The 57,671-nt window shown below is 42.9% G+C and carries 38 protein-coding genes (1 of these 38 running past the window's edge); 17 read left to right on the top strand and 21 right to left on the bottom strand.

Annotated elements, in window-relative coordinates; all coding sequences use genetic code 11:
• Positions 1 to 218: 218 nt before the first annotated feature.
• The 11 genes from AB4135_RS18505 to smc form a co-directional block, all read right to left on the bottom strand.
• A complete protein-coding gene (locus tag AB4135_RS18505) occupies positions 219 to 896 on the bottom strand; it encodes an exonuclease domain-containing protein (protein ID WP_371994930.1) in 678 nt (225 codons plus the stop codon).
• 5 nt (positions 897 to 901) lie between these two features.
• Positions 902 to 2,749 carry a DUF294 nucleotidyltransferase-like domain-containing protein gene (locus AB4135_RS18510; protein WP_371994931.1) on the bottom strand — a complete coding sequence of 616 codons (1,848 nt, stop codon included), beginning with the start codon at positions 2,747 to 2,749 and terminating at the stop codon, positions 902 to 904.
• 147 nt (positions 2,750 to 2,896) lie between these two features.
• Complete coding sequence (locus AB4135_RS18515; protein WP_371994932.1) at positions 2,897 to 4,615, bottom strand: sodium:solute symporter family protein; 1,719 nt, start codon at positions 4,613 to 4,615, stop codon at positions 2,897 to 2,899.
• Positions 4,616 to 4,646: 31 nt separating this feature from the next.
• Positions 4,647 to 4,913, bottom strand: a complete 267-nt coding sequence (locus AB4135_RS18520) for a DUF4212 domain-containing protein (protein ID WP_012277650.1) — start codon at positions 4,911 to 4,913, stop codon at positions 4,647 to 4,649.
• Positions 4,914 to 5,181: 268 nt separating this feature from the next.
• A complete protein-coding gene (locus AB4135_RS18525) occupies positions 5,182 to 5,808 on the bottom strand; it encodes a thiol:disulfide interchange protein DsbA/DsbL (RefSeq protein ID WP_371994933.1) in 627 nt (208 codons plus the stop codon).
• 15 nt (positions 5,809 to 5,823) lie between these two features.
• Positions 5,824 to 6,645: an SDR family oxidoreductase gene (locus AB4135_RS18530; protein WP_371994934.1), complete on the bottom strand. Its 822-nt coding sequence runs from the start codon at positions 6,643 to 6,645 to the stop codon at positions 5,824 to 5,826.
• 49 nt (positions 6,646 to 6,694) lie between these two features.
• The gene (locus AB4135_RS18535; protein WP_371994935.1) at positions 6,695 to 7,888 is read right to left on the bottom strand and encodes an HD-GYP domain-containing protein; all 1,194 of its coding nucleotides are present in this window, start codon (positions 7,886 to 7,888) and stop codon (positions 6,695 to 6,697) included.
• A gap of 734 nt (positions 7,889 to 8,622) precedes the next feature.
• A complete protein-coding gene (locus AB4135_RS18540) occupies positions 8,623 to 9,090 on the bottom strand; it encodes a DUF2919 domain-containing protein (protein ID WP_371994936.1) in 468 nt (155 codons plus the stop codon).
• Positions 9,091 to 9,286: 196 nt separating this feature from the next.
• Positions 9,287 to 11,293, bottom strand: coding sequence for an NAD-dependent DNA ligase LigA (ligA, locus tag AB4135_RS18545; RefSeq protein WP_371994937.1), 2,007 nt, complete (start codon positions 11,291 to 11,293; stop codon positions 9,287 to 9,289).
• 77 nt (positions 11,294 to 11,370) lie between these two features.
• Positions 11,371 to 12,318 carry a cell division protein ZipA gene (zipA, locus tag AB4135_RS18550; RefSeq protein ID WP_371994938.1) on the bottom strand — a complete coding sequence of 316 codons (948 nt, stop codon included), beginning with the start codon at positions 12,316 to 12,318 and terminating at the stop codon, positions 11,371 to 11,373.
• A 23-nt stretch (positions 12,319 to 12,341) separates the two neighbouring features.
• Positions 12,342 to 15,767: a chromosome segregation protein SMC gene (smc, locus tag AB4135_RS18555; protein WP_371994939.1), complete on the bottom strand. Its 3,426-nt coding sequence runs from the start codon at positions 15,765 to 15,767 to the stop codon at positions 12,342 to 12,344.
• 204 nt (positions 15,768 to 15,971) lie between these two features.
• Here smc and cysZ point away from each other — a divergent pair, with 204 nt between their 5' ends.
• Together cysZ and AB4135_RS18565 are read left to right on the top strand one after the other, a co-directional pair.
• Positions 15,972 to 16,745 carry a sulfate transporter CysZ gene (gene cysZ / locus AB4135_RS18560; RefSeq protein WP_371994940.1) on the top strand — a complete coding sequence of 258 codons (774 nt, stop codon included), beginning with the start codon at positions 15,972 to 15,974 and terminating at the stop codon, positions 16,743 to 16,745.
• A 162-nt stretch (positions 16,746 to 16,907) separates the two neighbouring features.
• Positions 16,908 to 19,247: a DUF5916 domain-containing protein gene (locus AB4135_RS18565; RefSeq protein ID WP_371994941.1), complete on the top strand. Its 2,340-nt coding sequence runs from the start codon at positions 16,908 to 16,910 to the stop codon at positions 19,245 to 19,247.
• A gap of 60 nt (positions 19,248 to 19,307) precedes the next feature.
• Here AB4135_RS18565 and AB4135_RS18570 read toward each other — a convergent pair whose 3' ends face one another.
• Entirely contained in the window at positions 19,308 to 20,549 is a 1,242-nt protein-coding gene (locus AB4135_RS18570; protein WP_371994942.1) for a diguanylate cyclase, read from the bottom strand.
• A 442-nt stretch (positions 20,550 to 20,991) separates the two neighbouring features.
• On the bottom strand, positions 20,992 to 22,155 hold the full coding sequence (locus AB4135_RS18575) for an RDD family protein (RefSeq protein ID WP_371994943.1): 1,164 nt from the start codon (positions 22,153 to 22,155) through the stop codon (positions 20,992 to 20,994).
• 221 nt (positions 22,156 to 22,376) lie between these two features.
• On the opposite strand from AB4135_RS18575, the gene cysK reads away from it, so the two are divergent.
• Complete coding sequence (gene cysK / locus AB4135_RS18580) at positions 22,377 to 23,345, top strand: cysteine synthase A (protein WP_220736123.1); 969 nt, start codon at positions 22,377 to 22,379, stop codon at positions 23,343 to 23,345.
• A 30-nt stretch (positions 23,346 to 23,375) separates the two neighbouring features.
• Here the strand turns inward: cysK and AB4135_RS18585 are convergent, their stop codons facing one another.
• Complete coding sequence (locus AB4135_RS18585) at positions 23,376 to 24,053, bottom strand: TetR/AcrR family transcriptional regulator (RefSeq protein WP_371994944.1); 678 nt, start codon at positions 24,051 to 24,053, stop codon at positions 23,376 to 23,378.
• Between the two features lie 154 nt (positions 24,054 to 24,207).
• Between AB4135_RS18585 and AB4135_RS18590 the strand changes: the two genes are divergently transcribed.
• From AB4135_RS18590 to AB4135_RS18600, 3 genes are all read left to right on the top strand, one after another.
• A complete protein-coding gene (locus tag AB4135_RS18590) occupies positions 24,208 to 25,281 on the top strand; it encodes a methyltransferase (RefSeq protein WP_371994945.1) in 1,074 nt (357 codons plus the stop codon).
• 118 nt (positions 25,282 to 25,399) lie between these two features.
• Complete coding sequence (locus AB4135_RS18595; RefSeq protein WP_371994946.1) at positions 25,400 to 26,383, top strand: TDT family transporter; 984 nt, start codon at positions 25,400 to 25,402, stop codon at positions 26,381 to 26,383.
• A 554-nt stretch (positions 26,384 to 26,937) separates the two neighbouring features.
• Positions 26,938 to 29,634, top strand: a complete 2,697-nt coding sequence (locus tag AB4135_RS18600; protein ID WP_371994947.1) for a TonB-dependent receptor plug domain-containing protein — start codon at positions 26,938 to 26,940, stop codon at positions 29,632 to 29,634.
• A 108-nt stretch (positions 29,635 to 29,742) separates the two neighbouring features.
• Here AB4135_RS18600 and yfcC read toward each other — a convergent pair whose 3' ends face one another.
• Positions 29,743 to 31,221 (bottom strand): putative basic amino acid antiporter YfcC, encoded by a 1,479-nt coding sequence (gene yfcC, locus AB4135_RS18605; RefSeq protein WP_371994978.1) that lies wholly within the window; start codon positions 31,219 to 31,221, stop codon positions 29,743 to 29,745.
• A 551-nt stretch (positions 31,222 to 31,772) separates the two neighbouring features.
• Here yfcC and AB4135_RS18610 point away from each other — a divergent pair.
• Positions 31,773 to 32,684 carry a LysR substrate-binding domain-containing protein gene (locus tag AB4135_RS18610; RefSeq protein WP_371994948.1) on the top strand — a complete coding sequence of 304 codons (912 nt, stop codon included), beginning with the start codon at positions 31,773 to 31,775 and terminating at the stop codon, positions 32,682 to 32,684.
• A gap of 61 nt (positions 32,685 to 32,745) precedes the next feature.
• Here the strand turns inward: AB4135_RS18610 and focA are convergent, their stop codons facing one another.
• Entirely contained in the window at positions 32,746 to 34,275 is a 1,530-nt protein-coding gene (focA, locus tag AB4135_RS18615; protein ID WP_371994979.1) for a formate transporter FocA, read from the bottom strand.
• A 990-nt stretch (positions 34,276 to 35,265) separates the two neighbouring features.
• Between focA and AB4135_RS18620 the strand changes: the two genes are divergently transcribed.
• The 3 genes from AB4135_RS18620 to pflA all read left to right on the top strand — a co-directional run bounded on the left by AB4135_RS18620 (position 35,266) and on the right by pflA (position 40,450).
• On the top strand, positions 35,266 to 36,798 hold the full coding sequence (locus AB4135_RS18620) for a DUF3360 family protein (protein ID WP_371994949.1): 1,533 nt from the start codon (positions 35,266 to 35,268) through the stop codon (positions 36,796 to 36,798).
• Between the two features lie 562 nt (positions 36,799 to 37,360).
• The gene (pflB, locus tag AB4135_RS18625; protein WP_371994950.1) at positions 37,361 to 39,643 is read left to right on the top strand and encodes a formate C-acetyltransferase; all 2,283 of its coding nucleotides are present in this window, start codon (positions 37,361 to 37,363) and stop codon (positions 39,641 to 39,643) included.
• A 66-nt stretch (positions 39,644 to 39,709) separates the two neighbouring features.
• On the top strand, positions 39,710 to 40,450 hold the full coding sequence (gene pflA, locus AB4135_RS18630) for a pyruvate formate lyase 1-activating protein (RefSeq protein ID WP_371994951.1): 741 nt from the start codon (positions 39,710 to 39,712) through the stop codon (positions 40,448 to 40,450).
• A 12-nt stretch (positions 40,451 to 40,462) separates the two neighbouring features.
• Here the strand turns inward: pflA and yfbV are convergent, their stop codons facing one another.
• Positions 40,463 to 40,906: a terminus macrodomain insulation protein YfbV gene (yfbV, locus tag AB4135_RS18635; RefSeq protein ID WP_248975192.1), complete on the bottom strand. Its 444-nt coding sequence runs from the start codon at positions 40,904 to 40,906 to the stop codon at positions 40,463 to 40,465.
• A gap of 515 nt (positions 40,907 to 41,421) precedes the next feature.
• On the opposite strand from yfbV, the gene ackA reads away from it, so the two are divergent.
• From ackA to AB4135_RS18650, 3 genes are all read left to right on the top strand, one after another.
• Entirely contained in the window at positions 41,422 to 42,618 is a 1,197-nt protein-coding gene (gene ackA, locus AB4135_RS18640; protein WP_371994952.1) for an acetate kinase, read from the top strand.
• A 103-nt stretch (positions 42,619 to 42,721) separates the two neighbouring features.
• The gene (gene pta, locus AB4135_RS18645) at positions 42,722 to 44,866 is read left to right on the top strand and encodes a phosphate acetyltransferase (protein WP_371994953.1); all 2,145 of its coding nucleotides are present in this window, start codon (positions 42,722 to 42,724) and stop codon (positions 44,864 to 44,866) included.
• Positions 44,867 to 45,279: 413 nt separating this feature from the next.
• Positions 45,280 to 45,717, top strand: coding sequence for a hypothetical protein (locus tag AB4135_RS18650; RefSeq protein ID WP_371994980.1), 438 nt, complete (start codon positions 45,280 to 45,282; stop codon positions 45,715 to 45,717).
• 712 nt (positions 45,718 to 46,429) lie between these two features.
• On the opposite strand, the gene AB4135_RS18655 is transcribed toward AB4135_RS18650, so the two are convergent.
• Both AB4135_RS18655 and AB4135_RS18660 read right to left on the bottom strand, forming a co-directional pair.
• Positions 46,430 to 47,344, bottom strand: a complete 915-nt coding sequence (locus AB4135_RS18655) for a class I SAM-dependent methyltransferase (RefSeq protein ID WP_371994954.1) — start codon at positions 47,342 to 47,344, stop codon at positions 46,430 to 46,432.
• A gap of 5 nt (positions 47,345 to 47,349) precedes the next feature.
• Entirely contained in the window at positions 47,350 to 48,432 is a 1,083-nt protein-coding gene (locus AB4135_RS18660) for an AI-2E family transporter (protein WP_371994955.1), read from the bottom strand.
• 371 nt (positions 48,433 to 48,803) lie between these two features.
• On the opposite strand from AB4135_RS18660, the gene AB4135_RS18665 reads away from it, so the two are divergent.
• Positions 48,804 to 49,709, top strand: coding sequence for a TIGR01777 family oxidoreductase (locus tag AB4135_RS18665; protein ID WP_371994956.1), 906 nt, complete (start codon positions 48,804 to 48,806; stop codon positions 49,707 to 49,709).
• Between the two features lie 55 nt (positions 49,710 to 49,764).
• Here the strand turns inward: AB4135_RS18665 and AB4135_RS18670 are convergent, their stop codons facing one another.
• Positions 49,765 to 52,218, bottom strand: coding sequence for an ABC transporter permease (locus AB4135_RS18670; RefSeq protein ID WP_371994957.1), 2,454 nt, complete (start codon positions 52,216 to 52,218; stop codon positions 49,765 to 49,767).
• A complete protein-coding gene (locus AB4135_RS18675; RefSeq protein ID WP_371994958.1) occupies positions 52,209 to 52,946 on the bottom strand; it encodes an ABC transporter ATP-binding protein in 738 nt (245 codons plus the stop codon). Before AB4135_RS18675 ends, AB4135_RS18670 begins: the two co-directional genes overlap by 10 nt.
• Here AB4135_RS18675 and AB4135_RS18680 point away from each other — a divergent pair.
• From AB4135_RS18680 to AB4135_RS18690, 3 genes are all read left to right on the top strand, one after another.
• The gene (locus tag AB4135_RS18680; RefSeq protein WP_371994959.1) at positions 52,927 to 53,571 is read left to right on the top strand and encodes an arylesterase; all 645 of its coding nucleotides are present in this window, start codon (positions 52,927 to 52,929) and stop codon (positions 53,569 to 53,571) included. The genes AB4135_RS18675 and AB4135_RS18680 overlap by 20 nt on opposite strands.
• A 117-nt stretch (positions 53,572 to 53,688) precedes the next feature.
• Positions 53,689 to 54,786 (top strand): YdiY family protein, encoded by a 1,098-nt coding sequence (locus AB4135_RS18685; protein WP_371994960.1) that lies wholly within the window; start codon positions 53,689 to 53,691, stop codon positions 54,784 to 54,786.
• A 473-nt stretch (positions 54,787 to 55,259) separates the two neighbouring features.
• Positions 55,260 to 57,671 carry the 5' portion of a parallel beta-helix domain-containing protein gene (locus AB4135_RS18690; protein WP_371994961.1) on the top strand. Its footprint extends 237 nt past the window's final position, so only the first 2,412 of its 2,649 coding nucleotides appear in the window; the start codon lies at positions 55,260 to 55,262; its stop codon lies beyond the right edge, outside the window.

Genomic DNA, 57,671 nt, shown 5'->3' on the forward strand with positions numbered 1-57,671 from the left:
CCACAAATAGTCTACAACACAGTAAAAATAGCCAAGAAACGCGGCCCTTTGGGTTCGTTTCAATTCTTTTATTACTGCGTTACGAGCTTTTCGCTTAGCCAGCTAAGCATCATCGCTCAAGCCTTGTACTAAAATAATTGAATTCGAACAAAAACTAAGCTCGAAAGATCAACAGCCCCTAATAGCTCGCCATAACTTATTGACTAACGTTTGGCGAATTAACGTAATAAGTCAGACAAATTAAGTGATTCTGCGCCCGCAATACTCGCCATCTGAGCCAACAACAGTTCTCCGCAAGATAATGCGTCAACAGCCGCATTATGGGCGGCATATATGGGTAAACCATAGCGACTTCGACACGCATCTAGCCTCAAGGAGCCCTCTTTAATCGCTTCATGCTGGCGTAGTATTCTACTTCTTTCTATAGCCATTGTGTCTATTGCTACAAAGGTCATTTTCTCGCCGAAACAACGGAAAAACTCAGCTTTTAGAAAGCACAGGTCAAGAGGAGCATGATGTGCGATTAGCACATGACCTTTAGTCTTTTCTAAAAACCAATGCATTGCCTCCTTAGCTGAAATAGCAGCTTCTAGCTGACCATCAACGATACCGTGTATGACTGCACTTTCACCCACACTGCCTTCTATGCTCACCAACCTATAATCGGCACGCTTTAATTGAAGCATGCCATTTTGGATAGGCACCATACCAATACTCAAAATTTGATCGAACTGAGCATCTAAACCTGTCATTTCTAAATCAATTGCCATCAAAGGAATATCCACTAAAGGCTTTGATATAGCGTGACTTAACGCTCGGTAGTAGTCAGCAATAACGTCATTAGCAGCTCTAAACACCTTTAATCTGAGCTGATTTTTTAAATAAAAACGCTTCAAAAGAGTTAGTAGCTCCGCATCATTTTTAACTTAAGGCCTACTTGCCCGTCATGAACAACTTTAAATGCATCTCTTAACTGGTGGCGTACCAATGAAGACACATCTTGTGGCATCAAGTAATTGGTGACAGGCTTACCGTTTGTATATTGATAGCCTTGATTTGAAAGGCGCATATGCGCAATAAATTCATGGGCATCTGCAAGATTAAGCGCATCTTTACGGTTAATAATATTTTGCTCCATTAACGCCCTAATTCTTTTAGCGGTGTTGACCTCTTTAATGCCCGCAGACAACGCATAAACACGGGCGATGTCATTTATTAATGCGCTGCCTTTATGTTTAAGATCGATCCCTTTAACCTCTGAACCATCACGCTCTAGCACAAACTTTCTGAAAAAGCCCAATGGCGGCGTACTCGTCAGTGAATTACCAGTGAGGCCAGCAAGGAAAATATCATTGCCTTTGGTATTGTTAAGCACCTCATCTTGCAAGCCATTGAATAGAGATTGTGGGCCATAAACAGCGCGCATATCGAAAAAAATACTACTATGCATTAGCGCTTTTGGATCTGGCGTATTCACCCATTTGTGGAAGACAGCACGCCAGTGTTTGAGGGACATTCGCCATTTAGGATTTTGCGCCATAATATCGCCCGGACAAAAGATATAGCCACACTCATCAAGCCCGGCACACACTGCTTTTGATAACGCTTCAAAATAACCTGCGGCGGCTTCATCAGGCTCATGTGCCAGCAGCAATCCATTATCCTGATCTGAACAAGCAGCTTGATCCTGACGTCCTTGAGAGCCAAATGCTAACCAGCAAAACGCCATTGGCGCCTCACCCAGTATCTGTTGATTTAAGACAATTAAACGCCGTGTCAGCGCATCGGTCACAGAGGTTAATACCCGACCGATCTCTTCAGCTCGCGCATCGGCACTGATTAGGTTTTGCAGCAAAAGCGGGATCTGTTTACTCACTTGAATCAAACTGAGCAGGTCTTTTTGTCGGTCAATCTCACCAATTAACAATAACGGCTGCGAACTCTGTCCACGCAGTATATCGGTGCTGGTAATAATTCCTTTTGCTAGTCCTCCGTCTACCACTGGTAGATGATGAATGTTGTGTTCACTCATCAAAAGCATAGCTTCAAATACTAATGAATTAGACTCAATGGATATCGGAGTCGTGGTCATTGCTTGATGGATCGCAAGGCTACCATCGAGCCCCTCTGCTAACACACGATTGCGAAGATCTTTGTCAGTTAAAATGCCGACCAGCTTCTCATTATCGATGACTAATACTGATGAAACCCGTGATTTTCGCATTAATTTTGCAGCATCTGAGATAGTAGCTTTCATATCGATCATCAGCGGAGATTTAGACATCAATGTGGTAATACGACTGGTCGTCGTGAGCTCTTTAGCCTTAAACCTGCCTTGATGGCGTAAACGCTTAGCAAAAGCTTTATTGAAGAACCGGTCAAACTCACGGCTTTTAGTACGCAGTAAATTGAACATCTCGGGCGGCAGGTGATAGACCAAGCCATCTTCTAAAATAGCGACGCGGTTACTCGCCTCTTCTCCTGATAATAATGAAGGAAATCCAAAATAATCGCCCTCACCTAATCTATCAAGTAATTCTCCGTTTATGTCGCGAACTTCAAATGCGCCGCTTCTCACAATATACAGCTGAGGGTGCAGCGGATCTAACGGAACAAAAGCGGAAGCTTTACTGTAGTAACCAATAGTGAGTGAGCGGCAACCACTTAGCAATGCTTCTTCATCCAGCGACAAAAATGGTACTCGCTGTTGTAAGAACTGCATAATGGGTTGTAATTCGCTAGCATCCATTTCTCATCTCCCTATCCACTGACTTGCCCTTCAACAACTATATCGCTTAGACCTGTATTAACACTATTCGACTAAAGGCCAGTCTATGGTATAGATATAAAAAAAGAGCGCTAAATGCGCTCTTTTTAATCTGTTTAACTTTAGATTCTAGTGATCTTGCGCTTCACCTGAACCTTTAGGGAAGCGAATAGACTCAACCATATCAACAACATCTTGTGGTACTGCCGTTGTCACCTTACTCACACCAAAGGCGACTGCAAAGTTAATCACCATGCCGAGCATACCTATACCTTCAGGAGACACACCGAATAACCAGTTCTCACTCATATTCGCACTTGGGTTTACAAACTTAAAGTAAACAATATAAGAAGCGGTGAATAGTAGACCGGTGATCATACCGGCAATAGCGCCCTCTTTGTTCACTGTCTTAGAGAAGATCCCCATGATGATAGCAGGGAATAGTGACGATGCAGCTAACCCGAATGCAATCGCAACAACCGCTGCCACAAAGCCTGGCGGATTAATACCGAAGTAACCTGCCATCACAATACCCATTGCAGCGGCTATTCGAGCGTACATCAATTCCTTCTTATCAGAGATATCAGGCATCAAATTTTTCTTCAATAAATCATGAGATACTGAAGTTGAAATAACCAATAATAGACCTGCTGAAGTTGATAGTGCTGCCGCTAAACCACCTGCCGCCACAAGCGCGATAACCCATGCTGGCAGATTGGCAATTTCTGGTGTCGCTAACACCATAATATCGCGGTCAATCTTCATCTCACTTTCAGCGCCTTTAGCATAGTAAATCTTGCCATCGTCGTTCTTATCATCCCAAGTAATTAGACCTGTTTTCTCCCAGTTCTTAATCCACTCAGGTGCCGTTTCATAAGCAACACCCGTCGACTCTGGACCATTAATCGTTTCAATCATATTTACACGAGAGAACGCAGCAAGAGCTGGAATAGTGGTGTACATAATCGCAATAAATACCAGTGCCCAACCCGCTGATACTCGCGCATCCTTAACTTTAGGTACAGTGAAGAAACGTACGATTACATGGGGAAGACCTGCAGTACCAAACATCAACGCGCCAGTAATAAAGAACACATCAATCATGCTCTTAGAGCCTTCAGTATACTGGGAGAAGCCTAACTCGGCAGACAATCCATCCAGCTTATCTAGCAGATACACCCCGGTACCATTGCCGGCTGCATCAATTAATTCAGCGCCAAAACCGATTTGCGGAATAACATGGCCTGTCATCATCACCGAGATAAAAATCGCAGGCACCATGAAAGCAAAAATAAGTACGCAGTACTGTGCGACCTGGGTGTAGGTGATGCCTTTCATGCCGCCAAGAACCGCATAGAAAAACACCACTGCCATACCAATATAAACGCCGGTTTCAACTTCAACTTCGAGGAACCTTGAGAATACAACCCCCACACCACGCATTTGACCTGCAATATAGGTGAAACAAATAAAGATGGCACACACTACTGCTACCGTTCGAGCCGCTTGTGAGTAGTAACGATCACCAATAAAGTCAGGTACCGTGAACTTACCGAATTTACGTAAGTAAGGAGCCATGCAAAGCGCTAGCAGAACATAACCACCGGTCCAACCCATTAGATACACTGAACCATCGTAGCCTGTAAAAGATACAATACCCGCTAGTGAGATAAATGATGCCGCTGACATCCAATCGGCCGCTGTAGCCATACCGTTCATTACTGGATGAACACCGCCACCCGCAACATAGAATTCTTTAGTCGACCCAGCACGAGACCAGATCGCAATACCGATATATAGGGCAAATGTAATCCCTACTATCAGATAGGTTAATGTTTGTACGTCCATTTCATGACTCCTTTAAATAAGTTCTTAGTTATTAGTCTTCGTGCACATCGTATTTTTTGTCTAACGCATTCGCTTTAGCGACATAGACAAAAATAAGTGCGACAAACACATACATGGCACCCTGTTGTGCAAACCAGAATCCCAACTTGAACCCCATGAAATGGATCTCATTGAGCACATCTACTAATAAAATACCGCAGCCAAATGACACTGCTGCCCATATGGCCAATAAGCCCAATACTAGACGTAGATTTTCACGCCAATAACCTTCTGCCTTCTCGTTGCTTTCAAAACTCATAGCGACTCCCCTGTGCTGATTTTTATATTAAGTCAGGGTTTAATCTAGCAAGCGTGAGCTGAACAACAATCGCGACCTTAGTCTAACGCGTACGGAACCCTTTATAGGTAAACAGTAATAACCACCTACATTCAGTAACTTACGAGTTGACGCCCACGTCAACCAAGTGTATTTATTAACCTAGAAGTTAGACCAAGGTATTATCTGTTTTTATTACTCAGACACAAAAAAGCCCACTAAAAGTGGGCTTTCACAGCGGTAATCACGATTAATCTTCAAGCTGGCTCAAGTAACGGATCATATTGGCTAGCGCTTCAGGAGACTGAGGTTGTTTCTTAATTAAGTATTTTCCATTCACCAGTAATGATGGTACGCCTTTAATCTCTGCCAGTTGAGCTTGAGTATCGTAATTCATCAATGCGAGCTTAGCGTCAGTTGAGTTCATCGCGTCGGAGACAGCTTTATCATCGACCCCTTGGCTGACAAAATAAGCTTGCAGATCTGCAGGGCGATTAAATGCGCCATTTTGTTCATGAATACGGGTAAAAATATTGCCATGAACTTGCTTAGTAACACTGAATTTCTGTGCTAAGTAATAGGCTTCCTGACTCAAAATCCAACTGGTACGCCCAGCTCCAACCGGAGTTCTTTCAAACTGAACATCGCTCTCTAGCAAATGAGCCGTTTTCTCAAACAGCGGATCTTGTCGGTAACAATGGCCACAGTTATAAGAGAAGAACTCTCTAATGACCGGTTTTTGAGCTTCTGGGATCCCTGCTATTTTAACGTAATCAACACCTTCTACATACTGCTCAGCATGGGCACTTTGTAGAGGCAAGATTAAGCTGACAATCGCCAATAAGCCACTGGCAAACAATACTTGTAACGATTTCATAAACATCCTTAATATTTAACAGGCATTCAGCATATCCATTGGGTCGCTGAACTGATACTCAAAATTTAACTCTTTAACGAGTCGATTGCTACTAATGAGCTTGCCGCCTGCACTGTTTTGCACGAATTGCGGTGCAACGAGCCCTAAATCTAAACTAGCCTGACGGTAAAAAGCCTCCCGAGTTGGGTGCTTTGGCGCACAAATATTATAGATCCCTGCTGAGCTGGGCTCAAAAATAAGTTTTGTTACTGCACCAATACAATCAGTTAGATGAACGATGTTTACTGGAGCCTGCGGATCCGCAAGTTCAGTTCTGCCAGCTAAAAAACGTCCAGGATGACGTTTGGGCCCCACTAAGCCTGAGAACCGCGCAATAGTGCAGTTATCTAGCGCCAAGAACATCGCCTCTGCCTGTAACAGTTTTTCGCTCACCTCTGAGTGCGCCACCGCATCTTGCTCTGTCATTAGCATTTCTAGTGATGGATAAACGCCTGTGGTACTGATAAAGACTATTTTCTGGTAACGAATATCGCCAATCAAGGCAATTAACTTTGTAAGTTTGGCATGATAAGCGTTAGGATCTCTTCTTAGCCCCGGTGGAATATTGACAACTAAACAATCGGTGTTAAGCACGGTTTCTAGCGAAACCTGTGACTGTTGTTCAGGCTCTGCTTGGGCCAAATCTAATGCAAAGCCGTTAATGCCGCCTTGAGATAGTGCACTTGCATCCTCAAGACTGCGTTTGCTGCCATTTACCGAAATGCCACGAGCAACCAACTCTTGGGCAAGTGGTAATCCAAACCAACCACAACCGACAATACAAACTGAATTTATCATTTTTACCCTTTTGTTGACTCTTGAATTACCAGGCTAAACCACATTGGTATTACATAGAGCTAAAATAGAAGCTTATATCAGCACTAGGATCCAGTGCTTTTAATGCGCCAGAGCCTAGCTCGTCGACTTTAATCACTTTGCTTATTAATATACCTTCTTCGACTAAATAGCGTAACACCGCGTTTTCACCATTTTCATCACAGGCGAGTACATGAGGTTGTTTTACCCATTCAGTCGTAATGAGGACTTTTGCAATTTGTCCATTTGATAATTGCACTAATGTGCCTGGTGGATAAATACCCAGCACTTTAACCAGAGCTGAAATAAGCGATGCCGCATGCTTACCCGCTCTATTTTTAAAAAGGTAGCCTAGCGCCACTTGCGGTGAACGCCCATTACCAAATTTGAGCAACTGTTCAAAATCATTTGCCAAGGCAACGATTTGGGTTGTTAGGGGGATCTGCGAGTCTTTAAGTCCGTCAGGATAACCACTGCCATCAATCCATTCATGGTGATGTAGAACAATATCAAGCACTGCTTTTGGAAACAGATCTTGTTTACTCATCATGTCAAAGCCAAATTTGGGGTGCATCTTAAGAAAATTAACTTCATGATCCGATAGGTTACTCTTTTTTCGGCGGATCACATCGGGCACTTTTCGCTTACCAATATCATGAAATACAGATCCCATTGCGATGTCCCGCAATTCTGAATCGGTGCAGCCCAATGAGCACCCGAGCATCATCGACAATACAGCAATTGAAACCCCGTGTTCTGTTCCGCTATCGTCCTCGCTACTATTGACCAAAGCAAGATGCGGTTTTGAGGTCTCTTTAATATGGTCCATCATGGACTCGACTAGTGTTGCGGCAGAGCGATAAGCCCCCTCAGGCTCGGCTGCTATTTTTGAAAAAGCACTGCGGCACTCTACCCCGTTTTTTTGAAAACGTTGTTGGCTCATACGAATAGATTTACGTAATGAAGCTAACCGCTCCTGCGCATAGTCCTCTGCAGACTTCTCTGCTATCACTTCTATCTGTTGTTTCTGTGTTGATGCAACTATCGCCTTTCCTGCGATTAAATACACATAAGCAATATTCAGACTCTTAATCAGTTCAATTTGCGATTGGCTTTCAATTTCAAACTGATTAAACAGAAAGGGGTGCTGCGTCCACGATAAAGGTATTTTGATGGTTAAACCGACGCATAATTTAGACAAGGGAATTCTGACGTCTTTTGACATTACTAAATGCTCCAGAGGTAGTCACCATTTAGGAAAAGTGTCTCGCTCTTGAATTAAGATTTCGTGCCAAACACATGCAGAAAATCGCTGGCACTAATTGTGGCTACATCATCATTAGCTATCAGTGGATGATAATAGTTTTCTACGGTGAAGAACAGTAAGAATGTCAATTTTATGACAGTTTTCACATAGTTAAACTAACAAGCAAGCAGTCAATAACATCGAGTGTTTGAGTTATTCCAGACAGAAAAACAGTAGTCCTACTATTTTAAAGCTGTTCGCAGATGAATCAACTGCAGCGACAAAATAAAACGGCTACGCCGTCAAATTATTAATGCTGTGCTGACTCAAAGGTTAATGCCGCTGAATAATAAACAAGGTCAGTCATCGCCTGTAAACCCCCTAGCCCTGAGTTATAACTTATTCCATTTTTATCGCAAATTGTACTAAATTACCATCAAGAGGATATTGTATGCAATCTACAATTGATATATTCTAGCTTCGTTCTTTAGAGTTAGTAGCCCCGAACTATTACTCTCAAAGACAAACTGTCAATTGTCCTTTTTTAAGGCTAGCAATAATTTGTTGCTTAACTAAAAAGGTTTTTTGTTAATATCCCTGGATCATAGTATCGAATGCTGTCGATACTGCAGATTCATTTTGGCGCTGTATTTATACAGCGCCATTTTTTTTATCTACTGCATCAACCTAAGCCAATGACTGCCTTAGCCCTTCTACTCTTCTGCTTTCCAATCTAGAAAGTAATATTTTAGTCTATTTGAATTAAACAGATATAAAGTACTCCAGAATAGAAACAATGCGTCCAATCCTACACTCCAGCTATACACATAGTGAGCATGCAAAATACGTTGGATAAGCAAACCACCGTCAATACATAACAACGCCAGTAATAGCCACTTTATGTATTTAAAGATAGGTTGGATCCACCAAGGGCTGCGTTTTCGCTCGGCTATAATTAAGCTATATACAACAAGTGCACCAGCACCAGCCATTAATGCCATCAAAAAATCAGACTTTTGCGGATAAACCAACGCAACAAGCCCTGCTCTATCACTTGCTTGAGTTAATGATGCGATAAATACGCACCAGCCTCTCGCTAAAAATATCAACATTAAATACAGCATCAAAGGAGGCTTAATATGCCCCTTATCATCTAGCCAAGTTATGTTACTAAAATCCAAAGCTGTCCCTTTTGTCCGAATCTAGACAGCGCCAACTGCAACTGTATTAGTGTTTAATCAGATATGGTGCCTTTTGCTGAAAATTCAACGTTTTTAATGCAGAAAGTTATTTATTGAAGTGCTACCAAGGTGGTAAAAATAATAAATGACAAATAAAAAAGCTCCCTTAGGGAGCTTTAAATCTGCAACGGTTTATCTATGACAAAATGGCAATCAATGCCTCTTCATCAATGACCTTGACACCAAGGTCTTGCGCTTTGGTTAACTTAGAGCCTGCTGCTGCACCAGCCACCAAACAGTCAGTATTCTTTGATACACTACCGGCTACTTTTGCACCTAATGCCTGCAACTGCGCTTTAGCATCATTTCGGTTCAACTGTGTTAACGTGCCAGTTAATACCCAAGTTTGCCCTTTAAGTGATAAATCCTCTTCTGCCACCTCTGCTATTGCCGGCCAGCAAACCCCTACCTCTATAAGCTTATCAATCACTTCAAGATTATGCGGCTGTGCCAAGAAGTGCGCTAAATGAGCCGCAACAATAGCTCCAACATCATCGACCTTAATAAACTCTTCAGCAGTCGCAGCTTTTAGTGAATCTAATGTTTTAAAATAAGCAGCAAGGTTAGCGGCGGTGGCTTCTCCCACCTCTCTTATGCCTAACGCATAAAGGAACCGAGCAAAGGTTGTTTCTTTGGCAACGTCGATAGCGGCGACTAATTTAGTGGCCGACTTCATGCCCATACGCTCAAGCATTGTCATCGCCGATGCGGTTAACTTAAATAGATCGGCAGGGCTTTCAACCAGCTCTTTATCAATGAGTTGCTCAACGACTTTATCGCCCATACCATCGATATCAAGCGCCTTTCTAGAAGCAAAGTGCTTTATCGCTTCTTTACGTTGTGCTTCACAAAATAAACCACCGCTACATCGTGCCACCGCTTCACCTTCAACTCGCTCTACTTCACTACCGCAAACCGGGCAGTGCTGCGGAAACACAATATCTTGAGCATCATCAGGACGTTTATCAGCAACGATCGCAACAATTTGCGGGATAACATCGCCAGCACGGCGAATTATGATGGTGTCGCCAACTTTTACACCAAGACGGGCAATTTCATCAGCATTATGCAAGGTAGCATTTGAAACCGTCACGCCGCCAACAAATACAGGCTTAAGACGCGCAACAGGCGTAACTGCTCCGGTACGACCGACTTGAAAATCAACCCCTTCAAGTAATGTCATCTCCTCTTGAGCAGGAAACTTAAAGGCTGTTGCCCAGCGTGGGGCTTTTGCAACGAAACCTAGACTCAGTTGGTGAGCAATCTGATTAACTTTGACCACCACGCCATCGATTTCGAAATCTAAGCTGCTGCGGCGCTGTTGAATATCATTGTAATAATCCATTACTTCTGCGACTGATTCACACACTTTGACTTCTTGGCTGACTGGCACGCCCCAAGAACGTAGTTGCTCTAGCTGGCCATAATGGCTATCGGCAAGCCCCCATGATTCAGGCTCAACGACACCGAGAGCATAAGCGTAAAACCCGAGTGCTCGGCTAGCAGTAATCTTACTGTCTAACTGACGTAAACTGCCTGCCGCTGCATTACGAGGATTAACAAACAGCTTTTCCCCTTTAGCACGAGCACGTTCATTGAGCGCGTCAAAGGCCTTATGCGGCATAATCACTTCGCCGCGGACCTCAACTAATGGCGGAAAATTATCACCGCGCAGTTTTAAAGGAATTGACTTAATCGTGCGGACATTTTCAGTGATATTCTCGCCAGTTTGACCATCGCCGCGTGTTGCCGCTCGTTCAAATACACCATCACGGTACACAATACTCACAGCTAAACCGTCAAGCTTAGGCTCACAGCAATAGCTTAGCGCCGTACCGACTTTATCGGTTATCCTCGAATGAAACCCATTAAACTCCGCTTCGTCAAATACATTATCAAGGCTTAACATTGGCTTGAGGTGAGTGATCTGTTCAAACTTAGCTAATGCCTCACCGCCAACTCTTTGCGTCGGCGAGTCAGCTTTAGCGAACTCTGGACTTTGAGTCTCAAGTTCCTTAAGCCTTTTCAGTAATCTGTCGTACTCTGCATCAGGAATCGTTGGATTGTCATCAACATAGTAGTGATAATTATGTTGGTTGAGTTGCTGAGTCAGTTCTAAGATCTCAAGTTCATTAGCGTGCATATGGTTCGTCCAAATAATAACAAAGGCCGCCTAAGCGACCTTTTTAAAACAAATGTAGTTGATTCACTTACTCGGAATTAAGCCTGTGCTTTAATTCGTTGTATATAATTCTGTTTGGTACTTTCAAGCCACTCATCGCGGCCACCATCCAGTACCAGACCATTTAGGTCGTCGGCGATCTGATGAGCTGAATTGAGCATGGTAGAGAAGTTTCTCAGCGCATCGCCATAACAAGGTAGTGTCATAAATAGCACCACGCCTTGGGTAGAGAACTGCTCCATACTATCAGGATCAAACACTCCTGGTTTAACCATATTCGCCATTGAGAATAATACTTTACCGGTACCGGCATTATCTTCATGACGGTGGAAGATATTCATGTCACCGAATTTAAAATTAAGTGTTAACAAGCAAGGTAACAGCTCAGCACCATTAAGCTCTTCCCCCTCTTTGGCTACAACGTGCAGTACCAATACATCTTGAGGATCACCTAAAGGCTCCTCGACAGCCACCTCTTCAACTTCCTGCTCGACCAAACTTTCTTGCGTTGTTTCGCTTTCAAGTACAGGTTCTTCAGCAAACAAAGACGACTGAATTGGGGCCGGTTCAGGTTGTATTGTGACATCGTCATCGATTAATGAAGGTTCAACGCGAGCCGTTTTAGCACCACGGACGGTTTTTTGGCTTGGGGTATCACTTAAGATAAATGATTCATCTTCAACCGCCGAAAAAGTTGCGTCGACATTTTCTGTAACTGCAGGTTCTGCAACTAATGGTGCTGGCTTAGGCTCATCTTCAATTTCAGTTTTGCTGCTTTCGTCTGCACTCGCCTTAACGACTCTCACCTCGCCTATGCCGTCATTATCGAAACCTTCTGCATCTCTGCGGTCTCGATTAATATCTGTCATTGGGCTCTGTTTGAACCCTGTTGGCTGTTGCTTTCGTATGGACCAAAAACCATGCACAAGTACGGCAATAATCGCTATCGCTCCTAAAACAAGCAATACCAGTTGCAAATTTTCCATTGGTTACCCTGTAATCTTTATGTTCATCCAGCGTCAGCTAACGCTACCGCTTCATCGATATCTACCGCCACAATGCGCGAAACGCCGGGCTCATGCATAGTCACACCGATAAGTTGATCGGCCAATTCCATGGTGATCTTGTTATGACTAATATATATAAATTGTACGCTTTGGGACATCTCTTTTACCAAACGACAGAATCGTTCGACATTGGCATCATCCAAAGGTGCATCAACTTCGTCCAACATACAAAAAGGTGCTGGATTCAATCTAAAAATAGCAAAAACTAATGATAATGCGGTTAGTGCTTTTTCTCCACCAGAAAGAAGGTGGATAGTGCTATTTTTCTTACCCGGTGGCCGAGCCATAATGGTGACGCCTGTTTCCAGAAGATCATCATCAGTCAGTGCCAAATAGGCACTGCCACCGCCAAAAACTTTCGGAAACAAAATACCTAAATCTTTATTTACTTTATCAAAGGTATCTTTAAATCGACTTTTTGTTTCAGTATCAATTTTACGAATCGCTTCTTCCAAACTTCCCAAGGCTGAATTTAAGTCTTCATCTTGGCTATCTAGATAGCTTTTGCGCTCATTTTGCTGCTCAAACTCTTCAATAGCAGCGAGGTTAATAGCCCCAAGGTGAGCGATACGAGCCCGTAAACGTTCCAGTTCTTTTTGACGCCATAAAGTGTTGCGACTACCATCAAGCTTAGATAATACTTGTTCAACATCAATACCCTGCTCAGTAATTAAACTAAACTGACTGTCAATTTGACCTTTTAAACCTTCACGACGTAACTTTAACGCGCTCATGGTTTGAGTCAAGTCTTCTATCTTCGCAAGCTGTTGTTTTTTATTCGTTCCTGCACTATCGCACAGTTCTTGTATCCCTGCTTGCTCCTGCCTGAGCAAGTTTAGCGCTTGCTGTTTAACTTGCTGTGCGTCTAAAGCTTGTGTCAACTGCACTTTTATCGACTGAGAGTTCTGAGCAGTCTCAACGTCTTGTTTATTTTCTAACTGCAAACGCACTTGCTCTTTACTTAGTTCAAGCTCTTCGAGTCGCTGCCTTTGATGACTCACTTTTTGTTCTATCAACGCCACTTGGGTTTGAATGGCTTGCTCACTTTTAACGCTAGTTTTAAGTCGTAGCTCAGAGCCATTAAGCAGATCTTTAAGCTCAGTTAACGATTTAAATGCCGCCAGTTTGTCTGACTCTGCAGCTTGTCGGCTTACTGAAGCAAGCTCAAAGGCTTGTTGCAGACTTGCTTCACAGTGCGAATACTGTGCATGTTGAGTGGTTAGCTGTTGCAATTGAGTTTCAGATTCCACTAACTCCTGCAGTAACTGCTTATAACGTGCATCTGTTTCATTTAGGGTGGTTTGCATTGCTTTAACTTGCGATGCCATACCTGCTAATGCCACTTTCTGTGCTTGGATCTGCTGGTACTGTTGCTGCTGTGAGAGCAATTGCGGCTTAAGCTCTTCTATGTACAATGACAAGGTTTGCGTTAATTCACTCAAGCGTTCTTCAGTGTCGTAAACCACTTCTGTCAGCGCAGCGTACTCATTTTTAAGCTGCACCAGTGAGCCAGAATCAGTATTTTTTTCAATAATAAAGTCTGCACCAATAAGAAAGCCATCTGCAGTTGCGAACATTTGCTCAACAGCAAGTTCTTTGCGTCGTTGAATAGCTTCATCTTTTGTCTCAAGCCACTTAACCTGACTTAACCAAGGATTAAGATTAACAGGGCTCTGAATAACATCATTCGCCATTCCATTTGCTATAGAGGCTGCTGAAAACCCAATGCTTGATTCAGTTGCTAGCTCCCCAGATACCGGAGCATTAAGCACATTTGAAAGTAGCAAGTCAACGGCGCTTTCCCACCCAGGGCTCACCTCGATAACTTGCCATAATTGAGTGTCAGAGTCATCATTCTCATCAGGCAGTAACTGAGTAACTACAGATAAACGCCCCTTTTCATCGGCCAGCTTTACTTTTACAGACTCAAGCTCAGTTTTTAATTCATCACAAGACTGTTGACGAGTTTCAATATTAAAGCTCAGCTCGTCATAAATCTCTTGCGCTTGCTCAGTCTCTAAAGACAAGGTGTCGCATTGGTTTGCTAGGGAATTGGTCTTAAGCTGTGCTAACTGTTCACTATGCTCTTGCGCTCTTTGTGTCAGTCTTGCTAGAGATTTTTGTTTATCCGCTAGCTCTTTTGAACAATAATTTAGCTGAGTACGGTTCATCTCGACCGCTAAATGCGCTTTTGCTTCATCAGCGCTATGCCGCTGAAATTGTTCGGTTGAAGTAATGTGACGTTGGCTTACTAGGGCCAATTCAGCAGACTGGTTGTTAGCCTGTTCCTGCCACGCATTTATCTCAGGCGCTAACTCTTGTTGCTGCTTTAGCAGCTTTTCTTGGCTTACATTAGCTGTTTTCAATGACGCTTGCTGCAAGGCTATTTGAGCACTAATTTCGCCCAGTCGTTGATTCAAACTGTCATCTTGTTGCTCACGGTGTTTCAGTGATTGTTCAAGCTTAGCAATATGGGTTTTGGTGAGATAAAAAGCTTCGACTTGCTGATGTTCTTGACTATCAAGCTCACTCAATTTCAAATTCAACTCGGTCAAACTAAGCTCAAGTGTCTGCTTCTCAGCAAGTAAACTGGCTTGCTGCACTTCTAGCTTACTGATCTGAACAGTTAATGTGTCGGTTTGCTGATTCAGCTCATGATAACGAGACACCACCAGCTCGGACTCACATTGACGTTCAGACTGTTTAAGTTCACGATACTGTTTAGCCGTTTGTGCCTGCTCGGCAAGCCTTTCGAGTTGCTTATGCAATTCTGAGCGAATATCTCCAAGACGGGATAAGTTTTCGCGAGTGTGCCTAATACGATTCTCTGTTTCTCGTCTGCGCTCTTTATAGCGAGAGATCCCGGCCGCTTCTTCAATGAATACTCTTAACTCTTGCGGCTTTGACTCAATCAGTCGAGAAATGGTGCCCTGCTCAATAATCGCGTAGCTTCGAGGCCCAAGCCCAGTGCCCATAAAGAGATCGGTAATATCTTTACGGCGACACTTTTGATTATTCAGAAAATAACTTGAATCGCCATCACGGCTTACTTGCCTCTTAACCGCTATCTCTTGGTAGCTGGCGTATTGACCCGCTAATCGATTGTCTTGGTTGTCAAATAGCAGTTCCACACCCGCTACCGAAACCGGTCTTCTGGCCGTAGAACCATTAAAAATAACGTCTGCCATGGAATCACCACGCAGGTGTTTAGCGGAGCTTTCGCCCAGCACCCAACGCACAGCATCAATGACATTTGATTTACCACAGCCGTTCGGGCCAATAATGGCGCTCAATGGGTTAGGTAAGGGAATTTTAGTTGGATCGACGAATGACTTGAATCCGGCAAGTTTTATCTGTTTAAGTCTCATGATGCCGTTTTGGTCACTTCCACGCTAAGTTATCTGCAGACAATTAGCGTCTATGTTTGATATGCATATAATTATGGTAACTTTACCAAAGCTAACAGCATTTTGTAACGCTTTTTATTGCTGATTAACGCCTTTTCACTTGCGGTTAAATGCCCACTGACTCACAATCGTGACAATGCGTATCTTTAACTATCAAAGATTTCTATGAATAAAACCAATCAAGTAACAAAAAAAAGTGGCGTAAATTACTTCTTAGAAGGGTTCAGTTTGATAAAACGTCCGGGTCTTAGACGTTTTGTGTTTATTCCACTGACAATTAACTTATTGCTCTTTGCTGGCTTAATCTATTTTGCCATTGGTCAGTTAGAGCAGGTTTTCACCTGGCTTTCAGGTCAACTTCCAGAATACTTAAGTTGGTTAAACTTTCTACTTTGGCCACTTGCGGTATTAACCCTGTTGGTGGTGTTATCTTTTATCTTTAGCTCAGTGATGAATTGGCTAGCAGCGCCCTTTAACGGATTACTGGCCGAAAAAGTCGAGCAACTGTTGACTGGCAAACCGCTCAATACCGGTGGCGGTATCGATTTAATCAAAGATTTACCGCGTATCTTGGGCCGAGAGTGGATCAAACTCAAATACTATCTGCCGCGTGCTATTGTCTTCTTGTTGCTATTTTTACTGCCGTTTGTCGGTCAAACTGCAGCGCCTATCTTATGGTTTCTTTTTAGCGCTTGGATGATGGCAATACAATACTGTGATTATCCTTTTGATAACCATAAAGTCCCCTTTGCGGATATGAAGTTCGCGCTTAATCAGACCCGGGGGAGCAGCTTTAGCTTTGGCGCCGCCGTCACACTGTTTTCAATGATCCCGATCCTCAACTTTGTCGTGATGCCAGTAGCCATATGCGGCGCTACATCTATGTGGGTTGATAAATATCGAGAAGCCTACAAAGACAACACCATCGCACCAGATTAATATTATGCTGGGCCATTAATCATATGGCCTAGCCACTTCAACGCACTTTCGACTTAATTGTTACTTCTCTGAAAATATTTGTAACAAATAGCCTACCTTTTTTATACTTAATTCCATTACAATCCCCTCACCCAATTATTCAGCTTTCAATAATAAAAACAAATGAATAAAGCAACCCTACTTGCTAGCTCCGTTATCCTTTTTATCTCTTGTCATTCTTTGCATGCTAATGCTGGACAGGAGAATCAATTCAATATTGAGATCCCTACACTTTCAGGCAGTATCAAAGTTGATGGTAACTTTGATGAACCACAGTGGCAGAATGCTGCAACCACCGAGATAACAATTGAAACCAGCCCAGGTGAAAACATCCCTGCGCCAGTAACAACCGAAGTCAAACTATATTCCACTGACACAAGTCTATTTTTGGCGTTTACCGCTTATGATCCAACGCCTTCGCAGATCAGAGCGAATTTGAGCGATCGAGACAGCGTTTGGGGAGATGATCTCGTCGGTATAAAACTCGATACTTTTAACGATGCTCGACTGGCTTATCAGTTCTTTGTAAATGCCTATGGCGTGCAGATGGACTCTATTGAGAATGAACTGACTGGCAATGAAAGTGACGCTTGGGATGGAATTTGGTACACAGCAGCTCAACGAACAGAGACGGGTTATCAAGTCGAAATAGAGTTGCCTTACAGAGTGCTTAATTTTGATAACAGTAGCGAACAAAAGTGGGGCGTTGAACTCGTCAGGTTTTATCCTAGAAATGAACAGCATAGGCTGTCGAGTAATCAAATAGACAGGAACAATAGTTGCCAACTATGTCAATTTGGTGTGATGAGTGGCATGTCTAACCTAGAGCAAGGTAATGATCTACAGATCACACCATCGGTGGTTTTCAATCGTAACAGTCAACGTCCACTCGACCTTAATAGTGACAGGGAAAGTGAAAACAATATTGAGCCTAGTTTAGACCTCCGCTGGGGGATCACCCCAAGTACTTTACTCAGTGCTACCATCAACCCTGATTTTTCGCAGGTTGAAGCCGATGCGGGTCAACTCGATATTAATAATACCTTCGCCCTGTTTTATCCAGAGAAAAGAGCCTTTTTCCTCGATAATAAAGACTATTTTGATACCCAGTTAAACCTATTACATACCCGTAATATCGTTTCACCAGATTATGGCATTAAGCTAACCAGTAAAGTGGGCGACCACACCTTCGCCACACTGGCGACAAACGACACCCATACTAACTTTTTAGTACCTGGAAATTTGAGCTCAGATATCGCCAGTATCGATGAGAAAAGTCAAAACTTTGCAGGTCGTTATCGCTACGATATCGGTAATGAGTTGTCTATGGGCGCGCTAGTCACCGCTAAAACCAGTGATGATTATCATAATTATGTCACTAGTGTAGATGTTAAATATCAGCCCACCGAACAAGATACCTTTATTGGTCAGTATGTTGTGTCAGATACCCAATACCCTTTAGGTTTCTCGCAAACACTGTGCAGTAGCGATGATTGCTTACCAGACATCGACTGTGATTTAAGTGATTGCGGCGTCAATGAGCGTGTATTACGAACCAGTAGTGCAGATTCTATTCGTGGCGACATGTATTTGGCTAAGTACGAACACGAAACAAGAAATTGGAATGCTATAGCGCAATATCAGTCTGTAGCAGAGGACTTTAGAGCCGATCTAGGTTTTATTGAGAAAGTCGATTTCAGTAAATTTGTTGCAGGTGGTGGCTATACTTGGTACCCAGAAAATAGTGGTTTTAGCAAAATACGATTGAGCGGCGACTGGGATATTAGCCATAACCAGGCTGGTGAAAAGTTAGAGCAGGAAGCTGAAGCAAAACTTGCTTTTGATGGCCTACTACAAAGTTACACAGCATTTGGCGTCGTTAACCGTCAACGTGTAGGAAGGCGTCACGATAGTGCTAGCCTAGCAGTTAAAAACAACACTCAGATGTTTGACGAAACCATGGGCTGGTTTTATGCCAATATGAAACCCACCCGTACCCTATTTGTCGAACTCGATGTCAATTACGGCGATAGCATCGACTTTGCCAACGATCAATTAGGCACTAAGTTTCTACTCAATCCAGGTGTTCGTTGGAATGTTACCGATTCAGTGAAGCTAAATGTATCGCATGTTTACCGTACTATGGATGTCGATGACGGCCGCCTATTTACTGCAAACTTAAGCGATGTGAGATTGAGCTGGTATATCGACATTCATAACTTCATCCGTGTCTCGAGCGTCTACACCCATATTGAAAGAGATCCAAGCCTTTATCTTTATGGCTCGCCGAATAAAGAGCAGCAGAATTTAGGCAATGAGATCCTTTACGGATATAAGCTTAATCCTCAAAGTGTGTTCTATTTAGGCTATTCAGATGGGTTAAAGTCTAATGACTCTATCGACTCTTTGATGAAAACCGAAGAGACCTATTTTATGAAAATGAGTTACGCTTGGATTTTATAAGCGAATGCGAACAAAAAAGGCTTAACCATTGGGTTAAGCCTTTTTCATTACCCACTCTTTTTAAGCAATGCAGACTAAGTTACGCCCACCCTCTTTAGCTTCGTACAGCGCAACATCAGCTCGTTGCAACATCTCATCTACGTTTTCATCGTGATTGAAATTAGCAACGCCAATACTCACAGTTATCGTTAACTCGCCCTTCGTTGTCATTATCGGTGTGCTTTCCATCTGCATGCGAAACCTATCTAACAGCGCAAATGACTTTTCAACACTTAAGCCTTTGAAACCGACAACGAACTCTTCACCACCAAATCTAGCCACTGTAAAATGTTGTGAAAATGAGTGTTTAAGGCGCGCGGCAAACTCAACCAATACTTCATCTCCTACATCATGACCATAACCATCGTTTACTTTCTTGAAGAAATCGATATCCATCAAACCGAGTGAAAGCGTACCTTGATTGCGGGTAATTTTAGGTAGTTTCTCTTCGTAGAGATTAAAAAAGTAACGCCGATTAAATACATTGGTTAAATAATCGAGATTAGCTTGCTCCCACAGTTTAGCCATCATATCGAGTGCATCCAGTGTATTAAGAACTCGACAATGGAACTCTTCATGCACGAAAGGCTTCTGCAGAAAGTCATTGGCACCATTTTTAATAAATCGTGCGGATAGACTTTCGTCGCTATCACTGGAAAGCCCAATAATTGCCAACTCTTCTCTGCTGAACTGCTCCCTAACCTTAATGATTAAACCAAACCCGTCTAGACGAGGCATATTGTAGTCAGTGATAAGCAGTTTAATATCTGGATTTTCTTTAAGGGTATCGAGTGCCGCTAAACCGTCATCTGCTTCTATCACCTGAAACAAATGCTGCTCTAAAAGACTACGAATAAACTTTCGGCTCACCATTGAGTCATCAGCAACCAACACCTTCACGCTTTGATTACGTTGTAAACGTCGAACTAACTTAGCGGTATATTCATAGCTAAAGCGATTTTCTTTAAGTACATAATCAACAATACCTAATTGCAACAGCCGTGATCGCTCTTGTGGGTCCCAGCTTCCGGTGAGTACAATACATGGGATCTGTTTTGCCAGTACTAATTTTACAATCTCGCCCTCTTGCGCATCAGGAAGGTTTAGATCAGTTACAGCCACAAAGTAATCATTTTCAGCCAAAAGGTTTTTGGCACTGGCTAGATCAGGCGCGACATCAACGTCGCAATTTAACTCTTGGGTTAATAAATGCCGCATCACCCGTGATACAACTTGGCTATCTTCAACAACTAAGATCCGCAACTTAACTCTCCTTTAAACCCATACTTCTTTAGCACGTTATACCAATTGCATTAAGTATTTGACCAGTTCAGAGCCCCCCAGCCTTTTCAATTCAAAGCGCATTGGTAAAGAAATGGTTGTTCCCTTTTAAGCCAATGCAAAGCAGAAGTGGAAAGACTGAGGAGCTCACGTAGTGCGGGTTTCAAAACGCTGTATGATTCGCTATGGGATTTGGATATAGAATAACTATTAGCTCAAATCCCACTACTTTCCTACAGCGTTTTGAATTCCCGCTGAATGGTCAAACTTTTAATGCAATTGGTATTAGTTAATCGGCCTTTTTAAAAGACTCTTTAATTATTAAATGGCTACGCTAAGTGAGAACGTTATCTATTTTTCTCTGCAATTTTACAAAATACGTGCGCAGCTTAACCCTTAGCCACCCAAAACGGTATCAATTATGTTACTTCTGTTCAATTTCCGCAGCAACCGATGCATTCAAGGCATTCCTATTTAATTGTATGATAGGTGCTTCAATTTCAGGCTTTCGGAGGTCAATAACGACAGTCGCTGATATTTTATCTTGTATTGCTTGCCGATTAGCATCCCAGAATACTTGCATAAAACCGAGTAAACCTGTGGTAAAACCTGCAGCGTAGCCACCGTAACGGCCAAAGGCAGCCCATAAGGTGATCTTGGAACCATCCAACTGGATGACACTTATTCCGAGTAGCTTTTTACCCAATGTTTGTCCATCAAACCAAGCAGTAAACACCGTAAAATAGAACGCCGCCCAACCAAAACCTAAGCCCATGTCATTTAACAAACCTATCAACCACGCTAATGGACTCGATGGTGAACTTTGGTCTGCTTCAAAACGCGGAGCATCTTCCAACGCCTCCCAGTCGACTTTGTTTGTATTTGAAGTATCACTCTCTTCATTACTAGCAACGATGCTCTCTTCTTCGACTGGCTGCTCAATATTTGCATCGGTGACAGAAGATTGCGCTTGTATATTCTCAGTTGCTACAAACTTTAACTTTAAACTCTCTTTTTGGTTAGCGGTAAGCGGTAGCTCATTAATAAGCCCTTCTATCATGCGTGCTTGTTCTGCGTTCGAGAGGCTTGAGTGGTTTAGCGCTCCTTTTAATGAACCTAAACGCTTTTGAGCACATAAGTAATCTTGGCAACTCGATGTGGATATGACTTCAGGAAGGTAATTCGCTAATTCAGCGACAGTTTGCAATGTTTCAGGCTCTGCACTATCAGCACTTATATGGGTTCCAACTTGATTAGTCTCTGAAATATCATTTTGATTGTTCCAACCGTCACCAAGTAATGCATACACCATACCTGCAAGCATGAAAGCATATAATGCCCATTTAACAATGCTCCCCAAAGATTGACTTCTTTTATGAATAACAACTGTGATTGCGACCATTAATACAAATATCCAACCTGCATTCTCCGCAAGCGCAGCCACCAAAAGCCCATCAACAGTGATTGCTAAGGCGCGTTTCAATGGGCTAGCCAATGGCTGGTACAAAACACTAGCGGCTATCTCAAAAGCATAAGGGGTGACTAATGACTTAGGATCAAGCGTTGATTCTGTCTGCTGTTTTTTCATTAATTTAATCCAGTCGTAGTGAGCGCATCACATGAGTCAAAACAGCATAATACCACCCTATTAACTTAAGCTTAACAACTGAAACTTATAGTAATTCCACTCAATACGTATAATAGTGATTGCTTTAATAACTAAAAAGAATAAAGAAGAACAAACAATCACTTCTAAAGCAGCGAAAGAGGATTATGCTTTACCTGTGCATTTTAAGGAGCAAGCAGCCCATGAGCAAAATTTTTGAAGACAATTCACAAACAATTGGTAATACACCACTTGTCCGTTTAAATCGTGTTAGCAAAGGTAATGTTCTTGCCAAGATTGAAGCACGTAACCCAAGTTTTAGTATCAAGTGCCGAATCGGCGCGAATATGATCTGGGATGCTGAGAAGAAAGGCGTTCTGACTCAAGATAAAGAGCTTATCGAACCTACTTCTGGTAACACAGGGATTGCACTTGCTTATGTAGCGGCTGCAAGAGGCTATAAGCTAACGTTAACTATGCCTAATACTATGAGTTTAGAGCGTAGAAAACTGCTTAAAGCATTAGGTGCCAACTTAGTGTTAACTGAAGGCGCAAAAGGCATGAAAGGTGCCATTGATAAAGCGGAAGAGATCCGTCAGTCAGCGCCTGAAAAGTACGTGTTATTGCAGCAGTTTAATAACCCTGCAAACCCTGAGATCCACGAAAAAACCACAGGGCCAGAGATCTGGAATGATACTGACGGCGAAGTCGATGTCATTGTGGCTGGTGTCGGCACAGGCGGAACCATCACCGGTGTAAGCCGTTACATCAAAAATACTCAAGGTAAAGCGATTACTTCTGTAGCTGTAGAGCCAGTTGATTCGCCTGTGATTGCACAAACACTTGCAGGTCAAACAGTTCAACCTGGACCACACAAAATTCAAGGTATTGGTGCTGGATTTATTCCGGGCAACCTAGATCTTGAACTGATAGACCGTGTTGAAGCCGTATCGAATGAAGACTCTATCGAAATGGCGCATCGACTGATGCAAGAAGAAGGTATTCTAGTAGGGATCTCTTCAGGTGCAGCTGTAGTAGCAGCAAACCGTATTGCAGCGCTACCTGAGTTTGAAGGTAAGAACATTGTTGTTGTATTACCTTCAGCCGCTGAACGTTACTTATCTTCAGTATTGTTCCAGGGTGAGTTTAGCGACGCTGAAAACGTACAATAAACCATAAGTCGATACAACAAAACCCAAGCTTTAGCTTGGGTTTTTTATTGCCTGAATAATGTGGCTCACAGTGGTGTGCACAATGTTATTGAGCTCAGTCTTATTCACCTTACCACGCAGTAAAAACTGGTATTCCAACAGTCGAATAATTGCCAAGACTTGGTGGGCGTCTTCACTTGCTGTTTTTGAACCAAATGCACTAAAAAATGATTTAATGCTCTGCAGTAATGTCTCTTCGAGCAAGATAATGGCTTTAGCAAGCTCGGGGTTCCGCAGTGCTTCTTCGTGAAAAGCATGCTCTAGGATACGATCATCAGGTTGAGTTAACTGTGCTTCTATATGATCACAGATAAACTCAGATAACTGCTCAACCACTAACGTTTGCAGCTCAGACTTAGTTAGGTTTTGGCTTACTTCAGCCATATTATTGAGCAAGGTATAGCTTTGCTCCTCTAACGCTTTATTCATCCACAACGTTTTTTCGGCAAAAAACGTTAATGCATCACTAATAAGGTCTTTAATATCATTAAAGTAATATGTAGTTGAAGCTAATGGTACATCTGCTTCAGCGGCAACGGCTCTATGGCGCACGCCGCGGATCCCCTCTTTAACGATTAAGCGCAGTGTCGCCTCTAGAATCGCTTTACGTCTTGCTTGCCCATCACTTCGGCTTGATTGTCGACCAACGTAGGTCAGTGGTACGAGCATGACAACATCCTTTAGACAAATGAGTGGCTTGAATAAATAAGTTCAAGTTATTCAGATGAGTAACCTGAAGCAAGATCCAGTTCAAACTATATTCAGACTGTAACATGTAACATACGCCTCCCCTAATTCGGTAACAGCTACATCGGTCTAACTTATGTCTTTCTATCGCTCGCCTCTATCAATCAGCGCATTTGATGCCAAGTTTGAAGCTCAGAAAATTGCCTTCGCCCCCATCAGCTTTCAAGTTGCTCGCTGCTTATTGAAATTCGATGTCTTACATCAAATATCCGAAAGTGGAGCTGTTGGTTGCAGCATAAGTGATTTAGCAACGCAGTCAGTACTGTCTGAGTACGGCCTTGGAGTATTAGTCGATATGGGGCTGAGTATGGGCTTGTTATATTTAAATGAAGATGCCTATGTGCTCGATAAAATCGGTCACTTTTTATTGCATGATGACATGGCACAAACCAACTTAAATTTTACCCATGATGTCTGCTATCAAGGGTTATTTGAACTAGAAGCCTCTTTACTCGAAGGTAAGCCCAAAGGGCTAGCCTCACTGGGTGATTGGCAAACAATCTATCCCGGCTTGAGTCAACTTCCAGATGATATTAAAAAAAGCTGGTTTGAGTTTGATCACTACTATTCAGATCATGCATTCGACACTTTGTTACCACTCATTTTCAAAGCTAAGCCAAAGCATATCGTTGATGTTGGCGGAAACACCGGCAAATGGGCCTTAGCCTGCACCAAATTTAATCGTGAAGTCACTGTCACCATCATGGATCTTCCAGGGCAATTAAAAGTCGCGATGCAGAACGCTGCCAATCATGGGGTCGCAGATAGAATAAGCGCCTTTGAAACAGATTTACTCGATGAAACCAAACCATTTTGTGAAGCAGGCGATCTCTACTGGATGAGCCAATTTTTAGATTGCTTTTCTGAAACAGAAATTCTCAGCATTCTAAAACGTGCCGTTTCAGTCATGGAGAAAGACAGTGAGCTATGCATCCTAGAAACCTTCTGGGATCGTCAGCCATTTGAAGCAGGCGCTTTTTGTGTCAATGCCACTTCAATCTATTTCACCGCTATTGCCAATGGCAATAGTCGCATGTACCACAGTAAAACCTTACTGAGCCTAATTAGCCAAGCGGGACTCTTTGTTGATGAAGATATCGACAATATTGGACTTGGGCACACGTTACTGCGTTGCAAACTGAAGCCTTGATTTAAATCCACACTAACCAATTAAGCAATATTTAATCTAAGGTTAACTATAACTCAATTTATTTTAATTGTAGGTGATTCTAAAATACATCCATAGAGATAAGATTTTGGAGAACACAATGACTGTTACAAATAACAAACTAACACACCGAGTATCACGCTTACCGAGTCCAATGGCTGGTTTAGCACTAGCAATAGCCAGCCTTGGTTGGGCTTGGGAGAGCATGTCTCCTGAGCTTGGTGGCAGCGCACAGTTAGCCAGTGCTTTACTTGCGTCAGTGCTGTTAGCAATGCTAGTTGCTAAATTCGTTCTGCACCCTAAAGTGCTCATCGAAGAGCTTTCTCACCCAGTGATTGGCAGTGTTATCCCAACTTTTGCGATGGGGTTAATGGTCGTTTCCGCTGCAATTGGACGGTTTAGCCAAGGCGCCGCTTTAACACTTTGGTTAACGGCGATTAGCATCCATATCATCTTTCTATTTATGTTTATCTATAATAGAGCAATTGACTTCAAGCTAAGCCATATGGTTCCAAGCTGGTTTGTCCCACCTATCGGCATTATCGTAGCGGCAGTTTCTTTTCCACATGGAGAGCTATTACAAGTACAAAACCACTGGATTGCCAACGCCATTGTTAACTTTGGGATGTTAAGTTATTTAGTCATGCTACCTATTATGCTTTACAGATTGATATTTTGTGAACCGATAGCCGACGCAGCAAAACCAACAATTGCAATTTTAGCAGCACCAGCAAGCCTATCTCTAGCCGGTTACCTAACAATATCGAGTCAGCCTTCTTTAATTATTGTTGCTGTTTTATTGACCGTAGCACTATTAATGACAAGCATTATTTATTTAGCCTTTTTTAACTTATTAAAACTTCCATTCAGTCCTGGTTATGCTGCGTTTACTTTTCCAATGGTTATCGGTGCAACCGCTTTATTTAAAACTGTATCTTGGATAGTAAGTACCTATGGAGAAAGTTCCCTATCAGTGAGTTTACTATTAACAGCCAAGCTTGAGCTGGTAATTGCAACCATCATAGTTATGTATGTAGCAGTAAGATATTTACACCATTATAAAAATAGCATTACGTATTCATAACAGTGTAAACGCCTGAAAATGAGTTAATCACTAACTAGATTTTACTGTTTATCATCTCAATTTACGCAGTTATCACCCCACAAAAAGCTACAAAATGGTAACAATGCGCCATTTTTAACCACAATAGTAACGTGACGAACATCACAAAAACAAACATTTCATACCCAAATTAATACTTTTCAACCACATAAAATGTATCACTCTTGTTACTAACGAAGAATTACCAAAAACTATATATCAACACCAAACTAACAAATCAGCAACATCACTTCAAATAAACGCCTAATAATCCGTCAAGCACAGAGTGATAACTCACAAATACAACCATTCGTTAATAAAATTTATATTTATTGTTATCAGATGTCGATTTAAAAATAACAACCTCCTAAGCTTGAAACCTAAAAAAAACTGTAACCAGATTGTTGCCACGGTTATTTAATTATGGTTCTATTCGGATGGGATTCATCTTCTTGTTTACATATAAGTCACCTTAAGAAGGTAATTCTAATTAAAATAAAACATATAATTAATATAAGTCTTCAGGGAGTAATACAATGCAAGTTAATTCAAGATTGGCCAAAGCGGTACGCTTTGCGTTAGTGGGTGGCGCAGCAACTGCAGCACTTAGCTCGCCAGTAGTTCTTGCGGCTGATGCTGAAAGTGCAGATAAAGTTGAGCGAATTCAAGTTACCGGTTCTCGCATTAAACGAACCGATATGGAAACCGCAACACCTGTAACAGTGCTAAGTGCCGATGACATGGCAAAGCAAGGCTTTACCAATATTCAAGATGCACTTCAAAGCCTAACATCTACTACTGGTGCGATGACCACTCAATCAGTTCATGGTTTTACTCCTGCGGCTTCTTCTATCAGCCTACGTAATGCTGGTGCTAACCGTACATTGACGCTTATTGATGGTAAACGTCTAAACCAGTATCCAAAACCAGCTGGCGGCACAGATAACTTCGTTGATACAGCTAACCTTCCAATGGAAGCTGTTGCAAGAATTGAAGTTCTACAATCAGGTGGTTCTGCAATTTATGGTGCAGACGCAATCGGTGGTGTTATTAACATCATTTTGAAGAAAGACTTTGACGGTGCAGCGCTAAAATACCGTCACGGTGATACCACCAATGGCGGTGGCATGAATGACAGAATCGCGTTCTCTATTGGTTCTTCTTCAGACAAAGGTAACGTTTCAACGTTTATCGAATATACAAACAACGAAGTACTTCGCGCGACAGATCGTGAAAACTTTGGTTTAGATACAGATAAAGTTCCTCACAGTGAGTTCTCTCAGTACAGCTCTTACGGTGCACGTATTGCAGGCGCGAGCAAAGGCGCAAGTGGTGCTCGAGCATTGACTGCAGAAGAGTGTACTGCGGGTGGATTCTTCTGGGATTCAGCACGTAGCATTTGTGGATATGACCGTTCGAAGCAACGCGACCTTGAACCAGAAAGCTACCGCTTTATCAGCACAACTAACTTCAACTATGAACTAGCTGACGATATCACTTTCTTAGGCCGTTTAGACTTTGCACAAGCAAAATCGACCACAAACATTGAGCCAATGGCGATCAATGACTACGACATCAAAGTCGCAGGCAATGACGTAACCGTTTCTGGTGCTGGCGGACTAAGTAAAACATTCAACGACAAATCTACAGCACTAGGCGGTGATTTCGCTAATGCGACAGATGGTGATTACTACTACGTTCGTCGTCTACATGAATTTGGTAACCGTCAAGGCGAAACCAATACCCGTAACTACTTCTTCACCGCTGGCCTTGAAGGTACAATCGCAGATGAGTATAACTGGGATGCGTCTGTAAACTACGGCCGTACTAATGTTGATGTATTCCGTGGTGGCTATGCGACTATCGCTGGTATGTTTGACTACATAACCGCTGGTGACAATGGTAACTCTTTACTTAAGAATATGTCGACTGCGGATGTAGAAGACGCTTCTTACACACCTTTTGAGCAAGCACAATCTACACAGAAAAACGTTCAGGCAAACATCACAGGTTTAGCATTTGAGTTACCAGCTGGTGACGCAATGTTCGCATTTGGTGCTGAGTACACTGAGCAGGACTACCAAACAGATTCAGATTCTGAATCTAAGAAAGGTAATATCTTAACCACTGGTGGTTCTTCAGGAAACGGCGAGCGTGATTTCTGGGCAACTTATGCTGAGCTAAGCATGCCTGTTCTTGACCAGCTAACCATCGATGTTGCTCTACGTTATGATGAATATAGCGATGTTGGCGGTAACCTTTCACCACAGCTAACTGTTGAATACCGTCCACTTGATGAGCTACTCGTTCGTGGTTCTATCAGCAGCGTATTCCGTGCACCAGATATGCACCGTGTATATGGCGACCCTACTCAAGGCTTTACACAGGTTATTGATTTTAAACAGTGTGCAGCTATGGGTGGAACACCTGGTGAAGCAAACTCTAACCCAACAATCAATGAAGTGTGTAACGAGCTACACATTGATATCACAACGGGTGCTAACAAAGATCTTGAAGCTGAAACAGGTTACACAGCTAACATAGGTGCAGTATGGGGCGGTGATTCACTAAACGCTTCTGTAGATCTTTGGGAGTGGAAGCTTGATGACATGGTTAGTGACATCAGCGCTTCAAAAGCAGCACGTGAATATGACCTATATGAAGATATGATCACTCGTGATGCAGACGGTACTATTACTCACGTTAACTCTGTCGCCCAAAACCTTGCATACCAGCAAGTTCGTGGTCTAGATGTTACTGCGGGATATGGTTGGGATCTAGATGCCATTGGTGAGTTTAAACTTAACTTTAACGGTACTTACATCTTAATGTCAGAAGGTCAATTAGACCCAACAGCTGAAATTGATGATGATATCTACAACGGTGGGTTACCACAGTACAGAGCCAACCTTGTACTGGGTTACTTCCTAGAAGACTTTGAAGCAACACTTGGCGCATACCACACTGCACGTATGCACGGTACTGCTTATAAGTCATTTGCTGAAGGCGGTGAAGGCGAAGAAAGTGACTACGAAGTAGCATCACTAACTAAGTGGAACCTAACTGCAGGTTACAACTTTACTGACAACATCAAAGTATCTACAGGTCTAATCAACATGTTTGATGCTGGCCCTAACTTTGACCCAACAAACACTTCATGGCCTCATTACCCACGTAGCGTATACAACGCTCGTGGACAAGAGTGGTTCATTGAAGGTGAAGTTAAGTTCTAAACACTGTTGAACTAAGCGCACTAAATGGCGCTTAATCAAACATAAAAAAATGGCATCTTAGGATGCCATTTTTTATTGCTTTAAGTTAATGGTGCAACATCAAACTGTTTAGCTAAACCCCATGTAGTGGGCAGTGATGACAATAACACTAGAGACAACAAACAGCCCCAACATAAAGCGCCAGATAAACTTAAGCCACTGGCCCCAATCCACTCTACAAACGCCTAACGTCGCCATCAATGAAGCTGACGTAGGCACCAATACATTAGTGAAACCATCTCCTAATTGAAACGCCAGCACCGCAACTTGCCTAGTGACGCCAACAATATCAGCGAGCGGTGCCATCAACGGCATTGTCAGCGCTGCTTGACCTGAACCTGAGGTCACAAAAAAGTTAAACACTGCCTGGAACACAAACATAAACCATGCTGACATCACACTCGGTAGCTGGCCAATAAACTCTCCAGAGCTACTCAATATGGTATTGAGTACACTAGGGTTGGCTGCATTACTGCCGCCGAGTAATAATAGTATTCCCGATGCACAGCCGACTAAAACTGCCGGTTCAAGCATTGTTGATGCCCCTTGCTTGAAGCTAATGGCGACTTTATTTACCGTCAGGTTATTTAGCTTAAAGACAACACCGATGATACCGACAACAATACCCATCGCAAAAAACTGGCTAGCGATTTCAGGGATAAACCAAGCATTGACCACCACGCCCCATATGATCCAGGCCACAGTTGCTACAATGGTTAGTAACACCAGAATGTCGCCTAGGTTAAAGCGGCTATCGAGATTTGCATCATTGGCATTATCACGGAAATATTGATCGCTTTGACGACTATATGAGAGCTCAGGTGTTGCTTTTATTTTAGCAGCATAGCGCATGGTAAATATCAGCCCCATAAGGGTAAAACCTAACCACATGACTACCCGTACGCTAGAGCCAGACAACACAGGAACATCGGCAATGCCCTGGGCAATCGCCACACTAAATGGATTCATCCATGAGGCTGCAAAACCTATTTGAGTAGCAACATAAGTTACCATTACCGTGGTTATACCGTCGTAGCCAAGCCTTATCATTAACGGACAGATAATAATCGCAAAGGCAATCGCCTCCTCCCCCATCCCAAATACTGCCCCGCCCAGTGAGAATAGGGTAAAGATAACCGGTATAAACAGTGTTTCATTGCCTTGGGTTTTATCGATAAGCTTTAAAATGCCGTTATCAATGGTTCCAGTTGCCATGACAATGCCAAAGGCGCCGCCGATAACGAGCATAAACATGATGACACCAATCGCGCTGCCCCACTTTGATCCAGAAACTAAGCCTTCAAAGGCAAAATTAAAGAAGCCCGTGCCTCCACCGCCAGCAAATAAACTGACGGGCTGCAGCATGGGCTCGCCATCATCATTTAACTGGTAAGCAAATGAATTAGGATCGACCACGCTGCGGCTCTTCTCAACACCGTCAATCACGTAGCTTACTTGTTGTGTTTCAAATGAGCCAACAGGAATAAAGTAGGTCATTACTGCTGCAAACAGTGCCACAAAGAAGATAATCACCAAGGTATCGGGCATCTGCCATGGTCTATTCACAATGTGAGAACGACTGTTCGAGGGATTGATTGAAGTTTGTTGCTGAACTGCGGGAGCTTGCTTCATTTGGCCGCCATATTGTTATTATTTGGCAGCAAATATAAACCAATGTCAGCGCTTTATCTATGAGCGCTTAATTGGCAGTCGGTAAAAGATGGACTAACGCCCATATCGTTTCATTTGAAAGAGTAAAAACTAGGCAACTGAAAAGGTATTGTCAGTTGAAATAGTCAGTTAAAAGATAGCCTAAGTGATCCATTGCGCCTTACTAACGTGTGTATTTTCTCGCTTTACAGCTGAGCAAAACATCTTTGCAACTATTTATTATCAAAGCACTTACCCTATGTTTGTCACTAGAGGTGCATGCGGATCACACTATATATAGAATAGTGAACTTAATCTAAGTTATTCGTACCTAACACCAACTTGGCTTGTTCAACGCTTGTTCACCGCCTAAAATCATACCCAATGACCATCAATTAAATTGATAGTTTCCATTTAGTAATTTTTCGAGTAGGTAAACAGTAGGTGCAATGAAGTATTCTCTTAAACAAATAATGGTTTTCGATGCTGTTGCCAGCCTAGAAAGTGTCAGTGCTGCGGCTAGAAAACTGTCGATGACGCAATCGGCTGTAAGTATGTCGTTGGGACAATTGGAGAATTTACTTGGCCGGCCACTCTTTATTCGCCAGGGTAACCGGTTAACGCTAAGCCATTGGGGCAACTGGCTGCGGCCAAAAGCGAGACGTCTGTTACAAGATGCACAACAGATTGAATTAGGCCTGCATGAACAACATCTTATAAGCGGTCGATTTCGGATCTGCTCTAGTCAAACAGCCGCTGAACACCTGTTACCAGAACTTATCAGCAAAATTGATACCGACTTCCCAGAACTCCGCATTGACTTGATGGTAGAAAATACCGAAAACGTGATTGAAGGCTTACTTAATTATGAATACGATTTTGGCATAATCGAAGGCCGCAATGATGACAGTCGACTGCATCAGGAGCAGTGGCTTGATGATCACCTTGTCGTGGTATCATCACCTCATCATCCATATGCTAAAACAAAATCAGCAAGTTTAGCCCAGTTAGAGCAAGCAAAGTGGGTACTTAGAGAGCAAGGTGCTGGCACAAGACGTATTTTTGAAGGCGCCATTCATGGCATCATTGAAAAACTGCATGTGTGGAAAGAGTATGAATACGTTTCGCTGCTTAAGGCCCTTGTTAAGAATGGTCCTTACTTAAGTAGTTTGCCCTATTTAGATGTAGAGAAAGAGATAGCCAACGGCGAATTAGTGGTGTTATCCACCCCAGAGCTAAACATGCAACGTCATCTTTCATTTGTCTGGCGTAATGATGCAGGTGAGAATCCACTCCGAGATTGTGTTATTACAGAGGCCAGACGTTTGAGCCGCAATAGGGTTGGTAAAAAAAACCGCTAAACTGACAATAAGGCAAAGAGGATCGGCCTCCTCTTTGCCCTTTGTTACGCTTTCAATATGCTTAGAACTTATAGATCTCACAGACTTTCTGCGCTATATCTTCCCGTGTAATAACACCGCATAATACGCCGTCTTCAACCACAGGGAACACACTCGGTTTATTTGCATTAGCTGCTCTTAGACGCTCTTCGTAACTTTTGAATGTGTTACCTATCAGCATCCCAGTGTCGTTTACTGGAAATAATTTCTCTCTATCAACAACCATCAGTTCTATCAGATCGGCAACGGCATCTGACGGCGATACCGTCAATACCTGGGTTTGCATCAAATCAGCGACTTTAAAGTTTACGCCACGGGCAAATTCTTCAGACCATAGGCTGCGTAAGAGATCTTGTTGAGAGACAAAACCAAGTAACTGTTGTTGCTCATTAATCACAGGTGCACCGCGACTCGCACTTTCGGTAAGACGCTTCAACCCTTCGTATACCGTAATGTCGGCTGTTAGTGTAAATGGAGCAGGATTCATTAGATCGCTAACATTAAGTTTTTGTATTGTTTTAGGCATATTTTTTACTCCAGAAGATAGGTAGGCACTGTTAGGACTTTGCGCCACTGAAGGTTCAGCAAAGGCTTGTTCTATAAAATGTGTTTGGTTATTTTTTTCGAGATCTGACAATGAAATGACTTCAGCCAAGACAGAGTGCTTATTTTGTGTCGTTAAATGTGGATATGGACTTGGATTAGCTTTCTCAATTAGCCAGTAGCCTAAGCCAACGAACAAGCCACCACCGACAATATTACCCAGTGTCACCGGTATTAAGTTATTGATAATAAAGTTGGTAACCGTTAAGTCGCTATATTGGGCTTGAGTGACATTGAGTGCTGCAAACCAAGCTGGGTCTGACACATTCGCCAGCACTATGCCTAAAGGCACCATGAACAAGTTAGCGATACTATGTTCAAAACCACTACTAACAAACATCGCCACAGGTAACATCAGTAATATCGCTTTAGTTAATGCGTCTTTACTGGAAAATGTCATCCAAACGCCAAGGCATACCAACATATTACAGAGCATTCCCAGCACAAAAGCTTGCCACCAACCGTGGTGCAACTTATGTTGGGCGATATTAAGAGCATTGAGTCCCCAAAGGCCTTCATTTAGATTTTGCATCCCGGCGACCACAATCAATAACAGCATTAGCATTGCACCAATAAAGTTACCGACATACACGCGCCCCCAGCATTTGAGTAAAGACTGAGTTGAAACTTGTTTTTGTGCCCAGGCGACGCTACTTAGCACGGTACTGGTAAATAGTTCACCACCACAGATCACCACTAGCATTAGCCCAAGACTAAATGCTAAGCCTCCAGCGAGTCTCATTAGCCCCCAAGGTCCAGTACTGCCGGTTGTTACTGTGATATAAAACACAAATGCTAATGCGATAAATGCACCCGCAAATATCGCCAAGCCGAAAGACTGCCAATGAGCCTTTACCACTTTATCGGATCCATATCGCTCCGCTTGTTGATACATACTTGGTTTTAGCCCGCTCTCTTGCGATAAAGGACTTTTTAGTTGCTTGGTCATCGGCATCTGTTTTGTTTGGCTATTTCCCGACATACTCCCCCCTTACTGCTTCGTAACAGTAAGTCACTAGACCTACACTCATTACACACTCCAGTTATTCAAAAACGAACTCTTGTTCTAAGCACAAATTACCCGAAGCAATGGGATAATAAAATCTGATAATAATGATAGGCTCAATCATTATTCTTGATACCTAGAAAAGTCCATATGCAGATGTTAACGTTGTTACCAAACAAGGAGCGCAATACATAAGCAGCTGTTATATAACAATATTAATTGTTAATCAGAAATGAGCGATTACGTATGGTTAAATATTTTGGCAGTTTTAATCGGTAAGCATTAACGAGCAAAATCAAATCTAAATGCGTACTTATAAAAGCAGCTAAAGGTATATAAAGACGCTAGTCGGTAGCCAATTTATCGATAAAACCGATACCGACATCAAGATATTAATGATTTCATAAAGGAGGGCAGCAGCCCCGAAAGCGATCCAGATCACAACTGCCACTTTATTTGCCGTGACGAATGCCCAGTTATAGTGATCTAAAACCACAACAAGTATCACAAGTTTACTAACGGTTATTTTTCGACCTAAAATACAGGTTTTATTGATCTAGACACTAAGGCAAATTACATGCCTATTATTAGATTATTTAGCCATCACTGTATAAGTTGTTAAGTCGCTCTCAGTTTAATCAAACATCATATTCAATAACTTTGATACTTGATGTTGAACCAAGGTTACTATGTTAAGATCTTTGGGGTAAATTGGTCTTACCAATTTAGTATAGGTAAAGGATTACCCATGTAACCAGCGTTTCAGCGCAAACAATGCTGAATATTTGCCGTTACAGAAGCGTTAACAAAGACTTGAAGTCGACTACACTTATACCTATCAGTATAAGAAAGTTGTTAATTCACAGGGAACAACTAAATAACTGTTATATATCCCGATGAATCACTTAAATTCTTTTCGGAGAATGAGAAATTATGCCTGAAACAGTAAAGAATGAAGCAGAAGACAGCTCAGATCAGAGCTATAAAGCACTTCACCGTCCCGCATCTGAATTTAATACTCGTGAAGAGTATTTAGATAATGAACTAAAAATAATGAAGCCTAGACGCTGGGGGCTTAATCTACCTGGCAGAGACTTTCGCTTTGAATGGGAAGACTTAGTTCCTGCTATCGCTGGGACTATCGGTATTACCGTGATGTATTCTGCTGTAATGGCAGCATGGGCATCGGGACTATCTGAACGTTGGGAGCATGTAAACTTAGGCGCAGAGTTCGCAATCCAAGTTGTACGAGTTGAAATGCTTATACCCGCGCTACTCTTTTGTATTATCAGCTCAGGATTCATTAATCCTCGCGCTAACCTCGGTGGCAACCACGGACCAATGATCCCTTTAATTGGTGCCATTGCCTTAGCAGGTGCTCATCCTCTGGCACTCGCTATTCTACTTGGGGTGTTCGGTCTCATTCTCAGCTACTTTAAAGGTGGATCTAGGCTGGTTAATTTAACCAGTAGCGGGGTTGCTGGAGGCCTGCTAGTATTTCTCGGTTTCATGGGAGCCAAGAGTCAAATCACTTCGCTGTTTGACTGGGCTGGCGGACTTGAAGCCAAGCATGCGCTAGATTACAGCTTAGGTTATGTCGCTTTCTTCATTTTACTGGCAAACGTCATCTTATATGCTTACCTTGCAAAAGTTGGCAAGCGTTGGCTAGCGATTCCGCTGTGTTCGATTGCCGCAATCGTGCTCGCTTTTGCATTAGGTGCTGGACTTGATCTTAAATTTGTAACAGAACCTGGGATCCCTAACTTAAACCCTATGTATTGGTGGGGATCAACAGAATACGGTTGGCAGTTAGGCTTACCTAACATTGAACACTTTATTGCTTCTCTACCTTTTGCAATCTTAGCTGTTGCAATGTGGTCACCTGATTTCCTTGGGCACCGCATCTTCCAAGAGCTTAACTATCCAAAAGGTTCAGAAAAAGTATTGATGGATGTTGACGATACTATGACCACCTGCTCAGTTCGTCAGATTGTCGGTACAGCAGTTGGTGGCGGTAACATTACCTCTTCTTGGGGGACATACATGATCCCAGCGGCCATCGCTAAACGCCCAATACCTGCAGGTGCTATTTTGCTCGGCATAATGTGTATCTTAGTGGCAGTGATTGGTTACCCAATGGACGTTACCGTATGGCGACCTGTTATGTCGATTGCACTTTTAGTTGGGGTATTTTTACCACTGCTTGAAGCCGGTATGCAGATGGTAAAAGACACTAAAAATAGCCAATCAGCTGGCATATGTATCTTTGCCGCATTCGTCGCAAACCCTGTTTTAGCATGGGCGTTAACCATGTTTCTAGACAATAACGGCCTTATTGGTGATAAAGAACGCGCTAAATCATTATCGTTCACTGACCGTATGGTCATCCCTGGGCTTGCATTTGTTATTTGTCTTGCTGCCATGTTAGCGGTAGGCATGATAACCGGTATACCAGCTCTACTTTAAATGAATTGGCGAACAGAGCCCTGCACTCTCTTCGCCTTTTTCTCATCTATAATTCTTATCAATCTGTTTGATACTCACTATGACTTAAAACATAGCGCTAGGTTGCAAAGCAATCCTATTGAAGCTTTAGCAGCTGCATTGAATTAAGAGAGAGAATAAACAGCAATAAATTACCTTGCGAAAAATAGACCAACAAGGCAATTACCTGACATCAAGCATAGATGCAAACATTAAATTGTTTAATAAATGCTATCTTGTTAACAGTTTCAACAAATACGCGCCAATTGGCTGCGGATTAGAGTGCAGGCTCAGTAAGGCTATGGTAATATACTTACGGTAAATTGGTCTTACCAATTTAGATAAACCACTTTGTTAGAGTTAATGTAAATTCTATTGTGGTTATCAACAAACAAATTCCTGCGAAGTGAAATCACTTCGAAAACGTTTCAACAAAAGGCTAAGGCCTTTGCAACGTTTAAGCATTAGCTATTGGTCGTTAGGGTTAAACGATAAACCTAGTTAACGCCAATAACCTTTATCTCAAACAGAAGGTATTAGTACGATGACCGAAAAAACTGAACAGTTTGCAAACGCGTGGGAAGGTTTCACGCCAGGCGATTGGAAAACTGAAGTCAATGTGCGTGACTTTATCCAAGCTAACTACACGCCTTATGAAGGCGATGAGTCTTTCTTAGCAGATGCAACCGAAGCGACTACAGAGCTTTGGGATAAAGTAATGGTAGGCGTTAAGCAAGAAAACCGTACCCACGCCCCTGTCGATTTTGATACTGACAAAGTGTCTACAATCACTTCTCATGAAGCGGGTTACATCACTAAAGACCTAGAAACAATCGTTGGTCTGCAAACTGAAGCACCGCTTAAACGTGCAATGCTGCCTAATGGCGGTATTCGCATGGTTGAAGGTTCTTGCGCCGCATATGGTCGTGAACTTGATCCAAACATTAAGTATGTTTACTCAGAGTTACGTAAAACACATAACCAAGGTGTTTTCGATATTTACACACCTGAAATTATGCGTTGTCGTAAGTCTGGTGTATTGACAGGTTTGCCTGATGCATATGGCCGTGGTCGTATCATTGGTGATTACCGTCGTATCGCGCTATATGGTATTGACTACCTAATGCAAGATAAGTTTGCTCAGTTTGGTTCACTTCAAGCTGACTTCGAAACAGGCGAAAACCTATCTTACACAATGCAGCTTCGTGAAGAGATCGCCGAGCAGCATAAAGCACTTGGCCAAATGAAGCAGATGGCAGCAAGCTACGGCTTCGACATCTCTAAGCCAGCTACCAATGCTAAAGAAGCGATTCAGTGGACTTACTTTGGTTACCTTGCCGCTGTTAAGAGCCAAAATGGCGCAGCAATGTCATTGGGGCGTACTTCAAGCTTCCTTGATATCTTTATCGAGCGTGATATCGCTGCTGGCGTATTGACTGAGCAAGAAGCACAAGAGATGGTTGACCATTTCGTGATGAAGTTACGTATGGTTCGTTTCCTACGTACTCCAGAATATGATGAGCTATTCTCTGGCGACCCAATCTGGGCAACAGAGTCAATCGCCGGTATGGGTGTTGATGGCCGTACATTAGTGACTAAGTCTAGCTTCCGTTTCTTGCACACTTTGTACAACATGGGCCCAAGCCCAGAGCCAAACATCACTGTACTTTGGTCTGAGCAGTTACCGCTTAACTTTAAAAAGTACGCAGCTAAAGTTTCTATCGATACTAGCTCTATCCAGTACGAGAACGATGACTTAATGCGTCCAGATTTTGAATCTGACGATTATGCTATCGCATGTTGTGTAAGCCCAATGGTTGTTGGTAAGCACATGCAGTTCTTCGGAGCCCGTGCCAACCTAGCTAAAACTATGCTTTATGCCATCAACGGTGGTGTTGATGAAAAACTTAAGACTCAAATTGGTCCTAAGTTTGCGCCAATCACAGATGAAGTTTTAGATTTCGATGACGTTATGGGTCGCTTAGACACCATGATGGACTGGTTAGCAACGCAATATGTATCAGCTTTAAACGCTATCCACTTCATGCACGACAAGTACTCTTACGAAGCCGCACTTATGGCGCTTCACGACAGAGATGTTCGTCGTACAATGGCATGTGGTATCGCTGGTCTATCAATTGCAGCTGATTCACTTTCTGCAATTAAATACGGCACTGTAAAGCCTATTCGTGACGAAAATGGCATTGCTGTTGATTTCGATATCAGCGGTGATTATCCAAAGTTTGGTAACAACGATGCACGTGTTGATGATTTAGCCACTGAGCTTGTAGAGCGCTTTATGGCGAAGATCCGTAGCATGAAGATGTACCGTGATGCGATTCCTACACAGTCTATCTTAACAATCACCTCTAACGTGGTTTACGGTAAGAAAACAGGTAACACACCTGATGGACGCCAAGCAGGCGCACCTTTTGCACCGGGTGCAAACCCTATGCATGGCCGTGACGAAAAAGGAGCCATTGCTTCTTTAACATCAGTTGCTAAACTACCTTTTGCTCATGCACAAGATGGTATCTCTTACACCTTCTCTATTGTTCCTAATGCGTTAGGTAAAGATGAAGATGGCCGTAAAGCTAACCTTGCGGCATTAATGGATGGTTACTTTGCTCATAACGACAGTCGCGAAGGTGGCCAACACCTAAACGTAAACGTGATGAACCGTGAAATGCTTGAAGATGCCGTGGCTAATCCAGATAAATACCCACAGCTAACCATTCGTGTTTCAGGTTATGCAGTACGCTTTAACTCTCTGACACCAGAGCAGCAGCAAGATGTTATCACTCGTACCTTTACTAAAGGTCTATAACGTCGGTTTTATGTGTTGATTCGGCTAGCGTAGCAAAGTGCTGCACTAGCCTCACAAGGAGTAATAATGGCAGTAACAGGTCGGATTCATTCATTAGAGTCCTTTGGCACCGTAGATGGTCCAGGCATAAGGTTTATCACCTTCATGCAAGGTTGCTTGATGCGATGTCAGTACTGTCATAATCGCGATACTTGGGATCTACACGGTGGTAGAGAAATTAAAGTCGATGAGCTAATGAGCCAAATCATTAGCTATCGACCTTTTCTAGAAGCCAGCGGTGGCGGTGTTACAGCCAGCGGCGGTGAAGCGGTATTACAACCAGAGTTTGTCGCAGAGCTTTTTAAAGCTTGTAAAAAAGAAGGTATTCATACTTGCTTAGACACTAATGGTTTTGTGCGCAAATATACCCCAATTATTGACGAGCTACTTGATAGCACCGATTTGGTGTTGCTTGACATTAAACAGATAAACGATGAAAAACATATCGATTTAACCAAAGTCAGCAACCAACGTACATTGCAATTTGCCGAACATTTACATAAACGAAACCAAAAGACTTGGATTAGATATGTGGTTGTCGGTGGGTTTACCGATGATATTCCATCGGCACAAGCTTTGGCCGAATTTATCAAACCAATGACCAATGTAGAAAAAGTAGAGTTACTACCCTATCACGAGTTAGGTAAGCATAAGTGGGAAGCGATGGGTGAAGAGTATGAACTCAACCAAATCTCTCCTCCAACTACCGAAACGATGGAGAAGATAAAGCAAGTCTTTATCGATATGGGTATTAATGCGATTTATTAAATGTTTGCCGAGCTAAAGCTCTTCCCAATAACTTGCATCTAAACGTTCGAATGCCGCTTTCAAAATAAGCGCCATATCGTAATAGCAAGCTTTAGCGCCTAAAGGCCGACAATTTACACCCATTTGAGACAGCTTAGTTGATAACTGATTACCCCAGTCCAACAAAGTTAACGGTAAAGGATGAGCGGATCGCCAACCTAACCATAGCAAACCTTGAATAGGTAAGCTGATAAAGAATAATGCAATAGTGATTGCTTGTGGTAAGTAATCCCAGCCATGCAGATATAACTGACTGGCGCCAGCCAACACCGCGAGTAGTGGCATTAAAGGCAAAGCAATTTGAGTCGCACGCATAACGCGGTACTCAGGAAAATAAAAACTCAGTTGTCTAACCATAGGCCACGTCTTCATATAACGACGGCCTTCACCTAAGGTTTTGAGAACTTGAATGCTCAAGAATGGCACCTATTAATAATCAATAACAAGCCTAACTCTAGCACAAACACTTGGCTTGCCCCAAGGCTCTATGCCCGGTAAGCAACAGATTTTCGCTCTTTTACAGGGCACATTTTACGACTTCGGCCTATAGTTGCCATAGAAGTTATTGTTATACCAATCGGTATAAAGATTTGGTCGCTCAGCGAGAGTTTAGCGATTTTGAGGCAATGTCATTAAATGCTCCTGCATTAATGACATTCACCACATCCATGTGGTTTGCAGTGAGTGAAGCGCATAGTTATTCTACGTTCAAGCTCATTAACGCAGCATCAGAGTCGCTAACACTCGCCTGTAAGGAGCGTTTTTGGCTTCCTAATTCAGTGTTGGATAAAGGCAAAAGGGAACAACCATTATGGCAATTATCCGCCTTGAATTAGTTCGCCAAAAACACTCTGAGTAGACCCACTACTTATACCGATTGGTATTATTCAGTGAATCAAACGATTTCATTACTTATTGCGAAAGGTTTAAACATGTCAAACAAACTGGTATTGGTGCTTAACTGCGGTAGTTCATCTCTTAAGTTTGCGATTATTGATGCGCTAACTGGTGATGACCAAATTTCAGGTCTAGCCGAGTGTTTTGGTCTTGAAGACTCACGAATTAAGTGGAAAGTTAACGGCGCTAAGCACGATGCCAGCTTAGGCGCATTTACTGCTCACAGAGAAGCGGTTGAATATATCGTAAACAACATCTTAGGTGCGCACCCTCAAATTGCCGAGCAGATCCAAGCCATTGGCCACCGTGTTGTACACGGCGGAGAAAAGTTTACTCACTCAGTGATCATTGATGAATCTGTGGTTCAAGGCATTGAAGATTGTGCCACATTAGCACCACTGCATAACCCTGCTCACTTAATTGGTATTCGTGCTGCACAAGCATCATTCCCAGACTTGCCACAAGTGGCTGTATTTGATACTGCTTTCCACCAAACCATGCCAGAGAAAGCCTTTATCTATGCCCTGCCGTACAAGCTTTACCGAGAAAATGCGATTCGTCGTTATGGCATGCACGGTACTAGCCACCTATTCATTAGCCGTGAAACAGCTGCAGCTTTAGGAAAAGATGAAGCAGATACTAATGTTATCTGTGCGCATTTAGGAAATGGCGCTTCTGTTACTGCAATTAAAGGCGGTAAGAGTGTTGATACTTCTATGGGGTTAACTCCACTTGAAGGTCTAGTCATGGGTACTCGCTGTGGCGATATGGATCCATCAATTATTTACCATCTAGTTAACCGTCTTGGATACACCTTAGATGAAGTTAACAACCTACTTAACAAGCAAAGTGGCTTATTGGGTATTTCTGAACTAACCAATGACTGCCGCGGTATTGAAGAAGGTTACGAGAAAGGACATAAAGGTGCCACCCTTGCACTTGAGATCTTCTGCTACCGTTTAGCAAAGTATATCGCGTCATACACAGTACCTTTAGAGCGTCTTGATGCGGTGGTATTTACCGGTGGTATTGGTGAAAACTCTGATGTTATTCGTGAGAAAGTGCTTAACTCATTAGCGATCTTTAACTTTAAAGTCGATAAAGAGCGTAACACTGCCGCACGCTTTGGTAAGCAAGGTAAAATTACTAAAGATGAAGGTCCAGTAGCAATGGTTATCCCGACGAATGAAGAATGGGTTATTGCCCAAGATGCAGTCTCACTAATTAAATAGTCAAACTTGTCTATTTTGAGCTGCTAGCAAGATATGCCTGCAGCTCAAAACACGTTTTTAAAGCCATATTTTTGTGGCGTTCTCGAGTTTTTAAGAGGTATTTATGTCTCGCAACATTATGCTCATCCCGGTGGGGACTGGTGTAGGGTTAACATCAATCAGTTTAGGTATGGTTCGTGCGCTAGAGCGCCACGGTGTTAAGGTTCGGTTTTTCAAGCCAATCGCTCAGCAACGCCCAAACGATCGTGGACCTGAGCGTTCAACCACTATTTTAAGCAAATCACCGACTGTTAATCCACTCGAACCGTTTGAGATGGATCACGCAGAAAACCTGATCCGTGCAGACAAGACAGATGTATTGATGGAGCAGATTATTGCCCGTGCAACTGAGTTTGCAGATGATACAGAAACACTGATTGTTGAAGGTTTAGTACAAACGCGCAATCATCCATTCTCAAGTGATGTAAACCATGCGATTGCGAAAGCCTTAGATGCTGACGTAATTTTTGTCGCCACGCCAGGTAATGAAAGTGCGACTGCGTTAATGAACCGGTTAGAGATCTCGCATAATTCATGGGGCGGAAATAAAAACAAACGTCTTATTGGCGCGATTATCAACAAAATCGGCGCTCCTGTTGATGACGAGGGCCGTGCACGCCCTGACCTATCAGAAGTATTCGATCACGACAGTGTTCAACGCACCGATGCGGCAAACATGTTCCAGCTACCAGGCAAGAGCAAACTGCGCATTCTAGGTAGCGTGCCTTATAACCTAGACCTAGTGGCACCACGCGCTTCAGATCTTGCTAAGCACCTCAGCGCTAAAATTATCAACGCTGGCGAAATGAACACTCGCCGCATGCGTAAAGTGACCTTCTGTGCCCGCAGTATCCCAAATATGGTTACTCATATTAAAACAGATTCACTACTCGTGACCTCTGGCGACCGCAGTGACGTAATCGTATCTGCTTGTCTTGCTTCAATGAACGGCATTAAAGTTGGTGCGCTCTTGCTAACGGGTGGCTACGAGCCAGAGCCACAAATTATGGAACTGTGTGAGCAAGCTTTTGAAACTGGCTTACCTGTGTTCTTAATCGATACTAATACTTGGCAAACCTCGCTGAACATTCAACGCTTTGACCATGAAGTCCCTGTGGATGATGCGGTGCGTATTGAACAGGTTCAAGAGTTTGTCGCTGGCCATATTGATCAAAGCTGGGTTGAAAGCATTACTAAAAACTCACCACGTGAACATCGCTTGTCACCACCAGCATTCCGTTACAAGTTAACAGAACTTGCCCGCGCCGCTCGTAAAACTGTCGTGTTACCTGAAGGTGATGAGCCTAGAACAATCGAAGCTGCTAGCATTTGTGCTGAGCGCGGTATTGCCCGCTGTGTTTTACTGGGTAATCGTGAAGAGATTGAACGTATCGCGACTTTGCAGGGCGTAACATTAGGTGAAGGCGTAGAGATCGTCGAGCCAGAAGCCGCACGCAGCCGTTATGTCGAGCCAATGGTTGAACTTCGTCGTAGTAAAGGCTTAACCGAAGTCGTCGCCAAAGAGCAGTTAGAAGACAACATGGTACTAGGGACTATGATGCTTGCTCAGGGTGAAGTAGACGGTATCGTATCTGGCGCGGTTAATACCACTGCTAATACTATTCGTCCACCATTGCAATTAATTAAAACGGCGCCGGGTTCAAGCTTAGTTTCCTCTATCTTCTTTATGTTGATGCCAGATCAGGTCTTAGTCTACGGTGATTGTGCCATTAACCCAGACCCAAATGCAGAGCAGTTAGCTGATATTGCGATTCAGTCAGCAGAATCTGCTATCGCATTTGGCATCGATCCACGCGTAGCAATGATCAGTTACTCTACTGGTAGTTCAGGAACAGGTTCTGACGTAGATAAAGTACGTGAAGCGACTCGCATTGCTAAAGAGAAGCGACCAGATCTAGTGATTGATGGTCCTTTACAATACGACGCCGCGGTTATGCCGAACGTTGCTCGCTCTAAAGCGCCTGACAGCCCTGTTGCAGGTCAAGCAACCGTATTTGTATTCCCAGACCTAAATACCGGTAATACTACATACAAAGCGGTTCAGAGAAGCGCTGATCTAATCTCTATTGGTCCAATGCTGCAAGGCATGCGCAAACCTGTAAATGACTTATCACGCGGCGCGCTTGTCGATGATATTGTTTACACGATTGCGCTTACTGCAATCCAAGCTTCGCAAAACGAAAGCTAAATACGATACAACTAAAAAGCCTGCTTATGCAGGCTTTTTTTTGGGCTGAGAATTTATACCGTAGCAATACACTAATAGGGATCGTCGCGATCAAATTAACAGTAGTATTGGGGGAATTGATCAGAATAAACAGGCCAAATAGTAAACATGACGTGAATACGTCAAAAAATAACCAGTCAATTTAATGCTGATATATTAATAACTTAACTACACTAAAAATAGTCTTCAACACACTTGTCCACAGATTCTGTGGATAACCTTTATAAGTTATCTATACAGATATGCCTGAGATCTTTATCTAGGTCAAGCTTTGCGTTAGATCTAACAGTAAAATCTTGCGTTAGTGCAGGATTATCGTGATACTGCTAAAAAACCAATAATAAAAACTTATGTTGAAATTCCTTATTCTTATTATGTCACTGTTTAGCATTTCTGCTTGCGACAATACCGCCGGCCAGTCTGTATTAGCGGATCCGTCAATCCCCTCTATGCGTACGCCAGAGCTCTCCTCTCTCGGTTTTTTAAATGCTATTTATGTTGAGCGTGATGTAGAGAAAGCCAAGTTGTTCGTCGATGACTCAATGAAGGATATATTGTCACACTATTACATTGCAACTTCAGTACAACGACATGTACTCAACTTGTCATTGACCGACGTTGAGATGGAGGTTGATGAAGTTGATATCGATTTTTTCCGAAAAACAACTGAAGATGTCACCGTCATCGTGAAGATTATGGGATTGCGTGGTGGCCAGTTTTGGGTCGATGATCGAACATTGCGCTTGAATAAACGCAAAGGGAAGTGGATTATCACCGAAGTGGTCCCTGAAAAAAGAAATGTAAATGGCTAGGTGCTAGGTTATGACATAACTCACAAACAAAAATAGCAACCCTATGGTTGCTATTTCTTCTAGATAAAACTGATATCAGATAGTTTTATCAGCGGCTATCCTAATCCAAAAATGCTTCTTCATCCATTTCAACTGGCAGAGACTCTAACATCTCATCTTGTAGTTGATAATATGCGCCTTCATATTCCTGAACTTCCATAACGACTCCGGATCTTTGATTTAGGTGTAGGGTACAAAAGCATGTCATCAATAGTGTGACATTTTGCCTTTCTTAAAACATGCCAACTCTGCAGTGTTTCTATCGAGGATTATAACAGCATTACCGAGGCACTTACAGAAAACTTTCAGTTTAAAATGCAAAAACAGCCTAAAACACTGTCTTAAGGCCAGAACACTCTATTTTCCGTCAGCAAAACTGAAAGTCTTTCAGTTTTTTATTCGCTTTCACACTAAACAGCCATTTTAATTAGCAAAAAAAATATACAGACAGTAACATCTACTGCTATCTCTTCATCGCCTACATTGAATAACCTGCTGTGTTAACTTGCTGTGAATGCTCAGCGGTTTTACCAAACTAAAATATCCACATAGTTATCAGTCTTCATCGAACGTTTAAACAGCCTAATACTTTCTGTGATTGGTATAATTCAGGCACAAAAAAGGCCAAACATACTGTTTGGCCTTTTCACTCTGTAAACGGTTATCAAGCGACTTAATCGCTCTGTTGTTTGTAGCGCAACACTTTCAGTGCTTTGTTGGGATCAACATCGTTAAACACCTGTGGATTCTGCAACTGTTGCTCTAATTTTAAATTAGGGCTGTACTCTGCCACCTGCCCTTTTAGAAAATCGATAGTGAGCTCAGGTGCATTGAGGCATAAAAGAATATCACCGTCAGTCGCAAGTAAGCTGGGCAAGCGTTTCAACAGTCGAGCATAGTCTTTAGTCGCCACAAAACTGCCTTTTTGATTACTAGGCGGGTCGGCAATGATCAAATCATAAGGGCCAAGTTTTGTAAGCTTACCCCAGGATTTAAAAATATCGTGGCCTAAGAAACGCGCTCCTGAGCCAAAGCCGTTCAACAGATGGTTTTGCTTACCTATCGATAACGAACCTTTACTCATATCAATATTAACTACTTCTGCGGCCTTTCCTTGCAGCGCAGCAACAGAAAAACCACAAGTATAGGCAAACAAGTTCAGTACCTTCTTGCCTGCACTGTTGTCGCGAACCCACTGTCGACCATTGCTCATGTCCAAGAATAAGCCATGATTTTGACCTTTCAATAAGTGCACTTGAAATTGAGCACCATTTTCAGTCACTACGTGCTTATCAGGCACTTCGCCTTTAAGGATATCGGTATGTGTTTCACCACCAGCTCGATACTGAAAAACTAAGTTAATCGGTGAATTACCTTTAAGCTCACACCAACGTTGCTCTACAGCCTCGGTGATGACTGAAAGCTCATCGTCGGTCAATGGCTTAAAACTGGTTAACAATATTACAGGCGAAAACCAATCTAAACAAAGGTGCTCCGCACCTTGGTAACAACCTCCGCGTCCGTGGAATAAACGGCCTACATCATCACCAAAGGTTAGCTCTTTTATTGCTTCAATAAATAACTGCATTTAACTCACTTTTTACTCTGTTCTATCTTTAAACTTTCTTCGGACTCGACTTCATCTTCGGCGACATCATCACCCAGCAGCACTGCTAACCAGCGGCCATCTTGACTCGACTCTAACGCTATTTTAACGATCATAGTTAATGGTACAGACAACAACATACCGACTGAGCCGAGTAACCACCCCCAAAATATTAATGATAAAAATACCACTAATGTCGACAAGCCGAGACCACGACCCATATAGCGTGGTTCAACCACATTACCCATAATGGTATTGGTGCCTAAATACAACAAAGCGACCGCACCCGCAGCACCTGGACCTATTTGTATGAACGCGAGTAACACAGAGGGAATAGCAGCAATAATCGAACCTATATTAGGGATATAGTTAAATAGAAAAGCAATTACTCCCCACAGCAGCGCATAATCAACGCCAATAATGTACAAACCAAGCCCGACAATAAAACCAGTCCCCAAACTGACTAACGTTTTTATCACCATATATTGATTAACCGAGTGTAGAAAACGGTCTATCTGCTTTAGTCGCATATCAGGGTCATCAAGTGCAAGGTGCATCTTTCTTGAAAAGCCATTTGACTCAAATAACATGAATACAACGGTCAAAATAATCAAAAACAGATTCGCCATCACACTGCCGACGCCAGTCAACATATTGGTGGTCATTGACAGCGCAATACCTGGGTCAAAATAAGCTAAAATCTGCTCTTTGGAGATCTGAATATTAAGCGCGGCTAGCTTATCGACAATCCAAGAAAACTGTTCAATCAACTGATCGCGATAAAACGGCAATTGTTTTGAAAACTCGTTAATCGAGGTGCCAACTAATGAAGCCAGCCACAATCCCATTAACACAATAAAAACCATCAGCATTAATACGGCTAGCCCTCTAGGGGCTTTATGGCGAGTAAGCCAGTTAATGACCGGATTACAGATCACCGCTATAAACACCGACAGCACAAAAGGAACCACTATCGGGCTTGCTGTTTTTATCCCTGCCAAAATCACTACAATAAATGCAGAAATGGCAAACCCTTTAAATGCCACGCCTTGACTCTCAAATCGGCCCATTAAAAAATCCTTGTTGATCCATAATTAAATAACTGTTTTACATCGAGGAATAAAAACCTAACCTTATCCTAAAGTTCCACACTCTAAATGCCAAGACTAATTAGCAAACAAGTCAATTGTTTAGGTCGATACTGAATCCCCCTAACGATTAAAAATAAGCAATAGCTTGAATTATCGCATGAATTTTTAAAAAACACTGTTTTAGTTTCAACCAACGCGCTAGAAGTCAATGCAACAGCCTAAATAGCAGCTAAAAAGCCACAATATAAAACAACACTGTTGTGTTAATACAAAACAATTTTAACAATGAAGAGATCTTAATCAGCCACAATGGCGTAAACTCTAGTAAGACCCCTTAAAAACAAAAGCCTATGAATATATTAATTACCGGCGCAAGTGGATTTGTTGGCAGTCAATTAGTTAAACAGTTAAGTCCGCATCATCAACTGACTCTGCTCACTAGATCGCCTGAAAATAGTGCCGTTAAACTAGGTGCTGCTCACCACTATCTAGCCAGCCTTGACAGTCTAGCAAACTTAGACAGCTTTGATGCCGTGATCAATCTAGCCGGCGAACCGATTGCAGGTAAACGTTGGTCTAGTGATCAAAAAGAGGCTATTTGCCAGAGTCGTTGGCAGATCACGCACAAGATCTCAGCACTCATAAACGCCAGCGACAATCCGCCGCACACTTTTATCAGTGCTTCTGCGGTAGGTTTTTATGGCCGGCAAGGCGAGCAATATATCGATGAAGAATTTAAATTAACCAAAGAAAGCCAAGGTGAGTTTACCCATAAAGTATGCGCTCAATGGGAACAAGAAGCACAATATGCTGTTAGCGATGCAACCCGTGTTTGTATTGTGCGTATCGGGCTGGTGCTAGGCGCTCACGGTGGTGCATTAGCTAAAATGCTACCCGCATTCAAATTAGGCTTAGGTGGCCCAATAGCAAGTGGTCAACAAGGTATGAGCTGGATCCACCAAACCGATCTCATTCGCCTGATAGAATTTATGCTAAACAATGAATATTGCAGCGGCATCTATAATGGCTGCGCTCCCACTCCAGTGAGTAACAAGGCTTTTACTCATGCAATGGGCAGAGCCCTAAAACGCCCAGCTTGTATTCCAGCACCAGCATTCGGCTTAAAACTGGCACTAGGGGAGATGTCGACGTTACTCATTGATGGGCAATATACAGTGCCGCAAAAAGCACTCGCTGATGGGTTTGAATTTAGCTATGCAAATATTGAGGATGCTTTTACCGAAATCTTCAAATAAGAACAGAAATGGGGGGGGCAGTCGCGGCCCCCCCTTTTGTCATCACATGTTTTTATTAATGCGCTTTTAGCAACTCACCACAAGACTTATTGAGCAATTGACGACAGCGCCATAATCCCAGAGATGCCACAACCAGCCCACCGCTCAACGGAGCGATAGCCCACCAAGGCCAATGCATATACACATTAAGCTCGAACACCTGGGTTTTAAGTAGATACAGGGTAAACTCAGCCACAATAACCGCCAATACTCCAGCAATGGTGCCTAACAGTGCAAACTCTAAACCCGTTGCAGCTCGAAGCAACCAACCTGAAGCGCCGAATGTTCTAAGTACCGCCAGCTCTCGTTGACGACTTGCCATTCCAGCTTCGGTCTGCGCAATCATCACTAATGCGCTCGCCAATAGCACTAATACCATCACTAACGTTAGCGACAGCGACACCTGTTCAATGATTTGCCGCAGTTGCATCACCATCGCACCTACATCAATAATTGATACGGTTGGGAACTGCTTGATTAACGATAAAATCACTGACCGTTGAGACTCCTCAAGATGGAAACTCGACATAGAGGTATAAGCAAACGGTGCTAACGCTTCTTCAGTAAAAATCATAAAGAAGTTTGGCTGCAGTGTTTCCCAATGCACTGCACGAATACTGGCAACTTTCACCGTTAATGACTGATTATCGATGGTGTACGTTAGGCTGTCGCCGAGAGCAAGTTCTAGACGCTCAGCAACACCAGATTCAACTGAAACATCATAGTTATCTTGGTTAAATTGACCTGATAATAGCTCATTATTGTCAGGCATACTGTCGCGATAGGTTAAGTTCAGCTCTCGAGAGATCCCCACTCGTCCCTCTTCACCCGCTTTCTTTTGCTCCGATGAGATGAGTTCCTCACCATTAATCGCAGTCAAGCGACCTCTGATCACCGGATAAATAATCGGTGGCACTTTTACATGAGGTTTTAAAAAGTCTGCAATAGCATCCGTTTCATCTGGTGCGATGTTAACTAGAAAATAATTGGGAGCATTCTCTGGTAGCTGTTTTTGCCATTCGTTTAAGATATCTTGCCTGAGCGCAAAAATGGTCAATAACAGCACTAACGCACTACTAAAGCCCACCAATTGCACAGCATTTTGTCGCGCTCGACGTCGAAGTCCAGCTAATGCAAGTTGCAATGGATTCGTGGTCTTCATACCGACGCTATGACCTAGGCGGATCATAAAGAAGCCTAACACACTCAGTAAAACGCCTAACAACAAGACCGCAGCAACCACAGTGAGTGTTAGCGCCAAGCTTTGAGAGTACAAATACCCTAATATCGCCATCGCAGTTAAGCTCAGTAGCAGATGTAGCCACATACCTAACTGCAAACCTTCAAGATGTCCCTGCAATACTCGGAGCGGCGGAATGGCCAATAGTCGCATCAACGGATAAGCGGAAAACATAAAGGCGCTAATAAAGCCTGTGCCAATTCCCAGCAAGATAGGCCGACTTATGGGCGGACTATAAGCCGCTATTTCAACGGGTAAAAAAGAAGTGATAGCACGATCTAATCCAAAACCACCGACCAGTCCCAACACCACACCGACCGCAGTAACCAGCAATAGGTGTGTGCCAAATAACACTCTGATCTGTTTCGCAGAGGCGCCAAATGTTTTGAGCATTGCCACCACATCATAGTGGCGTTGGCAGTAACGCTGCGCGGCGATACCTATCGCGGCGCAGGCCAATGCAATACCCAGTAGGCTTGCCAGCAACAAAAAGCGTTCAGCCCGTTTCACCGCGCTGGCAATAGGCGAATCACCCGATTGCACATCCACCCAACGCTGACTGGTATTAAGTAGCGGCTTCGCTTGCTGCTCAAAAGCGTCAAGTTTTGCCGTGTCACCAGTAAACTGATACAGGTAAGTGACTCTACTGCCAGGTTGGATAACTTGGGTTTTGGCCACATCTTCAATGCGCATCAGCACTACTGGCGAAGAGGCGAATGGATTAAAGCCAGCATCGGGTAAGCGGACTATCTCTTTCGACAAACCAAAATTAGCGTTACCAATTTCAATCTGCTTAGGATAACCAAGTAGACCACCGAGTCGAGTTTCAAACCAAATATTGTCAGCATTTGGCAACCCTTCTGCCACACCTGTACTTAGCTCGATGTCTCCCTTAAGTGGGTAGCCTTGCTCAACCGCTCTAACGGTAACAAGTTGAAATTCATCGCCGGCGTAAACCATAGAATTAAACTGCATACTGGTTACGCGCGATAAGCCTATGTCATCAGCGATAGCAAGCACTGCAGGGTCAATCTTCTTTGGCGAGTTGATAATTCTGTCTGCAGCGATAAATTTTGAAGCTTGCCCATTGATGGCAAGCTGCAAGCGCTCGCTGACAGACGCTAAACCTGTCACCGACAACACCGCCAAGGTGATTGCTAAAATAATTAGCAGTAACTGCCCTTGAGACAGTTCTCGCTTAAATAGCCTCCATGCTAGTCTTAGCTCCATGAACTTGCCTCTTGTGCAACGTTGTTATCAACCTCAGCGGCGGCAGCAGATTGCTTTTCGCTCAAATGGCCAGAGTCCATGACAAACTGGCGTTGGCAGCGACTCGCAAGCACCATATCGTGAGTCACTAACACTAACGTGGTATCACTCTCTCGGTTAAGTTCAAACAACATATCAGCAATTTTATCACTGTTAGCTGAATCCAAATTCCCTGTCGGTTCATCCGCGAACAGTACTTTCGGCTCGCAGATGAAGGCTCGGGCTATCGCTACACGCTGCTGCTCGCCACCTGATAGTTGATTAGGAAAGTGGTTCAGTCTATGGCTTAATCCAACGCGCTCTAGCATCGCCTGAGATTTCTCTTTTGCATTGGCGATCCCTGCAAGTTCTGCAGGTAACATGACATTTTCCAGCGCATTCAAGGTATCTACCAACATGAAAGATTGGAAAATAAAACTCACTTTTTGCTTCCTAAGTGCAGCCTTAGACTCCTCATTGAGGGTTTCCAATGCCACACCATCGAGCAAAATAGAACCATGGCTTGGAGAGTCGAGCGCTGCAAGTAGGCCAAGTAAGGTTGATTTACCAGAACCAGAGGGCCCAAGTATCGCGACACTCTCTCCCTGCTTGACATCCATATTAATGCCGTTGAGGATAGTCAGTTCTCCCTCTTGAGTATTAACCGATTTTACTAGGTGGCTTACTGTTATGGCGCTTTTTTCAGACATAAAAACCTTCTTAAACCTTAAAAACCGACAACTCGGTTTTGTCTTATTACTTATATTTAGCAGTTTCCCGCTAAGTGCTGCCCCTATATTAATCCTAGGTGACAGCCTAAGTGCAAGTTATGGCATGCCAGAAAATGAGGGCTGGGTTCATCTTCTGCGCAATAAAATGCCCGAACATACCATTATCAATGGCTCTGTAAGTGGTGAAACCTCTGCTGGCGGATTGCGCAGACTGCCCGCCCTGCTTGACTCTGCTAGCCCTGAGGTGCTGCTTATAGAGCTCGGCGGCAACGACGGCCTTCGTGGTTTTCCGCCAAAGCAGCTGAAAAATAATCTTACAAAAATCATCGAGCTTGCCCAAGATAAACAGATCAAAGTGCTGTTAAGTGAAATTATGGTACCGCCTAACTACGGCCCGCGCTATGCATCTCAAATATCAAAGGTTTATAGAGAACTCGCAGCAGAACATGATATTACCTTAATGCCGTTCTTTATGGAGTTGATTGTTACTGACAGTACGTTAATGCAAAGAGATGGGATCCATCCAAATGCAAAAGCCCAGCCACAAATCGCAGAATTTATGCAGCCATGGTTACAACAAGCAACAGAAACTTACCCTAAATGATATAAAAAACAACAAAATAGTTGAAGCTAACACAGCAAGTTTGTAAATTATTCATCTATCAGAATAATAATCTGTAATCAGTCCTATTTTTGAATATATACATGGCAAGGGATCTCGATGAGCAAAAAAGTCAATTTGGGTGCAATAGCAATCGGTAGTTTTACACTTTTTTGTTTAAATACTGTAGCTTTAGCGGCAGAGCCTTTGCCTCAAATTACTCTTGAGCAGATAACACTACCCGTTGATAGTCAATATGATTGGTTACAACTGACATCCTTAGAGCTTCTTAAGGGCGAAATTGTTAATCTCTATGATGACAAACTCGAATTTGATAGCGATGAACTTGATAGTATTTTTATCGATTGGGAAGACGTGAAGGTGTTGCAAAGTAGCAGCATTGTTAGCATTGGCTTTACTGATCTCACCACTAAATCTGGCAGACTGTTAATCAAAGATGGTAAGTCCTATATCAATGGTGAAGTGTTTGATAGTTCAAAAATAATGACCATCATTGCTGGAGAGCAAACCGAAGCTAACTATTGGTCCAGTAAAATTAGCTTGGGCGCTAATTTTCGCAAAGGTAATACCGACCAAATAGATTATAGTGCGATAGCTAAAACCAAACGCCGAACAACCCAATCAAGGTTTAATCTAGATTATATCGGCAATTATTCAGAAACTGATGGCGAAAACAACATCAACAACCATCGTATCAACAGTAATTTTGACTGGTTTATTTCTAAACAGTTTTACCTTCGTCCAGTATTCGGCGAACTCTACATTGATCCATTTTTGAATACCGATTACCGAATAACCATAGGTTCCGGTCTGGGTTATAATATTATCGACACCCCAAAAACAGAGTGGAGCGTCAGTGGCGGCCCCGCTTATACGCTAACTCGATTCGATACCGTTGCAGTTAATGAAGATCAAAGCGATAGCAGTGCGACATTAGTCATTGAAAGTTTATACGACACCGAAATATCATCTGACATAGATTTTAACGCACTCTATCGATTGCAGTACGGTAATGAAACTTCAGGTGGTTATACCCATCATGCTATTGCAACATTAGAAATAGAGCTAACGGATATGTTCGACCTTGATCTGTCTTTGGTTTGGGACCGAACCAATAACCCTCAGCAAGATTCTAATGGCATAACCCCAAAGCCCAATGACTATCAATTTATTATTGGCTTTGGTATCGACCTTTAATGTTTTTACAAAACATGCTGGATAGCTAAACCAGCTATCACTGTGCGCGACATACAGAGATAACGACATCCAGCACCATCATATCGCCATTCTTTTAGCGTTATCAGTCAAAAAAGCTGCGTAACAATAACCCCTTCTGCTTCCAGAGCAGTCTATTTTGCATTGCTCTAGCGATAAGTTGTCATTACTAAACTTCATTTTCATAAGCCTCTGTTTCTGTATTAATTTAACAATATTATGCACGGTAAAATAAAATCGTTAAAAATTTATCAGCACAGAAATAATACAAGCGTTTGAATTGCTAGCACTTCATAATTATTTTCAATAGCTAACAGCACACATTATGTTTAATTACAGTTTAAAAGCCATTTGATAACACAATGTTGCGAGCCTGTTGTCCGAATTTCACATTGCTTATCTGGTACGTCAGTGCAATCTAAGAGGCGCATAATAAAAATAATTCTGGAGACGCTATGCTCAACAAGAAACCTTCATGGCTAATGCCATCATTAATCGCCACAGCAGTCGCAATAAGCTTGGGGGCTTGTTCTTCTGACGATGACGAGCCGGTACAAATAGAAACCCCACCGGTCGTAACTCCTGAGCCCGAAGGGCCTTCCTTTCCTGATGGCGCGATAATGATCGAAGATGGTGAAAACCTCACTATCCGCATTCAAGAAGCACTTATTAACGCCCAAAGTAACGATGTTATCGTACTGCCAAAAGGCACATTTGAAATTGAATCGACGCTACTGTTTGATGGCGATGTAGACGGCGATGGCAGCTTTGCTAAAAACATAACCATTATGGGTTATGGCCAGAATGAAACAGTACTCGATTTCTCCAAAGCTAACTCCGGCGATGGCATTTTTGTACAGAATGCCGTTAATATCATAATTCAAGATCTATCAGTCAATGAAGCCAAGAATAATGGTATCAAGCTTAAAAATACTAACGGCATTATCTTGCGTCGTTTAGCGACAATTTGGGAAGGTGAACTTGATGAAGGCAACGGCGCTTATGGCCTGTACCCTGTTGAGTGTGAAAACATTCTCATTGAAGACACCTATGTGCGCGGCAGTGCCGATGCCGGTATTTATGTCGGACAGTCACAGTACATTGTGGTTAGACGTAACATAGCCAAAGAGAACGTTGCCGGTATTGAGATAGAAAACTCCAAGTATGCAGACGTATACGATAACGAAGCCATGGGCAATACAGGCGGGATTTTGGTGTTTGACTTGCCGATTGGTAACCACAGATACGGTTCAAGCGTTAGAATATTCAACAACAAGGTTTATGATAACAATACCAAAAACTTTGCCAATGCATCCGCCAATCCAGCAGGTGTTCATATTGTTCCACCGGGCACGGGGATGATTATTCTTTCAACTGATGATGTTGAAATATTTAATAACGAAGTCACCGACCACGACACCATGGGGATCACCATTTCAAGTTTCTTTATTGCAGAACCTGATATGTCCGCCTTTGTCGGTAACTATGGCCAACCCGGTCAACCGATTGAAGATGGCTGGCGCCCCACACCGCGTAATATCTATATCCACGATAACGTCATCACAGGTTACGGTCAAAAGCCAAATGGTTACCTTATTGATGACATCATTAAAGCTTACCTGTTCACCCATGGTGCATTTCCAGGTGTGCTATATGACGGCTTGGGTGAGATGCTATCTAATAACGGAACCGCCGCCTACCTTGGATTACAAGAGATGCCATTTGCTGCAGATGGTAGCGATAACGTTTGTGCTAGCGACAACGGCGATGTCTCTTTCGGTCGTCTATACGCAAATGAAAATACCGACATTTCAATCCCCGAAGTGCTATATGAGAAGAGCCAAGATAAGCTCATGAACTGTGCTCAAGTAAGCTTACCGGTGCATACGGTAACCTTTGGTGATCAAATTTTTGGTTGTGGCGTCGATGACGATGTTGAAGGCTGTGACGGTGGTAACTTAGTTGGCGGTGGCGGTAGTATTGGCGAAGGTGAAGGTGGCCTTGTTGGCGATGGCGACTTAACCCTCTGTAAAGCTGAAGGTAGTAATGCCTCTTGGGATGCACTACTTAAAGCTAACTGTCCTAACCTGTCTGACTACAACCTGTTTGCAGATGCTAAAAATCCAGCCGATGCACCAAACTCTGGCGGTTTACCCTATGACTTAACTACGCCGCTGTTTACTGATTACTCAAGTAAATACCGTTACGTATTTGTGCCAGAGGGAGAAAAAGCGGATTACTCAGCAATGGAGTCACTCGACTTCCCAGTGGGAACGGTATTAGTTAAGACCTTTGCCCTACCCGCCGATACCAGCAAGCGCGGGCTGAACAACGAAGATCTAGTAGAAACTCGATTACTCATCCATCGCGAAACAGGTTGGACCGCACTGCCTTATGTGTGGAACGCTGAAAAAGCTGACGCGGTTCTTGCAAAAGCAGGTGCTATTCAAGCGAAGAAAGTCATGCATAACGGCGAGTCAATGGACTTTGATTATGTGGTACCCAGCATGAATCAGTGTAAACAGTGTCACCAGTTTAAAGCTGACGCTGATAGTCCGGCTAAGTTTGTTCCAATCGGACCTAAAGCGCGCTTACTAAATAAAGATTATGCCTATGCTGACGGTAGCATGAACCAGTTATTAAAATGGCAAGCCGCAGGCATTTTACAAGGTGTACCTGATGTCGCCACTATCGATACTGTTCCAGCATACAACGATGGTGATGAAACGGGTGTAAGCAGCCTTAGTGATGAAGCGTTGATGAAAACAGCTAAAGGTTACTTAGACATTAACTGTGCACACTGTCACCGCCCTGAAGGTAATGCCTCTAATACCGGTTTAAAGCTCGAATACTGGAGAGCATATGCT

It is taken from the genome of Shewanella sp. 10N.286.54.B9, from assembly GCF_041468565.1.
Lineage (GTDB): Bacteria > Pseudomonadota > Gammaproteobacteria > Enterobacterales > Shewanellaceae > Shewanella.

Coding starts and splice junctions, on each gene's coding strand:
- AB4135_RS18675 (WP_371994958.1), bottom strand. CDS start 52,946: ATGTCTGAAAAAAGCGCCATAACAGTAAGCCACCTAGTAAAATCGGTT.
- pflB (WP_371994950.1), top strand. CDS start 37,361: ATGACCGAAAAAACTGAACAGTTTGCAAACGCGTGGGAAGGTTTCACG.
- AB4135_RS18590 (WP_371994945.1), top strand. CDS start 24,208: ATGTCTTTCTATCGCTCGCCTCTATCAATCAGCGCATTTGATGCCAAG.
- ligA (WP_371994937.1), bottom strand. CDS start 11,293: ATGCACGCTAATGAACTTGAGATCTTAGAACTGACTCAGCAACTCAAC.
- pta (WP_371994953.1), top strand. CDS start 42,722: ATGTCTCGCAACATTATGCTCATCCCGGTGGGGACTGGTGTAGGGTTA.
- AB4135_RS18660 (WP_371994955.1), bottom strand. CDS start 48,432: ATGGGCCGATTTGAGAGTCAAGGCGTGGCATTTAAAGGGTTTGCCATT.
- AB4135_RS18535 (WP_371994935.1), bottom strand. CDS start 7,888: ATGTCAAAAGACGTCAGAATTCCCTTGTCTAAATTATGCGTCGGTTTA.
- cysZ (WP_371994940.1), top strand. CDS start 15,972: ATGAATAAAACCAATCAAGTAACAAAAAAAAGTGGCGTAAATTACTTC.
- AB4135_RS18685 (WP_371994960.1), top strand. CDS start 53,689: ATGAGCAAAAAAGTCAATTTGGGTGCAATAGCAATCGGTAGTTTTACA.
- AB4135_RS18575 (WP_371994943.1), bottom strand. CDS start 22,155: ATGAAAAAACAGCAGACAGAATCAACGCTTGATCCTAAGTCATTAGTC.
- AB4135_RS18585 (WP_371994944.1), bottom strand. CDS start 24,053: ATGCTCGTACCACTGACCTACGTTGGTCGACAATCAAGCCGAAGTGAT.
- smc (WP_371994939.1), bottom strand. CDS start 15,767: ATGAGACTTAAACAGATAAAACTTGCCGGATTCAAGTCATTCGTCGAT.
- AB4135_RS18650 (WP_371994980.1), top strand. CDS start 45,280: ATGTCACTGTTTAGCATTTCTGCTTGCGACAATACCGCCGGCCAGTCT.
- cysK (WP_220736123.1), top strand. CDS start 22,377: ATGAGCAAAATTTTTGAAGACAATTCACAAACAATTGGTAATACACCA.
- yfcC (WP_371994978.1), bottom strand. CDS start 31,221: ATGCCCGATACCTTGGTGATTATCTTCTTTGTGGCACTGTTTGCAGCA.
- AB4135_RS18600 (WP_371994947.1), top strand. CDS start 26,938: ATGCAAGTTAATTCAAGATTGGCCAAAGCGGTACGCTTTGCGTTAGTG.
- AB4135_RS18670 (WP_371994957.1), bottom strand. CDS start 52,218: ATGGAGCTAAGACTAGCATGGAGGCTATTTAAGCGAGAACTGTCTCAA.
- AB4135_RS18515 (WP_371994932.1), bottom strand. CDS start 4,615: ATGGACGTACAAACATTAACCTATCTGATAGTAGGGATTACATTTGCC.
- AB4135_RS18565 (WP_371994941.1), top strand. CDS start 16,908: ATGAATAAAGCAACCCTACTTGCTAGCTCCGTTATCCTTTTTATCTCT.
- ackA (WP_371994952.1), top strand. CDS start 41,422: ATGTCAAACAAACTGGTATTGGTGCTTAACTGCGGTAGTTCATCTCTT.
- AB4135_RS18665 (WP_371994956.1), top strand. CDS start 48,804: ATGAATATATTAATTACCGGCGCAAGTGGATTTGTTGGCAGTCAATTA.
- focA (WP_371994979.1), bottom strand. CDS start 34,275: ATGACCAAGCAACTAAAAAGTCCTTTATCGCAAGAGAGCGGGCTAAAA.
- AB4135_RS18595 (WP_371994946.1), top strand. CDS start 25,400: ATGACTGTTACAAATAACAAACTAACACACCGAGTATCACGCTTACCG.
- AB4135_RS18520 (WP_012277650.1), bottom strand. CDS start 4,913: ATGAGTTTTGAAAGCAACGAGAAGGCAGAAGGTTATTGGCGTGAAAAT.
- AB4135_RS18655 (WP_371994954.1), bottom strand. CDS start 47,344: ATGCAGTTATTTATTGAAGCAATAAAAGAGCTAACCTTTGGTGATGAT.
- AB4135_RS18525 (WP_371994933.1), bottom strand. CDS start 5,808: ATGAAATCGTTACAAGTATTGTTTGCCAGTGGCTTATTGGCGATTGTC.
- AB4135_RS18620 (WP_371994949.1), top strand. CDS start 35,266: ATGCCTGAAACAGTAAAGAATGAAGCAGAAGACAGCTCAGATCAGAGC.
- AB4135_RS18680 (WP_371994959.1), top strand. CDS start 52,927: ATGGCGCTTTTTTCAGACATAAAAACCTTCTTAAACCTTAAAAACCGA.
- zipA (WP_371994938.1), bottom strand. CDS start 12,318: ATGGAAAATTTGCAACTGGTATTGCTTGTTTTAGGAGCGATAGCGATT.
- pflA (WP_371994951.1), top strand. CDS start 39,710: ATGGCAGTAACAGGTCGGATTCATTCATTAGAGTCCTTTGGCACCGTA.
- AB4135_RS18610 (WP_371994948.1), top strand. CDS start 31,773: ATGAAGTATTCTCTTAAACAAATAATGGTTTTCGATGCTGTTGCCAGC.
- AB4135_RS18510 (WP_371994931.1), bottom strand. CDS start 2,749: ATGGATGCTAGCGAATTACAACCCATTATGCAGTTCTTACAACAGCGA.
- AB4135_RS18530 (WP_371994934.1), bottom strand. CDS start 6,645: ATGATAAATTCAGTTTGTATTGTCGGTTGTGGTTGGTTTGGATTACCA.